This is a genomic window from Psychrobacillus vulpis, assembly GCF_006861825.1.
GTDB lineage: Bacteria > Bacillota > Bacilli > Bacillales_A > Planococcaceae > Psychrobacillus > Psychrobacillus vulpis.
In genome coordinates this window covers 1-57,671 of record NZ_VDGI01000007.1, presented here as the reverse complement: position 1 = coordinate 57,671, position 57,671 = coordinate 1, and the positions used below count along the sequence as shown (strand labels likewise).

The 57,671-nt window shown below is 35.5% G+C and carries 49 protein-coding genes and 2 pseudogenes (1 of these 51 running past the window's edge); 35 read left to right on the top strand and 16 right to left on the bottom strand.

What is annotated here, in order from left to right:
• Window positions 1-1,153 carry the 3' portion of a TrkH family potassium uptake protein gene (locus FG384_RS08465; RefSeq protein WP_142642165.1) on the top strand. Its footprint begins 200 nt before the window's first position, so only the last 1,153 of its 1,353 coding nucleotides appear in the window; the start codon falls outside the window, past its left edge; its stop codon occupies window positions 1,151-1,153.
• A gap of 729 nt (window positions 1,154-1,882) precedes the next feature.
• Here the strand turns inward: FG384_RS08465 and FG384_RS08460 are convergent.
• Window positions 1,883-3,613 (bottom strand): B12-binding domain-containing radical SAM protein, encoded by a 1,731-nt coding sequence (locus FG384_RS08460; protein ID WP_142642164.1) that lies wholly within the window; start codon window positions 3,611-3,613, stop codon window positions 1,883-1,885.
• A gap of 195 nt (window positions 3,614-3,808) precedes the next feature.
• On the opposite strand from FG384_RS08460, the gene FG384_RS08455 reads away from it, so the two are divergent.
• The gene (locus tag FG384_RS08455) at window positions 3,809-4,873 is read left to right on the top strand and encodes an ATP-binding protein (RefSeq protein ID WP_166462411.1); all 1,065 of its coding nucleotides are present in this window, start codon (window positions 3,809-3,811) and stop codon (window positions 4,871-4,873) included.
• 75 nt (window positions 4,874-4,948) lie between these two features.
• Window positions 4,949-5,395 carry a MarR family winged helix-turn-helix transcriptional regulator gene (locus tag FG384_RS08450; protein ID WP_142642162.1) on the top strand — a complete coding sequence of 149 codons (447 nt, stop codon included), beginning with the start codon at window positions 4,949-4,951 and terminating at the stop codon, window positions 5,393-5,395.
• A 52-nt stretch (window positions 5,396-5,447) separates the two neighbouring features.
• On the opposite strand, the gene FG384_RS08445 is transcribed toward FG384_RS08450, so the two are convergent.
• The 3 genes from FG384_RS08445 to FG384_RS08435 all read right to left on the bottom strand — a co-directional run bounded on the left by FG384_RS08445 (window position 5,448) and on the right by FG384_RS08435 (window position 7,136).
• Complete coding sequence (locus tag FG384_RS08445; protein WP_142642161.1) at window positions 5,448-6,071, bottom strand: hypothetical protein; 624 nt, start codon at window positions 6,069-6,071, stop codon at window positions 5,448-5,450.
• Between the two features lie 200 nt (window positions 6,072-6,271).
• Window positions 6,272-6,883 (bottom strand): CPBP family intramembrane glutamic endopeptidase, encoded by a 612-nt coding sequence (locus FG384_RS08440; protein ID WP_142642160.1) that lies wholly within the window; start codon window positions 6,881-6,883, stop codon window positions 6,272-6,274.
• A gap of 64 nt (window positions 6,884-6,947) precedes the next feature.
• Complete coding sequence (locus FG384_RS08435) at window positions 6,948-7,136, bottom strand: YkvS family protein (RefSeq protein ID WP_142642159.1); 189 nt, start codon at window positions 7,134-7,136, stop codon at window positions 6,948-6,950.
• Window positions 7,137-7,261: 125 nt separating this feature from the next.
• On the opposite strand from FG384_RS08435, the gene FG384_RS08430 reads away from it, so the two are divergent.
• The 8 genes and pseudogenes from FG384_RS08430 to FG384_RS08390 form a co-directional block, all read left to right on the top strand.
• Entirely contained in the window at window positions 7,262-7,450 is a 189-nt protein-coding gene (locus FG384_RS08430) for a hypothetical protein (protein ID WP_142642158.1), read from the top strand.
• Window positions 7,451-7,544: 94 nt separating this feature from the next.
• Window positions 7,545-7,721: an aspartyl-phosphate phosphatase Spo0E family protein gene (locus tag FG384_RS08425; protein ID WP_142642157.1), complete on the top strand. Its 177-nt coding sequence runs from the start codon at window positions 7,545-7,547 to the stop codon at window positions 7,719-7,721.
• A gap of 20 nt (window positions 7,722-7,741) precedes the next feature.
• Window positions 7,742-8,677, top strand: a complete 936-nt coding sequence (locus tag FG384_RS08420) for an AAA family ATPase (RefSeq protein ID WP_142642156.1) — start codon at window positions 7,742-7,744, stop codon at window positions 8,675-8,677.
• Window positions 8,677-9,837 (top strand): DUF58 domain-containing protein, encoded by a 1,161-nt coding sequence (locus FG384_RS08415; RefSeq protein WP_240793381.1) that lies wholly within the window; start codon window positions 8,677-8,679, stop codon window positions 9,835-9,837. The genes FG384_RS08420 and FG384_RS08415 overlap by 1 nt, the downstream gene beginning before the upstream one ends.
• Complete coding sequence (locus FG384_RS08410) at window positions 9,830-11,068, top strand: hypothetical protein (RefSeq protein WP_142642154.1); 1,239 nt, start codon at window positions 9,830-9,832, stop codon at window positions 11,066-11,068. The genes FG384_RS08415 and FG384_RS08410 overlap by 8 nt, the downstream gene beginning before the upstream one ends.
• Window positions 11,069-11,210: 142 nt before the next feature.
• The gene (locus FG384_RS08405) at window positions 11,211-12,080 is read left to right on the top strand and encodes an NAD(P)-dependent oxidoreductase (protein WP_142642153.1); all 870 of its coding nucleotides are present in this window, start codon (window positions 11,211-11,213) and stop codon (window positions 12,078-12,080) included.
• Window positions 12,081-12,236: 156 nt separating this feature from the next.
• Window positions 12,237-13,142, top strand: a complete 906-nt coding sequence (locus tag FG384_RS08400) for a chemotaxis protein (protein ID WP_142642152.1) — start codon at window positions 12,237-12,239, stop codon at window positions 13,140-13,142.
• Between the two features lie 650 nt (window positions 13,143-13,792).
• Window positions 13,793-14,171 (top strand): annotated as a pseudogene (locus tag FG384_RS08390) (transposase); the annotation flags it as partial.
• Window positions 14,172-15,532: 1,361 nt separating this feature from the next.
• Here the strand turns inward: FG384_RS08390 and FG384_RS08385 are convergent.
• A complete protein-coding gene (locus tag FG384_RS08385) occupies window positions 15,533-16,000 on the bottom strand; it encodes a YkyB family protein (RefSeq protein ID WP_142642150.1) in 468 nt (155 codons plus the stop codon).
• Window positions 16,001-16,207: 207 nt separating this feature from the next.
• On the opposite strand from FG384_RS08385, the gene FG384_RS08380 reads away from it, so the two are divergent.
• The 12 genes from FG384_RS08380 to FG384_RS08325 all read left to right on the top strand — a co-directional run bounded on the left by FG384_RS08380 (window position 16,208) and on the right by FG384_RS08325 (window position 32,761).
• Window positions 16,208-18,259, top strand: coding sequence for a sensor domain-containing protein (locus tag FG384_RS08380; RefSeq protein ID WP_166462410.1), 2,052 nt, complete (start codon window positions 16,208-16,210; stop codon window positions 18,257-18,259).
• A gap of 107 nt (window positions 18,260-18,366) precedes the next feature.
• Window positions 18,367-19,134, top strand: coding sequence for a 2,4-dienoyl-CoA reductase (gene fadH / locus FG384_RS08375; protein WP_142642148.1), 768 nt, complete (start codon window positions 18,367-18,369; stop codon window positions 19,132-19,134).
• Window positions 19,135-19,320: 186 nt separating this feature from the next.
• Window positions 19,321-19,773 (top strand): cyclic-di-AMP-binding protein CbpB, encoded by a 453-nt coding sequence (cbpB, locus tag FG384_RS08370; RefSeq protein WP_142642147.1) that lies wholly within the window; start codon window positions 19,321-19,323, stop codon window positions 19,771-19,773.
• Window positions 19,774-19,935: 162 nt separating this feature from the next.
• A complete protein-coding gene (locus tag FG384_RS08365; protein WP_142642146.1) occupies window positions 19,936-20,811 on the top strand; it encodes a LysR family transcriptional regulator in 876 nt (291 codons plus the stop codon).
• Between the two features lie 128 nt (window positions 20,812-20,939).
• Window positions 20,940-23,345 (top strand): hypothetical protein, encoded by a 2,406-nt coding sequence (locus tag FG384_RS08360; RefSeq protein WP_142642145.1) that lies wholly within the window; start codon window positions 20,940-20,942, stop codon window positions 23,343-23,345.
• Entirely contained in the window at window positions 23,342-24,271 is a 930-nt protein-coding gene (locus tag FG384_RS08355; protein WP_142642144.1) for an ABC transporter ATP-binding protein, read from the top strand. The genes FG384_RS08360 and FG384_RS08355 overlap by 4 nt, the downstream gene beginning before the upstream one ends.
• Window position 24,272: 1 nt before the next feature.
• Window positions 24,273-25,115, top strand: coding sequence for an ABC transporter permease (locus FG384_RS08350; RefSeq protein WP_142642143.1), 843 nt, complete (start codon window positions 24,273-24,275; stop codon window positions 25,113-25,115).
• 13 nt (window positions 25,116-25,128) lie between these two features.
• Window positions 25,129-26,532 carry a hypothetical protein gene (locus FG384_RS08345; RefSeq protein ID WP_142642142.1) on the top strand — a complete coding sequence of 468 codons (1,404 nt, stop codon included), beginning with the start codon at window positions 25,129-25,131 and terminating at the stop codon, window positions 26,530-26,532.
• Between the two features lie 11 nt (window positions 26,533-26,543).
• Window positions 26,544-27,536, top strand: a complete 993-nt coding sequence (locus FG384_RS08340; protein ID WP_142642141.1) for an AAA family ATPase — start codon at window positions 26,544-26,546, stop codon at window positions 27,534-27,536.
• Entirely contained in the window at window positions 27,533-28,408 is an 876-nt protein-coding gene (locus FG384_RS08335) for a DUF58 domain-containing protein (RefSeq protein WP_142642140.1), read from the top strand. Before FG384_RS08340 ends, FG384_RS08335 begins: the two co-directional genes overlap by 4 nt.
• An 11-nt stretch (window positions 28,409-28,419) precedes the next feature.
• Window positions 28,420-30,177 carry a vWA domain-containing protein gene (locus tag FG384_RS08330; RefSeq protein WP_142642139.1) on the top strand — a complete coding sequence of 586 codons (1,758 nt, stop codon included), beginning with the start codon at window positions 28,420-28,422 and terminating at the stop codon, window positions 30,175-30,177.
• On the top strand, window positions 30,161-32,761 hold the full coding sequence (locus tag FG384_RS08325; protein ID WP_142642138.1) for a VWA domain-containing protein: 2,601 nt from the start codon (window positions 30,161-30,163) through the stop codon (window positions 32,759-32,761). The genes FG384_RS08330 and FG384_RS08325 overlap by 17 nt, the downstream gene beginning before the upstream one ends.
• Before the next feature lie 203 nt (window positions 32,762-32,964).
• On the opposite strand, the gene FG384_RS08320 is transcribed toward FG384_RS08325, so the two are convergent.
• The 6 genes from FG384_RS08320 to FG384_RS08295 form a co-directional block, all read right to left on the bottom strand.
• Complete coding sequence (locus tag FG384_RS08320) at window positions 32,965-34,149, bottom strand: MFS transporter (protein ID WP_142642137.1); 1,185 nt, start codon at window positions 34,147-34,149, stop codon at window positions 32,965-32,967.
• Window positions 34,150-35,741: 1,592 nt separating this feature from the next.
• Complete coding sequence (locus FG384_RS08315; protein ID WP_142642136.1) at window positions 35,742-36,815, bottom strand: ABC transporter substrate-binding protein; 1,074 nt, start codon at window positions 36,813-36,815, stop codon at window positions 35,742-35,744.
• On the bottom strand, window positions 36,812-37,615 hold the full coding sequence (locus FG384_RS08310) for an ABC transporter permease (RefSeq protein WP_142642135.1): 804 nt from the start codon (window positions 37,613-37,615) through the stop codon (window positions 36,812-36,814). The genes FG384_RS08315 and FG384_RS08310 overlap by 4 nt, the downstream gene beginning before the upstream one ends.
• Window positions 37,599-38,423, bottom strand: coding sequence for an ABC transporter permease (locus tag FG384_RS08305; RefSeq protein ID WP_142642134.1), 825 nt, complete (start codon window positions 38,421-38,423; stop codon window positions 37,599-37,601). Before FG384_RS08305 ends, FG384_RS08310 begins: the two co-directional genes overlap by 17 nt.
• Window positions 38,413-39,519: an ABC transporter ATP-binding protein gene (locus FG384_RS08300; RefSeq protein ID WP_142642133.1), complete on the bottom strand. Its 1,107-nt coding sequence runs from the start codon at window positions 39,517-39,519 to the stop codon at window positions 38,413-38,415. The genes FG384_RS08305 and FG384_RS08300 overlap by 11 nt, the downstream gene beginning before the upstream one ends.
• A gap of 83 nt (window positions 39,520-39,602) precedes the next feature.
• Window positions 39,603-40,145, bottom strand: a complete 543-nt coding sequence (locus FG384_RS08295) for a helix-turn-helix domain-containing protein (RefSeq protein ID WP_142642132.1) — start codon at window positions 40,143-40,145, stop codon at window positions 39,603-39,605.
• A gap of 208 nt (window positions 40,146-40,353) precedes the next feature.
• On the opposite strand from FG384_RS08295, the gene FG384_RS08290 reads away from it, so the two are divergent.
• Both FG384_RS08290 and FG384_RS08285 read left to right on the top strand, forming a co-directional pair.
• Window positions 40,354-40,803, top strand: coding sequence for a thioredoxin domain-containing protein (locus FG384_RS08290; RefSeq protein ID WP_142642131.1), 450 nt, complete (start codon window positions 40,354-40,356; stop codon window positions 40,801-40,803).
• Window positions 40,804-40,910: 107 nt separating this feature from the next.
• On the top strand, window positions 40,911-41,570 hold the full coding sequence (locus FG384_RS08285) for a potassium channel family protein (protein ID WP_142642130.1): 660 nt from the start codon (window positions 40,911-40,913) through the stop codon (window positions 41,568-41,570).
• A gap of 477 nt (window positions 41,571-42,047) precedes the next feature.
• Here FG384_RS08285 and rnjA read toward each other — a convergent pair whose 3' ends face one another.
• Window positions 42,048-43,715, bottom strand: coding sequence for a ribonuclease J1 (gene rnjA / locus FG384_RS08280; protein ID WP_142642129.1), 1,668 nt, complete (start codon window positions 43,713-43,715; stop codon window positions 42,048-42,050).
• A gap of 3 nt (window positions 43,716-43,718) precedes the next feature.
• The gene (locus FG384_RS08275; protein WP_142642128.1) at window positions 43,719-43,928 is read right to left on the bottom strand and encodes a DNA-dependent RNA polymerase subunit epsilon; all 210 of its coding nucleotides are present in this window, start codon (window positions 43,926-43,928) and stop codon (window positions 43,719-43,721) included.
• A gap of 280 nt (window positions 43,929-44,208) precedes the next feature.
• On the opposite strand from FG384_RS08275, the gene FG384_RS08270 reads away from it, so the two are divergent.
• The gene (locus tag FG384_RS08270) at window positions 44,209-44,985 is read left to right on the top strand and encodes a Cof-type HAD-IIB family hydrolase (protein WP_142642127.1); all 777 of its coding nucleotides are present in this window, start codon (window positions 44,209-44,211) and stop codon (window positions 44,983-44,985) included.
• Between the two features lie 46 nt (window positions 44,986-45,031).
• Complete coding sequence (locus FG384_RS08265; protein ID WP_142642126.1) at window positions 45,032-45,970, top strand: carbohydrate kinase family protein; 939 nt, start codon at window positions 45,032-45,034, stop codon at window positions 45,968-45,970.
• Window positions 45,971-46,016: 46 nt separating this feature from the next.
• Here FG384_RS08265 and def read toward each other — a convergent pair whose 3' ends face one another.
• Window positions 46,017-46,574, bottom strand: coding sequence for a peptide deformylase (gene def / locus FG384_RS08260; RefSeq protein ID WP_142642125.1), 558 nt, complete (start codon window positions 46,572-46,574; stop codon window positions 46,017-46,019).
• Window positions 46,575-46,707: 133 nt separating this feature from the next.
• On the opposite strand from def, the gene FG384_RS08255 reads away from it, so the two are divergent.
• The 5 genes from FG384_RS08255 (at window position 46,708) to lpdA (ending at window position 52,665) form a co-directional block, all read left to right on the top strand.
• Window positions 46,708-47,352: a YkyA family protein gene (locus tag FG384_RS08255; protein WP_166462409.1), complete on the top strand. Its 645-nt coding sequence runs from the start codon at window positions 46,708-46,710 to the stop codon at window positions 47,350-47,352.
• Window positions 47,353-47,796: 444 nt separating this feature from the next.
• A complete protein-coding gene (pdhA, locus tag FG384_RS08250) occupies window positions 47,797-48,909 on the top strand; it encodes a pyruvate dehydrogenase (acetyl-transferring) E1 component subunit alpha (protein WP_142642123.1) in 1,113 nt (370 codons plus the stop codon).
• Window positions 48,910-48,912: 3 nt separating this feature from the next.
• Window positions 48,913-49,890 (top strand): alpha-ketoacid dehydrogenase subunit beta, encoded by a 978-nt coding sequence (locus FG384_RS08245; RefSeq protein ID WP_142642122.1) that lies wholly within the window; start codon window positions 48,913-48,915, stop codon window positions 49,888-49,890.
• Window positions 49,891-49,923: 33 nt separating this feature from the next.
• The gene (locus tag FG384_RS08240; protein WP_142642121.1) at window positions 49,924-51,252 is read left to right on the top strand and encodes a dihydrolipoamide acetyltransferase family protein; all 1,329 of its coding nucleotides are present in this window, start codon (window positions 49,924-49,926) and stop codon (window positions 51,250-51,252) included.
• 3 nt (window positions 51,253-51,255) lie between these two features.
• Window positions 51,256-52,665, top strand: a complete 1,410-nt coding sequence (gene lpdA / locus FG384_RS08235) for a dihydrolipoyl dehydrogenase (RefSeq protein WP_142642120.1) — start codon at window positions 51,256-51,258, stop codon at window positions 52,663-52,665.
• Between the two features lie 794 nt (window positions 52,666-53,459).
• Here the strand turns inward: lpdA and FG384_RS08230 are convergent.
• Window positions 53,460-53,838 (bottom strand): annotated as a pseudogene (locus tag FG384_RS08230) (transposase); the annotation flags it as partial.
• Window positions 53,839-54,405: 567 nt separating this feature from the next.
• On the opposite strand from FG384_RS08230, the gene FG384_RS08225 reads away from it, so the two are divergent.
• The 3 genes from FG384_RS08225 to FG384_RS08215 all read left to right on the top strand — a co-directional run bounded on the left by FG384_RS08225 (window position 54,406) and on the right by FG384_RS08215 (window position 56,528).
• Window positions 54,406-55,227 (top strand): polysaccharide deacetylase family protein, encoded by an 822-nt coding sequence (locus FG384_RS08225; protein WP_142642119.1) that lies wholly within the window; start codon window positions 54,406-54,408, stop codon window positions 55,225-55,227.
• A 248-nt stretch (window positions 55,228-55,475) separates the two neighbouring features.
• Entirely contained in the window at window positions 55,476-55,850 is a 375-nt protein-coding gene (locus FG384_RS08220; protein WP_142642248.1) for a CidA/LrgA family protein, read from the top strand.
• Window positions 55,851-56,528: an LrgB family protein gene (locus FG384_RS08215; RefSeq protein ID WP_142642118.1), complete on the top strand. Its 678-nt coding sequence runs from the start codon at window positions 55,851-55,853 to the stop codon at window positions 56,526-56,528.
• 945 nt (window positions 56,529-57,473) lie between these two features.
• Here FG384_RS08215 and FG384_RS20015 read toward each other — a convergent pair.
• A partial coding sequence (locus FG384_RS20015; RefSeq protein ID WP_205961766.1) for a hypothetical protein occupies window positions 57,474-57,671 on the bottom strand: 198 nt, incomplete at its 5' end.

The following is a 57,671-nucleotide window of genomic DNA, read 5'->3' as shown; positions in this document are numbered from 1 at the left end:
TATATCTGAAACTTACACCGTATTTGGATACATTATGATTATCCTTATATTGCAACTTGGCGGAATCGGTATTATGTCATTAGGGACGTTTATATGGCTTATTTCCGGTAAAAAAATTGGACTTCGTGAAAGACAATTAATTATGGTCGATCACAATCAACCTAATTTGTCTGGAGTCGTACACTTAATCAGAGAAATTGTAAAAATACTGTTGTTAATACAATTAATAGGTGCAACATTATTAACATTGTACTTTACACAGTATTATAATTCATTCAAGCAAGCAATGATTCATGGTATTTTCACATCTGTATCAGCTACAACTAATGCAGGTTTTGATATAACAGGTCAATCTTTGATGCCTTATCATCATGATTACTTTGTTCAAACTATTACTAGTTTTCTTATTGTTTTTGGTGCAATCGGGTTTCCGGTTTTAATAGAAGTAAAAGAATTTTTATCCAATAAAAATAAAAATTTCCGATTTTCTCTTTTTACAAAGATAACGACAATTACATATGGCGCACTAATATTATTTGGAACTCTGATGATATTGTTGCTTGAAATGTTTCATTCATTTAAAGGGATGCCATGGCATGAAAAGCTGTTCACAGCATTTTTTCATTCCGTATCCACTCGATCAGCTGGATTAACGACGATGGATGTTACGTTATTCAGCGAGGGAACAAATTTCTTATTAAGCGTACTAATGTTTATTGGTGCTTCTCCTAGCTCAGTGGGTGGAGGTATTCGAACGACGACATTTGCGATAGCCATTCTTTTCTTGATTCACTTTTCAAGAGGGAAGGAAAACATTCAAGTGTTTAATCGTGAAATTCATCTTGTAGATGTTTTCCGTTCCTACGCAGTAATTATTTTAGCTTTTGCTATGGTTTTTGCAGCGACCATTTTATTGTCAATTACAGAACCGAATATACCGATTACTTCCTTACTATTTGAAATAACCTCGGCTTTCGGAACTTGTGGAATGTCTCTAGGGATAACAGGGGATTTGTCGAATATTGGGAAAATAACCATTATGGTACTTATGTTTATAGGACGAGTAGGATTGATCTCATTTCTATTTTCATTAGGCGGAAAAAGTAATAAGACTAAATATCGCTTCCCAAAAGAAAGGGTTATTATTGGATAATTTAATTGTAAGAAGGAAGAATTATGAGCTTTTTGCAATTTGGAAAAAGAAAACCGAGCATTTCATCCGTTATTGGATGAAATGCTCGGTTGTTTTCGTTTAAAGAATAAGAAAGTATAAAAGTTTATAGGATGGATTCCGTTCCAAGCGGACGCTTTCCGCGGGGCGAGCGACGAGCCTCCTCCTTCCGCTTCGCTTCGTGCGGGGTCTCGTCTGTCTCGCTAATCCCGCAGGAGTCGCCGCTTTTCACTGCATCCATCCATTCTACAAAAAAAGTAATCATGTGCTTTCTATTCATTGTTTGAATGGAGTACTTGCTACTGCATTATAAAGTGAAGATTTGTAGACAGTTATTGATCAATCCAATCTCCTAAAACAAGCCGTTCACTTTTTAGAAATAGAGAAAAAAGAGTAGTTGTGCTATTCCTACTATTCTTTATCAGTTTCGCTCATTCTATTAATAAACAGCTGCATGATGAATAGCTACATACTAGTTGATTGGAGCGCAGGCGGCGACTCCAGCCGGAATAGCATGAGCTGAAGACCCTGGACTGAGCGCAGCGAAATTAATTTTTGCGACGAGCTTGCGCAGGAGCAAGGGAAGCGGCTGAAGCCATGCCGGCGGAAAGCGTCCGCAGGAGCGGAAATCAACCGTACTTCTGCGGCTACTTGTTTTAAAAGGACCGGGCGTCTTTTTGCCCTGTTTTTCTTATTGTGGAAACAAAGTTCTTAAATAAAGGAAAAAAGAGGGGAGGATGTTTTGCCGAAAGTAGTAAGCAAATATCCTTCTTTTTCTCTGATTATTCCTTGTTTATAAGATTCAGCACATATGGATATTGGTGTAATAAATGTTTGCTTATATAATTCACGTTCGTTTAGTTGTAATGCTGCAAATTCTTCTCCAGCGATAGATGGATTCTTTGCTAGTTGCTTATATAGAGCAGATTGCTCTTCCTTTTTCATATTGTTTTCCCACCAAGGTTTCCGAGGCTGAAATTTTTGTTTAGATAAATAATCTAGCTTCATCACACTTTCAACAACTGGTAAAGAAAGATTTTTTTGTTCTATTAAAAATGAATATAATCTTGTATATAGATCTTCTAACTGATGTCCAATTTTCGACCAATTTCTAGCTTCCCAAAACGTTCCAAACTGCTGAAAAAAGTCGAAAGGCGTATCAAATTCATTCTCGAATAAATATTCTAATGTATTGTCCATTCGGTGTGCATTCCAATACTTTTCTAAAACATCTTCTACTTGTTTAATTCGAAGAATATCATCGAATGTTAAAACATTGTTAGAAAAAATTTCATAAGGAGCTTGATCTACATATACGTATCCATACTTTTCAGCTTCTACTCGTAATCCTGTGCCACGAAGTAATTTCAAAAAGCCAAGTTGTAGTTCTTCAGGGCGCATTTCAAATACTTCATTAAAAGTTCTTCGAAACGAATGATAGTCTTCTTCTGGTAGACCAGCGATTAAGTCTAGATGCTGATCAATTTTGCCTCCACTTTTGACCATTGTTACTGTACGCTTTAGCTTTTCAAAGTTTTGTCTACGTTTTACAAGCTCGTTTGTTAAATCATTTGTGGATTGAACACCAATTTCAAAACGGAAAAGTCCTGCAGGTGCATTATCATTTAAAAATTGAATAACTTCAGGTCTCATAATATCTGCCGTTATTTCAAATTGAAATACTACTCCAGGTCTATGTTCATCTATTAAAAATTGAAACATTTCCATAGCATAACTTCGACTTATATTAAATGTTCGATCAACGAACTTTATCGTTTTCGCACCATGCGCCATTAAAAAACGAATATCTTCTTTAATTTTATCACGGTTAAAATATCTAACACCAACTTCAATGGAGGATAAGCAAAATTGACAGGAGAATGGACACCCACGGCTAGTTTCGATATAAACGATACGTTTTGAAAGATTAGGTAAATCTTCTTCAAAACGAAAAGGGGAAAGTGTTTCTCTTAAATCTAGTTTTGGTGGTAGCGGATTTAGAATAAATTTGTCATCTCTTACATATGCTACACCAGGTACATCTTTTAAGAGTTGTTTGTCGTGTAAGTAATTTAATAACTCTTTAAATGAATGTTCTCCTTCACCAACAATGATATAATCGATTTCCTTCACTTGTCGTAACCATACATTTGTATCGTATGAAACTTCCGGTCCTCCTAAAACGATTATAATAGAAGGGTCTACTGTTTTGAGCATTTGAATAACTTTAATGGTTTCTTCGATGTTCCAAATATAGCAGCTGAATCCTACAACATCAGGTTTCTTTTGATATAGGTCAGAAACGATATTGAACGTTGGATCTTTAATCGTATACTCACAGATAAGAGGGGTGTATTCCGGTTCAGCATAAGCTTTTAGGCAGCGTAAAGCCAAATTTGTATGAATGAACTTTGCATTTAGCGTTGTTAAAATAATATTCATGTTGTATAACTCCTTTTTAAAGTATAACTATTGTATCAATGAATTAAGTTGTCGACAATATAGGTAAAAAGAATCATTTCAATATCAAAAAAGTTATGAAATAATCAGAATTAATTAAAATTTTAAAAAATTGAACGTAATTTAGATTTAATTGTATTTAATTGCATATAAGATTCGATGGTGATGAGAGGTTTGGTGACGTTTGTGCTAATGGATTATCAGTATAAGCAAAAATTTGAACATGTCTTTCAACTATTTTCAAGTGGTCTTATTTTCATTAATAATAAAGGGACTATCTTAGAAGTGAACTTACAAGCTGAAGAAATTCTCCAAATTAATCGAAACGAATTAAACGGAATGAATGCTTTAAATCTATTGGAACTGTTTAGTGAGTCTTTTGAAAGTAAAAAAATATTCATAGAAGAACTACTGAGGACAGGTAAGGCTGAACTATTTAGTGAAATCCGAACGTTTTTAGGTGAGGTCAAGTATATCAATATTAAAGTATCTAAGCAAGAAGATACTGATTTGTTCTTGACGGAAATTCATGATGAGTCAGAAAAAATGAAAATGAAAAAACGATTAGACCACACTGAATCGCTAAGTACACTTGGACAATTAGCTGCAAGCATTGCACATGAAATACGTAACCCAATGACTTCTTTAAAAGGGTTTACCCAATTGTTATATGAAACGGCTACAGATGATGGAAAAAGATATTTATCCGTCATTGATGATGAAATAAAACGAATGGAAGAGATTTTGACTGAGTTCTTAGAAGTCTCGAAACCAACAAATAATAAGTTTGATTTTTTAGAGGTGGAAGGACTTATTTTAGAAGTCGCAAACTTTATGGCTCCACAAGCACTAATGCAAAATATTGAGTCTATTATTAAGTTTGAGCTCGATAATACTTGCACGATTTATGGAGATCGGAGCTTATTAAAGCAAGTGTTTATGAATGCAATTAAAAATGCAATTGAAGCAATGCCAACAGGTGGGATTATTCATATTACTGTTTCTAGCACATCTAATAATAAGGTGTGTATAGAAATAAGGGATCAGGGTCATGGAATTGAGGAAGATAAATTAGATAAAATCTTTGAACCCTATTTTACGACAAAGTCAAGTGGGACAGGTCTTGGATTGTGCCATGTAAATAGAGTAATTACATCACATGAGGGGACAATTGAAGTAGACAGTGTCGTAGGAAAAGGAACTAATTTTAAATTTTTTCTTCCAATACATGATAAAAACTGAACCTATTTTGACAATATTACAGTACGACCTATATAATAATAGATAGTGTATTTTATATAGGTGAGGATGACGAGAATGACAAATGAACAATCGAACAGTGCATTAAAGTTATTTATTGTATTGTCACGTGCTCATAAAGTAATTCATGAATGTACGAATCAGTTTATTCAAGAAAATGGTATAAATCCAACAGAATTTGCTGTTTTAGAACTCTTATATCATAAAGGAAAGCAGCCACTTCAACAAATAGGCAACAAAATCTTGCTGGCAAGTGGCTCTATTACATATGTAGTAGATAAGTTAGAGAGTAGAGGATACATTAGTAGAGTTTCTAGCGATACAGATCGACGTGTTACTTTTGCAGAAATTACAGATGAGGGAAAATTATTTATGGATGAACTTTTTCCTAGGCACGAAAAGCAATTAGTTGAGCTAATGAGTGCGATATCAGAGGAAGAAAAAAAACAAGCTATAGAGCTTGTAAAAAAACTTGGATTATCCATTAAAAATCTTTCCTATTAACAGTAAAAAAAGCTTCTGATTCAGATGTAAGAACCGAATCAGAAGCTTTTTCTTATTTACTTTTTATCGTTTTAGCCATTTCAATGAACGTTCCTAAAGCTGGCGCATCTTTCGTGTCAAATACAGTAAGCTTTACAACCATTCCATTTGTTATAAAAGTGTAACCTGAAACCTTCCCATCTGGTGTATCTATTTGGAAACCTTTTACTTCTTCAACTGAATCACCAATAGGAAGTTGTTGTTCATCTGTTATTTCAGATACTGTTCCAGTTTCATTGGAAGCTTTAAGTGTTTCTACTAAATTACTCGTTATGTCTTCTAAGTTTACTTCGGTTGCATCGAATGTCTCTATCCTCATCGATTGTTCATCATTTGTTTTATTGTATAGCATGTCTCTGTTCGGTTCTTCTCCAGTCAGCTCAAAACCTTCTGCTACAACGATAGAGTAGTTCTGATTATCACTTGTTGTCACAATACCCTTCAATTCTTGCCCAGCATCTGTATTACTCCCTGTATCTCCTTCTACTTGTCCTGTTTCTGTTGTTGTCTGTTCTGTATTTTCATTTTCGTTCAACTGTTTATCAGGAGTATCTTGACTCTCTGTATTTGTCGTGCCACATGCAGTAATAAAAATCGAAATTAGCAATATGGATAGTAATGAAGTAATTTTTTTCAAGTTAATTCATCTCCCTAAATATTGTTTACATCATTCTAGTTAGCACGAGTTCCTTCACATCAGTTTGTGACAAAGAGCATTACAGAATTCGGTAATGTATGTGGGGAAGGGCTAACACTTATCAATCCCCAAATTTACTGGTTGGGTCAATTTTAAGTGCTTGTGCTGTATTAATTAGACGAGAACGAGTAGTAAATGTTTCACGATAGCGGTAGAACTAAAAATAATAGTACTAACATTGTTATGTGGGCCAAAATAATAAGAGGCATACTTTTTTTCCATTCGTATAGTAGTCCTAATAAAAGACTAATAACGAAAGCACCTAATATTCCTAACCAAAATCCACTAAAAATTAATGAAAAACCAAATAATGCGGAACTGGCAATGATTGCATAAATAGGTGAAACCCAACGTTTTAGTTGTTGTTGAATATAGCCTCTCCAAAATAACTCTTCTCCTGGTGCAATAAAGAATAATAGGAGTAAATAATGCCAAACAGAGGCAGGACCAAATTTACTAAGAAAGCTATCGATACTTGTTGTGGATAAAAATGGAGTTATTTCTATTAGCTTGTACCCACCAGCAATGAGCCCATAGGCTAATACTCCAAAGCCTATACCTAAGAAAAGGTATTCTAATGTTCTCACCTTATCATCAATTTTAGCGTAAAAAAACGCAACTGACATGAGAAAAAGGATCGTAAAAGTGTAAAAATACCAAAAAACTTTATCGTTTGAAAAAGATAGCCACGTAAATGCGTAGGCAAAAAGTAGCGATAGTATTAATCCTATTATTGGTATTTGTCGTTTCATAAATAGCACATCCTAACAATTATTTAAAATACCGTTCATCTTTGAGAGAGGAACGGCATGACGTTTAATCTTCATTATTATATAATATTTTATAACGTTTATGGTTTACTACAGTCTTTTCTTCCATTTCGAGTTCACTGAAGTTCTCCATATATGTTAAATCTACTATAACCGAGTTTTCATTTACTTTTTCTACTATTCCTTGTAGGCCATCTCTAAATTCTATAATATTACCAACTTCTGCAACTTTCACAGACTGTTCACTCCCCTTTTAGAACTTAATACAATACAGTTTGCCCTAAAAAAAGGTATACGTAAAGTATTTTAAACGAAAACGGGAAAAATATACATCAATATTAAATGAATGGAGCGTTTCACATGCACTCATATGAAGAGAAATTGAACATGTTACAAACTGGAGAGATAAAGGAACTGGAAATTTTAAAAGATGAGTTTCTCCCTTTCCGTGAAGTATTGGTAAAAAGAGAAGATTTTAAGCATTTCTCAGGAAAAGCTTCACAAGGCGGCCATGTAGTTTATACGTACTTAAAACTACCAAGAAGTTGATTTGTCGTAAAATGTCGAGAAGTTCCCAGTTTATAGAGTTAATACAAAAGGTATACTGAAATGAATGTATGTTTTGTAGAAGGGGAGATTTTGTATGTTAAACTCTGTATTGAAACGAGTTGAAAGTACTCGAGAAAAAATGATTCAGACTGCACTTGAAAAGGGTATATTAGACGATGAAACTATTCGATTAAGTGAAGAATTAGATAAATTATTAAACGAATTCCAATATTTAGAAAAAAATGATATAATTATAAAAAAGGTGGATTAGTTTGTCAGGGGGAAATGTACATGCAAAACATATCATCACTACAAGTAGAGTTGAATAATGCTATTATCGGAAGAGAAAAAGAAATCGAAATAATGCTTATGGGATTACTCGTACAAGGGCATGTGCTTTTAGAAAGTGTACCGGGATCAGGCAAAACAATGATGGCTAAAGCGTTTGCAGAAGCAATACAAGGAGAGTTTAAACGATTACAATTTACTCCAGATGTTTTACCTTCTGATGTAACAGGTATTAGTTTTTTTCTTCCACAAAAACAAGAATTTATACTTCGGGTAGGTCCAGTAATGAGTAATATTCTTCTTGCCGATGAGATAAATCGTGCAACTCCAAGAACGCAGTCAAGTTTACTTGAAGCAATGGAAGAAAAACAAGTATCTGTGGACGGTGAAACCATTAAATTGCCTTCTCCGTTTATGGTAATTGCTACACAAAACCCTGTGGAATCTCAACAAGGTACATTTCCACTCCCAGCTGCACAGTTAGACCGTTTTTTATTTAAAATAACAATCGAATATCCAACAGTTGAGGAAGAGAGAATTATTCTAAAAGAGTTCGGCCGATCCCCAGGGGAAGTAAAATCGCACAAAATGGTTTCGTTAGAAGAAATTCAAAAATGGTCAGAAGAAGTAAAGGATGTTATCGTTCATGAGGACATCATTACATATATAACTCAAATTGTACATAAGACAAGAAATCACCCATACATTGAACTAGGGTTAAGTAGTAGGGCATCTTTAGCATTACTTCAAGCTTCTAAAGCAAGTGCTTTTGTTAACGGCAGATTATTTGTTATACCAGATGATGTGAAAAAAGTAATTGAACCAGTGTCATTGCATCGCATGAAGCTTTCTTCTGAAGGGATGTTAATCCATGATTTAGCTGATGTGATGAAAGAAATAGTTGATTCTATCGAAGCACCAGTAGAGGCTAATGTTTGATGACATGGTCTCGTCAAGACTTTGGAATAAAAAATACGAAAATTTATGTACAACTTTTATGCTTTTCATTTTTCATAAGCATCTTACTGAAGCAGTATCTATTTGTTTCGGTCATTTCATTTTTATTAATAATTGGACTATTGCAAGTATATTATTATCATAGAGTAGGAGAAAGACTCGAGTTAGTAAATGAGAAAAGACGAGTTCGTTTAATGAAGGGAACAACTAACTATTTGGAACTTACTTTTCAGAATAAAGGATTACCAATATGGAATAGTTCTGTTATTATTTCATTTCAAACTTCAATTGCTCCACAAGGAGACACTACGAATATGACGTCAGGTCTTCATGAAGTTAAAATTCCGTTATCAATTGGGTATAAAAAACGTATCACTGTTAAAGTACCTATAGAAGGAGTTCATAGAGGTATTTCTCGAATTAAACAACTAGAAGTAATTATTCCACATCCTTTTGCGGAAGGATCTATTGTGTTAAATTACACTCCATTAATTCTAATGGATGCGATTGTTTTTCCAACTTTACATAAAATCGATGAAGGGTTTATCCCATCTAAGTTTAAGCAAGGCATACTTGAGTTAAATGCATCTCTATTTGAAGATCCTTTTTTCCCTATTGGAACGAGGGAATATGTACCAGGTGATCAATTTCACCACATTCATTGGAAAGCTAGTGCAAAAATGAGTAATCTACAAACGAAAGTATTTACAAAAACTGCGAATGTATCGGTATTATTTGTTTTGAATGTTGTGGAAAAATATGGAGTTGTTTCGGATTTTGAAGAAAAAATTGAGTGGCTTGCCTCTCATATAGAAATTTGTAATCAGCAGGATATTCCATTTTCCTTAGCTATTAACATACGGGCATTTGGAAAAATTCCTTTTGTTTTTTTGCCTACAGGAAGTGGAGATGCACATCGTATTAAAGCATTTGAAATTCTTTCTGTTTTATCTAATAATGATACTCTCATTCCATTTGAAAAAATCATTTCTTATATAGACACACATGAGGAATTACCCGTAGCAGTCTATATCATGTCTCATCAATTAGAACGTTTTTTCCCATTATTTATGAATTGGGAGCGGCGTACAAATGTATTGTATCGATCCGATGCGCGTATGGGAGGAAGTCTTGATGAATAATCTTACTAACTCTAATAAGGTACAAGTACAATCATTTGGAAATTATTTGAATGACGTATGGATAATTGCTCTCCTTTTTGTTTTCATTCAACATCTAACAACTATTTCGTTACCTTTTATTTGGATTGGGCTTCAATTGATTATTGCAATTATTGCATCGCTTGTTTATTCAAAAACGGGACCAAACTTAATCGTAGCATTGGTTGTCCCAACAGTTGCTTTATTGCCATTGTTTTTAATTGGAGCTCCTCTTTGGCTATATATTATTTCTTTAGGGATATCCATTTGGAGAATCCAAGCAAGATTTCATACTATGCAAGATGAACAGACACTCGACGGTAGTTTTACACTACTATTCTGTACAACATTTCTAGGAGTATATTTACTGTGTCTTTTCATGAAGTTTCAGGGATATAGTACTACTCTTTTTATCTTATTGATTGGTGGTATGACATTATTTGTTGGAGTACGTCTATTTTCTATTTGGGTACATACAGATAAAAGAAATTCCTTATCATTTCAACAACTACTATTAGTTTACATTGCTGGAATACTAGGAGTAACTGTACTTACTAGTTTTATTTATTGGATTGTAGATGATATTCGAGAAATGGTTGATGAGCTTATAGCGGTAATTATTAGTTTAGCTATAATACCATTAGGCCCATTCATAGAATATTTGGTAAATCTGATAGATAAATTTCGGAAAGAATCAGGTCCACTTAGTGAATTAATACCAAATATAAAACAGCCGAATATTGATGCAAATAATGCGATTAGTAAAAGTTTCTCTACAGATTTTCCTTTCGAATGGTTTATAGCTGCTGTTGTAGTTGTCATAATATTAATCGCCATTGTAAAAATAGTGAAAAGAAAACCAGAAGAATCCAAAGTAGAGATGAATAATTTACAATATGAAAATAAAATAATGAGCGTAGTAGAAAAACAAAATAGTGAAACTAAATCTCTTTATGTAGTGGAATCGTCGATATTAAGAGAAAAATATTTACAGTTTGAAATCGAAGCAAAAGTATATGAGTTAGGTCGAGTAAACAGTGAAACAGTAAGAGAGTGGTTTAAAAGAATGGACTGGTTAGTTGAAAATCGATTTTTTTCCATATACGAAGAAGTTAGATATGGTGGACAGGTAATAGAATCATCGAAAGCTGACTTGTTTATAAAAACATTAGAAGAAACAAAAAAAAATTATTTTGTTAAAAAAGATGTTTAACAAGATAAAAAACGGGCATATTAATAATGAACACAGCAACATTCTCATTTCCCCCTTTTTTTAAGGATCATCCAAATATATTTGGATGGTCCTCTTTTTTTGGTACACTATACATATTAAATATACTATTGGGGGATTTATCATGGCAGAAAAGTATAAAACAGGTTTTATTGGTACAGGAGTAATGGGAAAAAGTTTAGTAAAACATTTGTTAAATGCAGGTCATGAAGTAGTTATATATACAAGAACGAAAGAAAAAGCAGAAGAGCTTATAGCAATGGGAGCTACTTGGGTGGATAAAGCAAGTGAAGTAGCGAACAGTGTACAGATTGTGTTTACGATGGTCGGATACCCACATGACGTTGAGGAAATATATTTTGGAGAAAATGGTATTCTAACAGCTGACAATAAAGAACTTATTGCTATTGATATGACGACTTCCACACCAACACTAGCGCAAAAGATTAATAGAGCAGCAAAAGAAAAAGGGATACTTTCTCTCGATGCACCAGTTTCTGGAGGAGATATAGGAGCACAATTAGGAAAACTTTCTATTATGTGTGGTGGCGATAAAGATACATTTGAGCATGTGTTACCAGTTTTAAATCTTTTTGGTGAAACTATTTTATATCAAGGTCCTGCTGGCTCCGGTCAACATACAAAAATGTGCAACCAAATTACGATTGCAACAGGAATGATTGGAGTTTGCGAAGCACTTGCTTATGGAAAAAAAGCAGGATTAAATTTAGATCAAGTATTAAGCTCTATATCAACAGGAGCTGCAGGCTCATGGTCTTTAAGCAATCTAGCACCTCGAATGATTGCTGGGAATTTCGAACCAGGATTCTATATTAAACATTTCGTGAAGGATATGAAAATAGCTCTTGATGAAGCAGAAAAAATGAATTTGCAGCTCCCTGGTTTAGAACTAACTAAATCTATGTATGAGGAATTAGTGTCCAATGGGTACGAAGATAATGGAACACAAACGTTAATAAAAGCTTACGAATGAGTATTTTCAATTGATATCGATAAGATGCTTACAATTGTTTTGATTAATACATAAGAATTACTTTTGTTTTTGAAAATAGAACTTATGAATTAGTTATTGAAAACGACTCTATGATACAATCGATTTATAGAAATGTTTATGGAGAGGACGATTTATGTGAATGATCATAAAGGAATCTTGCTTGAAAGCGGAACGAATGAATTAGAAATAGTAGAGTTTCAGTTAGGTTCTAATAAATTCGGAATCAATGTAATTAAAGTAAAAGAAATAATTCAACCGATTCCTGTTACATTTATTCCACACGCACACCCACATGTAGAAGGTATAGTGCAACTACGAGGAGAGGTTCTGCCAGTTGTAAGTATGGCAAAGGTTTTAGGACTTCCGGTAGTATCTAGAAACGAACAAGAAAAGTATATAGTAGCTGAATTCAATAAACAAAGAGTAGTCTTTCATGTAGATAATGTGACGCAAATCCATCGCATTTCATGGAATCAAATCGAAAAGCCTTCGGATATATATCAAGGAGGTTCCACTCACGTAATCGGAGTGATTAAGCGGGATGATGAAATGATTCTATTACTAGATTTTGAGAAAATTATCGTAGATATTAATCCAGAGTCAGGGATAAATGTAGAATCTGTTAAAAAGCTAGGTCATCGCGAGCGCTCTAACAAAAAGATTATTGTTGCAGAAGATTCACCACTACTTCGAAAACTTTTACACGATACACTAAACGAGGCAGGCTATGTGAACTTAGAGTTTTTTGAGAATGGGAAGGATGCACTGGACTATTTAGAGGGCTTAGAAAAAGTTTCACCTGATATTTCAGAACATGTTCAAATCGTTATTACTGATATCGAAATGCCTCAAATGGATGGACATGCATTAACGAGAAAAATTAAAGAAAATAGTAATTTGATGAAACTTCCTGTGCTCATTTTCTCAAGTCTCATAACAGACGATCTACGTCATAAAGGTGATCAAGTTGGAGCAGAAGACCAAATTAGTAAACCAGAAATTGCAGAATTAGTATTAAAAATCGATCAATTTATTTTATAAAAAAACTAGCGTGAAAAGAATCCTTTTCACGCTAGTTTTTTACGTAAACTTTCTTCCAATAGTCCTCTCATCTAATAAAATCTTCTCACAGTTTCTCATACTTCCTTTTAATTTTCTAAAATCACTTAATGAAATAAAAGTGAGTTGTCCCAAATGTCATTGAAAATGAATTTTTAAGGGCAGCCGATTCCTATGTTAGTCATCCTGTTTTTACAGAAGCATGCACTCTCTTTCCTCGGATGAACATTCAAGCAAAAATAGATGGGATCCAACAATAAACACTCTCTAGAAAATCGTTGAAAAAGGCGACACTCCTGTCGATGACCCCGCAGCGAAGCAAGGAGGCTGAGACAACGCCCGCGGAAAGGAAGGGCACTGAAAAAGTCCTCCAAGAGATTTCATAGAGAGTATGGTGAATGACAAGTTGTTCACATACTCTCTTTTTATTGGGAAATCGTTGATTTCCGTTCCAGGCGGACGCTTTCCGCCGGCATGGNAAATTAATTTCGCTACGCTCAGTCCAGGGTCTTCAGCTCATGCTATTCCAGCTGGAGTCGCCGCCTTCCCCTCCAATCAACTAACATCCACCTATTCTTCTAAAAACCTTCTTCGTTTATAATAGAGAGACTAACTAATTGTTGGTGTGCAAAATGATTTCTAACCAAGAAACCCTTAATTTAAGCCCATTCATGGCGATTTATGATTTGGTCGTTCCTAAAGATAATACACTTCGTCAAATAAACGAATTTGTAGACCTCTCCTTCGTTTTAGAGGAGTTGAAAACAAAATATTGGTTAGATAGTGGTCGGAATGCAATTCCCCCAATTCGGATGTTCAAGTACTTACTATATAAAGGCAATTTTTGATGTATCCGATGTGGATCTAGTAGAACGGTCCAAATACGACATGTCGTTCAAGTATTTCTTAGATTTGCCACCAGAAGATCCCGTGATCGACCCAAGTTCACTCACTAAATTTCGGTGGCTTTGTCTCCAAGACATAAGCTTATTAGATTTGCTTATTGGGAAGCGGAAAGGGAGCCATTTTAATGATTTTCAAATCTATGGGGTAATTGTACAGCTCCGTCTGGCAAAGCTGATTATAAGTATTTTCATCGGCATTAGCTTAGCGAGGACATTGAAAAAGAGTTAATTTATTTAGATGAATTTCTAGAAAATCATTGAAAAAGGCAACACTCCAGCGGGAATAGCGTTAGTCGAAGACCCCGCAGCGCAGCGAGAGAGCCCGCTGAAAAACTCAAAATTATTATTTTTATAGGAACTATTTGCTGTATATCATTTAAAGAATTTAGCGCGACGCATGAGACTCCTGCGGGAAAGCGAGACAGACGAGACCCCGCACAAAGCGAAGCGTAGGAGGAGGCTAGTCGCTCGCCCGCGGAAAGCGAATGCCAAAGCGCTAAATTCTCTTAGGACTATTTGATAGATAATTTATATGAATGACACTTTTTCAGTGCCCTCCGGAAAGGGAGCCGTTTCAACGATTTTCTTATTAATTGGATTATTGGACAACCTCATCTGTCAAATTCGAATGAAAGGGACTTTTCAGGCCCTTTACATAGCGCAGAGCTTACGGCTCGACTTCTGCTGGAAAAGCAAGATAGACGAGACCCTCCAGGAGCATAGAGAGGACACAGAAAAACTGTCTATTTTTTAAGGTGAATATTTTTTCATTTCTAGAAAATCGTTGAAAAAGGCGACACTCCTGCAGGAATAGCGTTAGTCGATGACCCCGCAGCGAAGCGAGGAGGCTGTGACACCGCCCGCGGAAAGGGAGCCGTTTCAACGATTTTCTTATTAATTGGGTTATTGGACTACCCTTCTGGAAAAGTCGAATTATAGGTACTTTTCAGTGCCATCAGCAGCGAGGGGAGGCTATGCTAGTCGATTCGTAAGCGGAAAGCGAGTTGCTTATTTCGGACTCAATTAGTCTTCATTCTATTTTTTATGAAGAAAGTCTTAATCATCTCTAGCTGATCAATTTTGTTTGATTTTAGACATCTTCGTATAACATACTCCTTGATTCAATTCGTAGATGAAAAAGCCGCGAGACTCCTGCGGGAAAGCGAGACAGACGAGACCCCGCACGTAGCGAAGCGTAGGAGGAGGCTCGTCGCTCGCCCGCGGAAAGCGAATGCCAAAGCGCTAAATTCTCTTAGGACTATTTGATGGATAATTTATTTGAATGACACTTTTTCAGTGCCCTCAGCATAGCGAGGGGAGGCTATGCTAGTCGATTCGTACGAGGAAAGCGAGTGGCTTTTTCAGGACTGAAATAATCGTAATTATATTTTAGAAGAAAAAGACTGTAGACAACTCATTTTTTCAAGTTTGTCCACAGTCTGAAGTGAAGATGATATAAACCTCCACTTAGCGATCTAAATATGATTTGCTGGATTGGTTACTACTTTTATAAGTTTTTGAATATTTTTGAGTGTATTTTGTAGATTGTTTGGAGGATTCCCGAATGATAGGCTGGGGACCGATATAATCGGAAAGCAATTCTTTCGCCATTCTTAAATTCATTTTTCGTATAGGGTTTCTATAAGTATCGTCTAAATGACCAAGATGCGGAAGATTTTTAAAATCTTCTTTTATAGGGATAATATGGAAATAATAATCCGCGCATTGTATTAAAACAGAGGATTGTTGTTGACTATTTTTAGGTTTTCTTACAAAATGGAGACCAACTTTTTTCGCTTTATTTTCAGTTAACATTTTATGTAGTGCTAGCTTCTTTAATTCGTAAAGCGGCTTACTATCAATTGCTGTTTTCGCATGCCGATTCACTGTATAAATAGCAGTAGCGATACGTTTATCATCTATTGTTGATGTCATGAAATCCCCCCTCTGTAAGTTATATTTACTATATCATACCAATTTTCCGTGAGATAGTATATAAAAATGCTAAAGAATATATTGTATAAAAAATACTAAATTCTTGCCAGTTAAACATAAAGAGAATTATGTCGATAAAATAAAGTAGAGATATATTTGAAACTTGTAACGTACCGAATGATGTGCGTATACATATTGGAGGATTTCATGAAAAATTCAGCAGAAAAAAGGTTTGCTGTTAAAGATTTTTTAGTTGATATGATTGATGAAAATTCCTTATTGTTTACATTCATACTGAAAGTAGATGATAAAGATGAATTTTCAATTGTATATTCCAATAATTCTGGAGCGAGTTTTTTTACACAGACATCGCAGCTTGCAAAGCAGTTTTTTTCAAAATCAGTTTGGGAACACTTGCACATTCTATTCACGTCTTTTACAAGTGAAAAGCAAAAGGTGTTTAGAAAACAGCCAATTGTATTTCAAAATGAATTATATATATTTGATATTTCGATTGTACGATTAGAGGAATCGAACAATACATATGGACTAACGATGCTCAACAAAACTAGTGAAGAACAAGAAATAGCTGTATTAACAGAAATAAAAGAAAAGTATCATTCACTTGTTAATAATAATGTAGATTCAGTTTTTTCGATAAATGAATATGGAACTATTAATTATTCCAATGTGATTGCTTTTAAAGAATTAGGATATGACAACGAAAGTCTTCTAAATAAGCCTATTGAAAATTTAATAGAAGAAAATTCGTTGAGGAATTTTCAACTAATGATGAAACAGACTTTAAGTGGTTATGCCACTGAAATGCATAATTGTCTGATACAACATGAGAAAGGACATTATTTAACTGTTTACTTGAAAGCTATACCTGTTCAAATTCAAAATGAAGTAAGGGGTTTTCATTTAATAGTCCGAGATAGAACAGCTGTATCAGATGAACAAGAACAGATATTTTATTTGGCTTACCATGATCATTTAACTGGATTATGGAATCGTCGGGCATTAAAAGAACATTTACGTGAGAATTTGACTCAAGCAGAAAGTACAAATAGTGAAATAGCGATTATGCGTATCGACTTGGACCGTTTCAAGCTAATAAATGAATCTCTAGGCTATAACTATGGAGATGAGTTATTAAAGAAAATTGCGGATCGACTAAGTCTGTATATGGATAAATCGAGTAACTTATATAGACAAAGTGGAGATGAATTTGTCTATATTATAAAGGGCAAAACTCGTGATCAAACTAGTTTGTTTGCTGAAAGTATATTAAAGGAACTTTCGAAACCAATTTACTTAGATCATCAAGAATATTTTGTTACTGCGTCTATTGGGATTTCTATGTTTCCGTATGATGGGAAAAGAATGGACGAATTACTTATTAAAGCGGATCAAGCTTTATTTGTAGCAAAAGATAGAGGTCGTGCTCATTTTCGTTATTTTCAAGAGCAAATGAATTTGTCTTTCCCAAACGAAGCATTAATGGAGTCGCATTTAAGAAGAGCAATAGAAAAAGAGGAATTATCGATTCATTATCAACCACAGGTAAACTTAGTAACTGGAGAAATTAACTCTTTTGAAGCATTACTCCGTTGGAATAATAGAAAGTTTGGATATGTTACTCCTTTGCAATTTATCCCGCTTGCAGAAGAATCGGGAATGATAATTCAATTAGGTGACTGGGTATTAGACGAAGTCTGCAAACAATTAAAATACTGGCAAGAAAAAGGGTACCGTTCTGTCCGAATCGCAGTAAATATTTCACCAAAACAATTTAAACAAGAAAACTTTGCGAATAAAATACGTGAAAAAATAAGTAAATATAATATTAGTCCATGTTCTTTAGAGGTAGAGATTACAGAAAGTGCGATGACTGATATGCAAGATACTTTCACAATGTTAAAAGAGTTGAAAGATATTGGAATAGTTATCTCCATTGACGATTTTGGAACAGGGTATTCATCGCTAAGTTACTTAAAAAAATATCCGATTGATATTATTAAGATTGATCAATCGTTTATAAAAGATATTGAATTAGATGAAAAGAACGCAGCCATTGCAACAACTATAATACAGCTTGCACATAGCCTAGGGATGGAAGTTGTTGCAGAAGGCGTCGAGAAAGACAAGCAAGTGGAAATATTGAAAGCAGCGAAATGTCAAAAAGCCCAAGGATTTTATTTTAGTCGTCCAGTTCCAATAGATGATATAAACGAAGTGTATATGGCAGTTTTATAAAAAATGTTACGGTCGTAAATTTCTTTCTGAGATTTACGGCTTTTCTTTATTAGTTATGATAAAATATTGAATGAATATTCATTCAATATCTAAAGGGGTGCGGTAGTATGTTAATGGGGAAAACAATAATAGTAACAGGTGGATCTAATGGAATGGGGAAGTATATGGCAATGAAGTTTGTTTCGGAAGGCGCAAATGTTGTAATAACGGGACGTGATCTTTTGAAATTAGAAAATGCCAAAAATGAAATGGAAGCGAATGGTCATTCGATTTCCATTTTTCAAATGGATGTACGTAATCCTGAACATGTAGCAGCAATGGTGGAATTTGCAGATAAGACATACGGACAAATTGACGGTCTTGTAAATAATGCAGCAGGCAACTTTATCGTCGAAACAGAAAAACTTTCAGCAAATGGTTGGAAAACGGTAATTGATATCGTATTAAATGGAACGTTTTACTGTTCAAATGCAGTTGGGAACTATTGGATCTCAAAAGGAAGTAAAGGCACCATTCTGAATATGCTTGCAACATATGCATGGGGTGCAGGTGCAGGAGTTGCTCATTCTGCTGCAGCAAAAGCTGGGGTGATGTCGCTAACACGAACTTTAGCAGTTGAATGGGGAAGTAAATATGGAATTCGGGTAAACGGTATTGCACCTGGTCCCATTGAACGAACAGGTGGAGCAGGGAAGCTTTGGGAGTCAGAAGAAGCTGCAAGAAGGACGCTTCAATCTGTTCCCCTTGGTCGCTTAGGGAAGCCAGAAGAAATTGCAGAACTTGCTGCATTCATCATGTCTGAAAAAGCATCTTATATGAATGGAGAAATTGTTACATTAGATGGTGGTCAATGGTTAAATCAACATCCATTTTAAGATTTGCCTTGGTCAGCTTTGTAGTTAGACATATACTATAAATAAAAGCATGTACTCTCTAATATTAGTAAAAAAATAATAATTTTATTGAAAGCGATTTCATAGTTTTTTATTCCTTTCATATGCTATCATAGTTTTATAGGTTATGTTTTCTTTTGAGGAAAACAAACAAAGGAGTAGAATGCAATGTTATCTGTGAGCAACAAAGATTTTTTACAAATTCCGATTGAGGAATACATTATTTCAGCAGAAAAAGTAGCACATGTACAGTTAGGAAATAATGCGGAGCATGCGTTATTAGTATTAACTAAAACTGGGTATTCTTCTATTCCAGTATTGGATGTAAAATACAGACTTCAAGGATTAATAAGCGCACAACAAATTACCGATGAAATTTTAGGTTTAGAGCATATTGAATACGAACGCTTACCTTCACTAAAAGTAGATGACATTATGAAAACAGATTTACCAGTGATTCATATAAAAGAAAAATTTCAAAAAGGATTAGATTTGTTAGTAAATAATCCATATATTTGTGTAGTTGATGATGAAAGAACTTTTGTAGGGATTTTAACTAGAAGAGTGATTTTAAAACAAATGAAAAAGTATTTATACCAACAACAAGAAACACAAGTATAATCGTTTACAGGGACTTTCAACTGACAACTGTTTTCCAAACAGTCTGAGGTGACACCTTCTTAATCTTATTTCTTTCTACAACCAGAAGGCCTTACTTTTAAGGCCTTCTTTTTTGTGAAGTATAAGTAAGCATGGAGTTTATAAACAGAAAGGGGCATACATATGACTTCTGATTTTCTCATTATTAAAGTACTAGCAGAAGAACAAAATATGCGTAAAGCAGCAGAGCGACTATTTCTATCTCAACCGGCTCTTTCTTTACGCCTACAATCGATTGAAAAAGATTGGAATGCAAAGCTTTTTTTACGTTCCCAAAAAGGTCTGACTCCAACACCAGAAGGGGAGCTTGTCATTGAGTTTGCGATTAATATGATGCAGCAAAAAGAAGCCTTATTTGAAAGCATTCAGTCACTTACGTCCAAAGTGCATGGTACGTTAAAGATTGCTTGTGCATCTATTGTTGGACAAAACTGGTTACCAAAAGTATTAAAAGATTTTGTTCAAACATATCCAGAAGCTAAAATTTCTCTTCTTACTGGGTGGAGCTCTGAAATTGTCAAATCTATATACGATGGAGAAGCGCACATAGGAATAATAAGGGGTCAAACCGATTGGAAGGGAACGAAAATGCATTTGTTCCGAGATACACTTTATTTAGTTGACAAAGAAATGACGTCAATTAATGATGTTTTAACTTCAGAGAAGCCATTTATTCAATTTAAAAGTGATTCGAATTACTATCAAGAGATTCAGCAATGGTGGCAGAAGCATTTCTCCATTAATCCGAAAAGACAAATTATTGTAGACCAAATTGAAACTTGCAAACAAATGGCTTTGAATGGAATTGGTTATGCAATCCTTCCATCCATCACTTTAAATGGACATGAGGATGTACATAAAATCCCACTGACGAATCACGAAGAAGAATTTGAGCTCACAAGAGATACTTGGTTAATCGGTTATGATGCTACATTTGCATTACCTCAAGTAGATGCTTTTGTAAAAATTGTTAAAGAACAAGCAAAAAAGTTTCAATAATGTAATAAACAAGTATTTAAATTAGAAAAAATCCCATTAGATGGAGTAATTCTTGTTAATTTACAATGAAAGGAACTTCCAATTGAAATTAACGTACTAATAGATATAAAGATAAAGGGGGACAATATATGCTTATCCGAAAGTTTGCGTTGGTTATTTCAGCACTATTTATATATTTTACTTTAATACCAGCAATGGATGCCTTAGCCGCACCTAATCTGCAAGTAAAAGCGACGGCAGGTTTTAACGGTAAAGCGAAATATGGGGAAGGATTGCCTATCACTATTACAGTGGAAAATAAAGGTGATGCTTTTTCAGGTGATATTGTACTAGACATTCTTGAATCATATAATTTAGGAAATGCACAAGCAATACCATTTGAAATCGGTGCAGGGGAATCAAAAACAATACAAGTTGCTGCATCGGGGCTGACTGAAGATTATATGTATCAAGGGTCAAATGTTCAATTAATCCACTTTTATGAAGGTGGATGGGAAAAAGGTAAGTCCATTGATTTTAAAGGAACAAAAAATTTGAGAGCTAGTTTTTCAGATCCAGCTTCCAATTTTTACTTCACTTTAACAAATAGTGCAGATCGCTTAAAAGTATTAAGTCAAATAAAATCATCGAATCAACGAAATGGTGAAGTCGTTCATGTCGCACAATTGAGTAATTTCACACTACCTACAGACCCAGTAGCTTGGAAAATGGCAAACTATATAATAATCGATGAATTTGTACTTGCTGATTTACTAGAGCAGCAACAGCAAGCATTGATTGATTATGTAAGTTCGGGTGGTGTAATTGTCGTTGGTGCATCTGATAATGTTACAGCTGAATTAGGTAAGCTTGGAAATTATTTACCCTTAGCACTAAAAACAGATACAAAGACTTTATCAGCTGAAAAAGTGAGCGCTTTCACTTCAAATAATTTGTTGTCGAATGATTTAACGATTTATAATTCGACCCTTAATGAAGGAGCTACTTCGCTTCTTAATCTAAATGGAACTATACTTGCTGCAAAGAGTCAGTTAGGTAGTGGATCAATTATTCAAACAACATTTTCACTTGGAGATGAACCGTTAGCAAAAGACCCTGTATATAGCGATTTAATGTCTACTATTTTACAATCAGTTAAATTTCAAAATGCTTCGAATATGTATGGGTACAATAGTAAAGATCAGCTAGTTTATGAAATTGGAAATTCAAATTCTTTGTTTAGCTCATTTAAAGTATCGACACCTTTAATGATAGGTATAGTTGTCGTTTATATGATTTTAGTAGGACCGCTATTATATATTTTATTGAAGAGAAAAGACAAAAGAGAATACGCATGGGGAATTATTCCACTTACTGCAGTTATTGCTTCAGCGGCTATTTTTGGCTATGGAGCAAGAGATCGTATCGCACGACCACAAGTTCAACAATCTTCTTTTTTATATGTCAATGAAGATAAAAGTTTGAATGGTTATTATGCGGAATCCTTGTTAAGTAATAAAAGTGGAGAATTTTCATTTACAGCACCATCCTCTACAACAATGGTTGCCAAAAGAGAAATGAATTCATTCACTGGCCAAACTCCTAATGTACATGAGGAAACTATTTTAGAGAAACATGCGACAAACAGTGATTTAACATTTAGGGATGTAGGTTATTGGTCTGTATCTTCGTTCTTTGGGGAAACGCAGCTTCAAAATGTAGGAAATTTTGATGTAGACCTTCGCGTAGAAGCAAGTAAAATTATCGGAACAGTTAAAAATAATTTCCCATTTGCATTAAAAGAAGTGTCTATATGGTCAGGAAGCAAGCTTATTCAATTAGGTGATTTACAACCTGGGGAACAAATAGAGGTAAACAAGGATCTAGGAACTGTCATGTTAACACCTCCTACCAATCCGTATATGAATACAAACTTTGGAACTAACATTTCTAATCCAGACGATTTAATCACTCAAAGAAAGCAATCTTTATATTCATCTAGTCAAATGCTTAGTCAGATAGGTACTAGCCCAGCAATTACAGCATTTGCAGAGGACAATGTTATTCCTATTGAATTAAAAAATAAAAAAGTGGAAATGTCTGCTCTTCATTTAATCATTCAACCATTTAAAGCGGAAACTATTTTTGCAGGGGAATTTGTACTCCCAGCAACTACGTTCACGGTAAATGTAAATACAAATGAATATGGCAAGTACATGGAACCCGTTCAAAACAGCAATTTAGAATGGTATTTAGACGATGGAGAATATAATGTATTTTGGAAAGTTCCAGATACAATTCCTTTGAATAAAGTAAGTTGGACGCAATTACAAATTGCAAATACCGATAGAAACTCTCAAACAATTGAAATTTGGAATACTGCTACAAAAGGTTTTGAAGAGATTGATGAAAGTCGATTTACTATAACAGATAATATCCAAAATTACATTGATAGTGAAGGGATAGTACATTATAAACTGCATAAAAAATCGATTCAAGGTGATGCATATAGTAGACTTCCAGAAGTTCGTCTGAAAGGAGAGATTTCGAAATGATTGAGATCAAGGGATTAACAAAAAAATACGGCTCCTTTTATGCTTTAAATGATTTAAATCTCACTTTAAATGAAGGAACGGTATTCGGATTTGTAGGGGCAAATGGAGCAGGAAAATCAACTACATTTTCTATATTAGCTACACTCCTTCAACCTACTTCAGGCGATGCTTTTGTGAATGGAAAGAGCGTAAAAACAGAAGCACATGAAGTGCGCAAGCAAATTGGCTATATGCCTGATTTTTTCGGAGTTTACGATCAATTAAAAGCGAATGAATATTTGGATTTTTACGGTGCGAGTTATGGTATTTCAGAAGCAGAAAGAGAAATATTAATTCCGCAGTTGCTGGAACTTGTTAATTTATCTCATAAAAGATACGAATACGTAGATTTACTCTCTAGAGGAATGAAGCAGCGTTTATGTTTAGCACGTTCTCTAATACATGATCCGAAAGTATTAATATTGGATGAGCCAGCTTCTGGTCTAGATCCACGTGCTCGTATTGAAATGAGAGATATTTTAAAACAATTAAAAGGCATGGGGAAAACCATTTTAATTTCTTCACATATATTACCTGAACTTGCAGAGATGTGTGATGAAATCGGTGTAATCGATGGTGGTAAACTAATTGCACATGGTTCAGTTGCAGACATTCAAGCTCAGCTTGCTGGTGAAAGATATATAACTGTAAAAATAAAAGGACTGCTTGAGAATGCATCCATGTTTTTCGAAGAAGACCCATTTGTTTCAAAAGTAGAAATTCATATAGAGAAAAATAGTATTACCTTTAATTATCGCGGTTCAGAAGAAGATCAAATTGATTTGCTGAAGAAAGCACTAGATAATCAGCTTCGAATCATTTCCTTTGCTGAAACTGAAACAGATCTTGAGGATGTCTTCATGGAAATTACGAAAGGGGCGAAATAAGATGAAACAAGCCTTTTCTAATCCTGTATTAATTAAAGAAATAAAACTACGCTTTCGTTCCTTAAAAAGTTTCACAGGAATTCTCTTTTATTTAATTGCAATGTCTATATTTGTATTTGGCTTTATAATGCTAACTACCTCATTTACAGGTACAGGTTACTTCCGTCCGGAAGAGAGCTTTTTTATGTTCACCATGCTGACTTATATTCAACTAGGGCTCATTCTTTTCATTACACCAGGATTAACAGCAGGTGCAATAAGTACAGAACGAGAGAAGCAAACGTTAAATATATTATTAACAACTTCTCAGACTTCGTTTCAAATTATTATTGGGAAGTTAACATCATCGATTGCTTTTCTTCTCTTATTATTAGTAGCAGGGCTACCAATTTATAGTTTAGTTTTCCTTTTTGGTGGAGTATCTCCAGGACAGTTAGGAATTATTTTCTTATTTTTCTTTCTAACAATGCTTGCAGTTGGTGGAATAGGCATTATGTTTTCAACAATTATTCGTAAAACAATTGTTGCGATGATTGCAACATACGGTACAATGATTTTCCTGGCAGCTGTTACTGGTTTTATTTACTTAGTAATAACAGGAATGAATAGTATGGCAACAGGAACAATCTCTTCATCACCGATTGGTCACTTTTTTGCTAGTATTAATCCGGTTGTACTGATACTTACACTTATTACTCCCGGATCAGATAATTTTATTACAGAATCAACAAAAGTGGACTTTCCAATTTGGGCAGGATATACAATTTTTTATGTATGCATTACGATTATTTCTATTTTTATAGCTGTGAAAAAATTACGCGTTAATATGAAGCGTACGAAATGAGGAGGATCTTCAAATGAATAGCCAACATAAGCTAATACGTTTTGTCCAAAAAGCTAGACGTAGACTTGCTGTCGAACATTATGTAAGAATGCTTCAAGCGGCATTGTTTTACGGATTTACTTCAGCTGCGGCTATTCTATTTGTTTCTCGCTTATTTGTATTTCCCTACTATATTCGTACTGCAATTATAGTCGGGGGTACTGTTTTTATAGCTGTATTTCTGTACGCATTTTGGAAAAGACCTTCAAAAGAAGAAGCACTTCAAAAATTAGATTCTTTCTTTTACGATAATTTATTAATAACTGCTATATCGTTTCTTTATGAAAAGTCAGCACTTATAAAAGAATTGGTAGAAAAGGCGGAACTTGGCAGTAAAGAAGCGTTTGAAAAATTTAAACAACGAGATAAACAATATTTTCAACGTAAATGGATTCTTGGATTTGTTCTTGCTTTAGCTGCTGTGCTTGTTTTATATGCGTTTCCAGCAGCAACTCAATTAGAAGCAAAGGATATAGAAAAAGAGGATCAAGTAGTAAATGAAATGAAAAAAGAAATTGAGAAGTTAGAGAAAAAGGAACTAGCTGAGTCCGTCAAGAAAGAATTGAAGGAACTAAAAGAAAAGCTAAAAGAAGTTGAAACAGCGGAAGAAGTATTGCGAGAAGTAGTGAAAAAGCAAAAAGAATTAGCATTAAAGGAACAAAAGTTGGAAAAAAAGAAAGAACTTTCGGAACAAGAAGGATCTACAGAATCATCACTTAGTTCGGAGGAACAAAAAGAATTAGCTTCTTTGGAGGATGTAAATAATTCTTTAGCAAAGAGTGCTTCTTCATCCCAAACCGCTTTAAGTAAAATGGGTAAATCCTTCCCATTTACTCCGAGCGAAATTGCTAAAGGAGATTCGGACTCAAACGATAATAAAAAAAATAATTCAAGTAGCCAAGGAACAGGAAATGGTGAACAAGAAGGATCAGGTGAAAGTAAGCAGAACGGACAAAATGGTCAAGGCAAGGGTCAAGGTCAAGGCCAAGGTCAAGGTCAAGGGCAAGGGCAGGGTCAGGGTCAAGGTCAAGGCCAGGGTCAAGGGCAAGGGCAAGGGCAAGGTCAAGGGCAGGGTCAAGGTCAGGGCAAAGGTTCTGGAGCGGGAACTGGTTCTGGAGGTAGAGACCTTCTTTCTATTCCAACAAGAATCGGTGGTTTAGGAGATACAACCGTTGATGGTGGAAAACTAGGAGAAGGGCAAGCTGCAGGAGAGCAAACGGGTGAAGTGCCAGTGACTCGAGGTTCATCAAAACCATATGAGGAAGTTGTTAACGAGTATTCAGAGTCGTATATAAAAAGCTCTGAACGAATGCAGCTACCATCAGACTTACAGCGGATCGTTCAAGATTATTTCTCATCAGTTGAAAACAGTGAATAATGGAGGAGCTTATGACTTTTACAACAGAGGATTATAAAAATATAAGTAAACGATTAGAAGAAGTTCGAACGGAAATTGGTCAATTCATCGTTGGCCAAAAAGAAGCAGTAGAGTTTTCGATATATTGTGTTCTTGCTGATGGTCATGCACTTTTAGAAGGATTACCTGGATTAGGTAAGACGATGTTAATACGAACTATATCAGAAGTGCTTGATTTGTCTTTCTCACGAATTCAGTTTACACCTGATTTAATGCCATCCGATATTACAGGAACAAGTATGATTGAACGTTTAGAGAACGGAAAACAGCAATTCACCTTTCAAAAAGGACCTATTTTTAGTCAAATGGTTTTAGCGGATGAAATAAACCGTGCAACACCAAAGACACAAAGTGCTCTTTTAGAAGCGATGGGAGAAAAAACAGTTACAGTTCTTGGTGAAACGAAGCAAATGGATAAACCTTTCTTCGTACTTGCCACACAAAACCCAATTGAAATGGAAGGTACGTATCCTCTACCAGAAGCACAGATGGACCGCTTCCTTTGTAAAATTCTCGTTTCCTATCCATCAAAAGAGGAGCTTATGGAAATAACAAAAAGAACAACTGGTGGACAGTCTATTGAGTTAAATAAAATAATGAATGCTAGAGAAATCGTGCATGCACAACAAATGGTGAAGGAAGTTTTAATCGCAGATGATATGTTGGAGTACGCAGTAGATATAATCGCAGCTACTCATCCTGAAGCTGCAGTCATTCCTGAAATAGCACAATATGTCCAGTATGGTAGTGGTCCACGTGGTTTACAAAGTCTTATAAAACTTGCAAAAGCACGTGCATTAGTTGCCGGCCGCTATCATGTGTCAATTGCAGATATTAAGTCGGTTGCTAAACCTGTGTTAAGACATCGTTTATTACTTAATTACGAAGGGGAAGCAGAAGGTAAAACAGCAGACGAACTTGTTGATGTTATATTACAAACGATAAAACAAGGGCAAACGGTATGAGTACAGATAAGTTAGTTCCGAAGGATTGGGCAGGTAAACTAAGTCGATTTTCCATTTCAACTAAATCGAAATTACGTGGACAACATAAAGGATCGCATCGTTCTCAAAGGTTTGGAGCATCTCTAGATTTTTCAGATTTCAGAGAGTATAGCCCAGGAGATGATGTTCGTCAAATAGATTGGAATGTATATGCAAGAACAGATAAGTATTTTATTAAACGATTTCTAGATGAACAGGAAATGCGAGTACATATAATCCTTGATTCTACAAAATCAATGGGGGATGCATTGAAGTGGACATTTGCGAAACAACTTGCTGTGTCACTTGGAATCCTCGTTTTGCAACGTGATGATCGATTGTCTTTTTCTGCTGTTACGGATGAAAAGACCCCCCCCTTTAGACGTAAGGGTGCAACGTATAGAAAAGCTTTTACACAAACTATTTCTGATTTAAAAGATCCCGTTATGACACAATCATTCTCCGATAATGCAATTTCCTTTTTACCAAAGGATAGTACTGTTTTATTTGTTATTTCGGATTGTTTGGAAAGCCTTGAATCTTGGGAGAGATTGCTTCAAAAACTACCTAAGTTTGCTGGAGATATTCGTATTTTACAAGTAGTAACGAGTGATGAGCTAACCCCAACTTATACAGGAGATGTGCAAGTAGTAGACGTGGAAACTTCACATCAATTAAATGTATCCATGTCTTCCCGTGTAATTGAAACATATGAGCATGAGAGAAAATTACATCAGAATGGTCTTGAATTATTATGTAGCAAGTTCGGTGTTAGGCTTCTTCAAGTAAATGCAGAAGATGGTATTTCACATGTACTATTTCATCAGCTTTTACGTGCAAACTGGGTGCAATGAGGTGAGAATACTTGGGTTTTAATCAATTACTATTTTTATGGACAGCAATTTTTCCAATAGCTGTTTTGCTTTATTATTTCTTCCGGAAAATGTACGCAAAACAGCCTGTTTCTTCTACCCTTTTTTGGCAAGAAGTAATGAAAGAAACAAAGGCATCCCCTTATTTGCAACATTTACAACGTAACGCATTGTTCTATTTGCAAATGTTAGCGATGATTTTACTCGTTTTGGCTCTACTTCAACCGTTTTGGAAAACGAAAGCGCTAGTAGGGGAGCAAATTGTATTTATCGTAGATACCTCTGCAACAATGGAAGTAAGAACAAATGATTCCTCGCTTTTTGACCAACATAAAAAAGAGATGTTAAATCTTGTAGAACAATTATCAGGTAAGCCATTAACGCTCATTACTACAGGAAATCAACCAACAGTTATTCTTCGTGGAGAAACAAATCTCAATCAAATTAAAAGTGAGATAGATAGACTTGAAGTAAGTTACGAAGATGAGAATATGTCAAAGTCATTAGATTTTGCTCAATCATTTTTTCAAAACAAAGCTACATCTGTTTATATTTTTACCGATCAATTAGATCGAAAGTCGTTGCCTCTACAATATGAAAATGTTAGCTGGAATGTAGAAGGATTAACGGCGGAGGTAGAAAATATGTCTATTAAACGGTTTGGTGCAACGAAAACGAATAGTGGTATTTCTGCATTAATTCAACTAGATAATCAATCCAATAAAGAACAAGTAACAGAACTAATTTTATCGAATGAAAAGGAAAATCTGGTGAAAGAACAAGTGACAATTCCTCCAAATGAGACGGTTATATTATCTTTCGATGAACTTTTGGAATCAACCTATTTGAAAGCATCTATTAGCTCAAAAGATCAATATGCATTAGATAATTCTATGACTGTCTTTATGCAAGATCAATTATCGAAAGTGTTTATAGATAGCTCTATGCATTCCCTAGTTCGAACGGCATTTCAATCGATGGATATAGAAGTAAGTAGCATTCCTGCTGAGCAAGTAGGGTTCTTAAAAGAAGAGGGCATTATCATAACGAATCAATTTGGGTTAGTGGACCAAATTGGACGCCCTTCCTTATTTATTGGTAGAAATGATGCATCTGCAAAAGAAGTAAATGGGGCTGTACAAACAACTGAACACCCTCTTTTTTCATTTGCTAATTTATCCGATATTTATGTTAATGGAGTGTATCCTCCAATAGAAGGTTATTCAACTATCGCAACTGTTGGAGAAGACCCATTTATTCAAATGTCTCCACTTGGAGACATTATCGTGCTTTCGGATATTCAAATGACCGATTGGCCGCTTAGCCCTTCTTTTCCTCTATTTATGTGGAGTGTAAAAGAACAGCTTTCTGCCAGCAATACGTATTTAGGCACTTTTTCTCCAAACGAAAGAAAGCCGCAATCTCTTGGAAGTACATCGAATGAATGGGAAATTTACACGATGGACGATTCCTATGAGTATTCAATTGAAAACGGTGGTGCCTTTATTGCTCCGAAAAAACCAGGACTTTATGTAATTCGTTCGAAAGATGTAGAAAAAAACTTTGCAGTTGCAGTATCACAAAAAGAAAAAGAGATAACTAAAGGAAGTTCCTATTCGTTAAGTGGACAACAAATAGATTCTAAGGAAAATTACAATCAGCATTCGTTTGTCCCATATATATTAATTATTTTATTGTTATTATTTGTAATAGAGTGGGAGGTGCAAAGACGACGTGGATTTACGAGTTGACCAACCACTTTGGCTATTGTTATTAGTACCAATTTTCGTTTACTTTATTTGGACCTGGAAAAAAGAGAACAAGATTTTCCGAAAAGAAGGAAAAGTAGTATTCTTCATTCGGCTTCTTGCTATTTTTTGTTTAATCCTTGGATTAACAAATCCTTATCTATTATTACCAATTAAAGAAGAACAAGTTCTCTTTTTAGTTGACCGGTCTGCTTCTGTTCAAGGCACCGATCAAAAAGTAACTGAATGGATTGAAAAAAGCTTAACTTCAAGGAAGAATTCCCATCTAGTAGGAGTGTATACTTTTGCAGAAGATTTCCAATCGGAAGTAGCTTTAACTTCCGGTGAAGTAAATTTACCGGTTTTTACACCAATGAAAGCTCCTGGTAATACAGATATTGCAAGAGCATTACAACTCGCAACAGGCATTGTGGAACCAAATAAAGCGACACGAATTGTACTTTTCACAGATGGTTTAGAAACAAATGGCTCTGTTGCTGATGAGTTAGTGAAAATTGCTGGTGGTAATGTCACAATTGACGTTGTACAACTTGAAAGAGTGGCCTCTGAAGATGTTGCGATAACATCGTTTGAAACACCTCCTGTTGCGTTTGAAGGGGAGCAGCAACAGTTAAATGTCAAATTGGAAGCAACGGCTAATACAAAGGGAGAACTACTTCTATACCAAAATGACCAATTATTATCTCGAGAACAAATTACACTAGAACAAGGAACAAACAGCTTTACGTTCCGAAATGCTTCTACAGGTGAAGGGCTATTAAAATATGAAGTACAGGTGATAGTTTCAGGAGACGGCTTAATTGAGAATAATAAGCTAACAAGTGTAACAAATGTGGAATCTTCTCCAAAATTATTAGTAGTGACTCATGAAGGCAATAGCTCCAATATTCCTACTGTCATAGACCAAGCGGCTATTCAAACTGATGTCATAGACGCGACTGCACTTCCTTTTGATTTATCGAATTACTTAGCATACGATGCCATTATTTTTGATAATGTACCAGGCCATGCAGTTGGAGAACAAAAGATGACTGTCATCGAACAAGCTGTCAAAAATTTTGGTGTTGGTTTTATGATGGTTGGAGGTAAAAATAGCTTTGGGTTAGGAGGATATTTTAAAACTCCTATTGAAAAATTATTACCAGTTGAAATGGAAATCAAAGGGAAACATCAGCTACCATCTCTTGGTCTAGTAATTGTTATGGACCGTTCAGGAAGTATGAGTGGTTCCAAGTTTGAATATGCGAAAGAAGCAGCAGCTCGTTCCGTAGAAATGCTTCGAGATGGCGATACACTAGGATTTATAGCTTTTGATGATCGGCCTTGGGAAATAATTGAACCAGCACCTCTTACAAATAAAGAGGAAGCAGTGGATACTATTTTATCTGTTGGAGTAGGTGGAGGAACGGAAATATATACGAGTCTCGCACTCGCTTATGAAAGCCTAGCACCGTTAAAGCTTCAACGAAAACATGTTATTTTATTAACCGATGGACAATCATCGTCTAGCAACGATTATCAAACATTAATCGAGGACGGTGCAAAAGATTTAATAACGATTTCAACCGTTGCTGTTGGTCAAGATGCTGATAGAAACTTATTGGAAAGCTTAGCCGAAATGGGTGGAGGTAAATTTTACGACGTCGAAGATGAATCCACCATTCCTGCAATTATGTCGACAGAAACTGCAATGATTTCTCGTACTTATATTGAGGATAATCCTTTCTATCCAATTATTTATGGGGATGCAGCATGGACGAGTTTATTTGCTGATGGTGTTCCGCAAATGAACGCCTATATAGCAACCACGCCGAAACAAACTGCATCAGTTATTGCGGAAAGTGAAAAAGAAGATCCTGTGTTATCAGAATGGATGTATGGGCTCGGAAGAACCATTGCTTTTACTTCTGATTCTACTGGGGAGTGGAGCGGTGATTTCGCAAGGTGGAATAATTGGGGAGATTTTTGGAATACAGCTGTCTCACGCCTATTACCTGCTTATAGTGAAGTACCTTTTACAATTCAAAAAGCTAGTGACGGCAGTTATACAGTGACTGATCCTTCTGGGAAATCGTCTTTCATTGAAGTGGCAGCCGTAAATGAAAAAGGAGAAGAATTACCAGTTACATCTGAACCACTTGCGCCCGGAAAATCAAGAGTAACGATTGAAAGTGATCCAGGTCTTGTATTCTTCCGAGTTTCCAATGAACAGAATGCTGTGTATCAAGCGGGTATATCCATTCCGTATAGTGAAGAATATAAAGTGCAAAAGCCAAATACTAGTAAGCTAGAGATGATTACTAATCGAACAGGCGGGAAGATGCTTACAGAAGCTTCGGAAGTATTCCGTCCTATTGACTTGAAAAGTTCGGAGAAACAATCGATTCAGCAAACTCTGATATTAGTTGCAATAATATTATTTTTCATCGATATTACGATTAGAAGATTTGGTTTGAGACTATTATTAGGACCATTTAATAGAAATTATCGTAATAAGGAAGCTGTAAAAAATACAACTGTTACAAGTAATATGGAAAAACTTATTAAAGAGAAAAAGAAAAGATAAAATAGAAAAGCCGCTAGAAGAGTTGTTGAACTCTCTAGCGGCTATTTTTTATAGTAATAATGTATAGCTTTACACACGTGCGTTTTTGGATTGCTCTAGACTGGATTTCTACTATACCATTACCGAGATGTCGAAATGGACAATCTTCATCAAAACTGGGACAGTAAATAGAGGCAATCTAGAATCAAAAATCTCTGCAGTGCTTAAATTATAGGTTTTCTCTTTTTGACCCAAGCAAGTGTAATACTGAACGATACTAAAAGTATAACTGATCCAATAATAAATGGAGAATTAATGTTAATATCAAAAAATACACCTGCTAGGGCAGGTCCTACCATATTGCCTAACGCCATATATGCATTGTTCATACCTGCAGCAAACCCTTGTTCATTTCCAGCTAGTTTTGATACAACTGTATTGACGGCTGGACGAATTAGTGTTGTTGCTGTAGAGAATATGGTAGCAACAAGTAAAACTAACCAAAAGCCATCTACTAGAAAGAAAAAGCTTAATGATAATGCAGCTACCACTAAATTTACTAAAATAACCTTAATTTCACCATAACGTTTAAACAGTTTATCAACTACAAGTGTTTGAACAATTACACCGATGAAACCACCGACAGTTAAAATAACAGCAATATCTTGTGGGGAATAACTGTATTTATGATCTACGTATAAAGAGAAAGTAGTTTGGAAATTTGCAATACCAAATGAAAATACAAAAATGATGATTAACATCATAAAATAAGGTGTTTTAACCGAATTTTTCATTTGGACTAACATATTCTCGCGTTTTTTCTTTTCTTGAGTTGTTTCTGTGTTTTCTTTTTTAACATCGGGCAAAATGATATAAGAGATACCGGCGGAAAGAATTGCTACTAAAGCAGCCATATAAAAAGGGAAGGTTAGACTAACTTTCGCTAAAAAACCACCTAATGCAGGGCCAATCATAAAACCAAGAGACATCGATGCGCCAAGGAAACCCATTCCTTTTCCGCGTTCTTCTAATGTCGTGATATCTGCAACAAATGCCATCGTTGCTGGAATTAAAAAAGCTCCTCCAATACCACTAATAAAACGTGCAACATACAACATCCACTCGTGTGTTGCCATACCGAACCACAATTGTGATCCAGAAAACACTACTAAACCAATTACAATAAGAATCTTTCGTCCTAAAGAATCGGATAAGTCACCAGCTATTGGTGAGAATACAAATTGCCCTAAAGCAAATGATGCTATGATAAATCCAAGTGCTTGACCAGCTACCCCGAATGTAGCTAAATATTGAGGCATAACAGGAATAACTAAACCTATTCCAGCCATCGCAATAAACATATTAAACATTAATATGTAAAGGGCAATTTTTTTTGATTTCTTCGTCATAATTTTCCTGCTTTCTTCATTTAACTTATGCGTCTATAGATTCTACCACATTCTTGAAAGAATAAAAACTTTCGCGTCCCTAATAAATTGAATAAAGTTTCTTTCATGGATTCACTCAATTGAAAGACAGCCTTAGGGAGATGGGGTTTTCTCAAAAACTATAAAATGTAGAGGGGGATTCTCAATAATCCACACTCTACTTTTTTATTTTCAGAAAATCATTGAAAAGGCGACACTCCTGCGGGAATAGCGTTAGTCGAAGACCCCGGAGCGCAGCGAGGAGGCTGAGGCAACGCCCGCGGAAAGGGAGCCATTTCAACGATTTTCTTATTAATTGGTTTAAAGCACAACCCCATGTGGCAAAGTTGGATTATAGGGACTTTTACAGTGTCCTCGCTACGCTCGTGTGGGGTCTTGCCACTCCGTTTTTCCGCAGGAGTCTCGCAGCTTTTTCCTCTACGTATTGAATCAAAGAGTTGTAATGCGATGATGTCCAAAAACATATAATTCTTTTTTCTTATTAAATTAAATAGTATCAAGACTAATTGGTCCGGAAAAAGCCACTCGCTTTCCGCGGACGAACCGCCAAGCCTCTCCTCGCTTGGCTCGTGCGGGGTCTTGGACGCTCCGTTTTTCCGCAGGAGTCTCGCAGCTTTTTCCTATATGTATTGTAAGGAATTGTAATGCGATGATTTTCAAAAACGTATAAAATGAACGCTATCAGCTAGAGAGGATTTTAATAGAATCAAGACTAATTGAGTTTGGAAAAGCACACTCGCTTTCCGTCGACGAAAAAACTCAAAAAGTAGAGGGGGATCCAACAATCCACACTTTACTTTTTTATTTCTATAAAATCGTTGAAAAAGGGAACACTCCTGCGGGAATAGCGTTAGTCGAAGACCCGGGAGCGCAGCGAGGAGGCTGAGGCAACGCCCGCGGAAAGGGAGGCCACTGAAAAAGTCACTTTTTTTCAAAAAATAAAAACGAAATCCCATAATTCCTTCACTTTTTAGGGTGTTTATGGGGACGTCATGCCAATTTTGATACAAATATACTTCTCAAGTGGTGACTTTATTTTCTGAATTTTGGTTTTTCAGTGGCCTCCGGAAAGGGAGCTGTTTCAACGATTTTCTTATTAATTGGTTTATAGCACAACCCCATGTGGCAAAGTTGGATTATAAGGACTTTTTCAGTGTCCTCCATACCTCATAGTGGGTCTTGTCAGCGCTTTTTTTTGCAGGAGACTCGTGCATGTTTCTCTAAACTATAAATATCAAGGATTTAATTTAGTCTTTACAAAAAATAATAAAAACGTCACTTCTTTAAAATGAAAGTTATCACACAACCATTTAAGAAAGGACGATTTTTTTATGAGCGATCAAAAGATTACTAACCTAAATTAAGACAATGAACAAACTTCATCTCTATCACAAATTAAAGAGGAAAATTACGTTTCGAAATAGAGATTTCTCTCTCGAACCTTTATTCCTTATAAACAATCTATTGAAAGGGGAGTAAAAAGTAAAAAAGTAGAGTGGGAACTTCAACAATTCCCATACTCTACTTTTTTCTTACTTATTGGATAGCTCTTATTAATTTGTTCCCATTTTAAATTCTAAAAATAACTCGTTATACTTGCCAAGCATTTTAAGGCCAAGATTATTATATACTTCTAAATTATCCCGAATTTCTTCAGAAGGATAGAAGCGTTCATCTGAAGTAACTTCTTCATCCATTAATTCTGTTGCTGCAATATTAGGGGTGGAATAGCCCACATAATCTGCATTTTGAGCAGCAACTTCCGCATCTAACATAAAATTAATAAAAGCATGTGCACCTTCTAAATTGGCAGCAGTTTTAGGAATAACCATGTTATCAAACCATAAATTAGAACCTTCTTCTGGTACAGCATAGTCAAGTTCTTCATTTTCCCACATCATATCGGCAGCTTGTCCTGACCATGTTAATGCTACAGCGGCTTCTTCATTAATCATTAACTGAGTTACCTCGTCTCCGATAATTGCTTTCACATTAGGAGTAAGCATTTTTAGCTTTGCTGATGCTTCTTGTAGTTCACTTTCGTCAGTTGAATTTAGTGAATAGCCTAAGCTATTTAATCCCATCCCAATAACTTCACGTGCACTATCTACTAATAAGACTTGACCTTTTAAAGAAGGATCCCATAGAGTTTCCCAGCTTTCAAAAGTTTGTCCATCCAATAAACTTGGATTGAAAACAATTCCTACTGTTCCCCAAAAATAAGGTATAGAGTATTTATTTTTCGGATCAAATGATAAATCTAAAAAATATGGATCGATATTTTTAAAATTTGGAATCTTAGAGTGATCAATCGGCAGTAGTAAATCATTTTCTTTCATTTTTTCAATCGCATATTCAGATGGAACTGCAATGTCATAAGAGGTCCCGCCCTGCTCAATTTTCGTCATCATTGCTTCGTTAGAGTCAAATGTTTCATAGACAACCCTATAGCCGGATTCTTTCTCAAATTGAGCAATTAAGTCAGGATCAATATATTCTCCCCAGTTGAAGATGGTTACAGTGTCACTACCAGCTTTACCAGAGCTCTTATTTAGAAAATCATTAGCGACAAATAATAATATACAAACAACAATAATTGCAATTACCGCTCTAACAATTTCTTTCATTTTCGAACCCCCATTCCAACAGGGTTTTTACCACGTTGACTAATAAAGTAATATCCAACAACTAGAATAAGTGTAACGATAAAGATTATTCCAGATAATGCATTAATCGTTAAAGTAATTCCTGCACGTGCCATAGAGTAGATTTCAACAGAAAGGGTACTGAAACCATTCCCTGTTACGAAAAAGGTAACTGCAAAATCATCTAGAGAATAAGTTAACGCCATGAAAAATCCAGCGAATATACCTGGTTTAATGAATGGAATAATCACTCGTGTTAATATATCTCTTCTTGTTGCACCAAGGTCTGCGGCAGCATCAATTAGTGAACTGTTCATTTCTTGTAGTTTTGGTAAAACCATTAACACTACAATCGGAATACTAAATGCAATATGAGAAATTAGTACTGATGCAAATCCTAATTTAACGCCAATCATTGTAAAAAGGATTAAGAAAGACGCACCAATAATAACATCTGGACTAACAATTAATACGTTATTTAATGACAAAATGGAATTACGAATGGATTTATTCCGCATAAATACGATACCAATCGAACCAAATACACCAATTATCGTAGACAACAGAGCTGATAGTAGCGCAACAATCACAGTATTGATGAGAATCATAAGGAGACGAGTATCAGAAAATACTGCTCTATAATGCTCCCATGTGAATGATTCAAAATTATTCATTCCGCCGCCACTATTGAACGAATAAAAGATCAAGTAAAAAATTGGTGTATATAAAACAATAAAAACGAGGGCTAAGTAAAACTTCGATAACTTACTTGTTTTTTCCATTAGAAGTAGCCCCCTTTTCTCGTTGACCAGTAATAATCATAATAATAACCATGAAAATGATTAAGAATACAGCAATGGTTGAACCCATTCCCCAGTTTTGTGTTACTAAAAATTGTTGTTCGATTGCAGTTCCTAGAGTAATTACTTTGTTCCCTGCTATTAACCGTGTAATCATGAATAGCGAAAGGGAGGGGATAAATACCGCTTGAATTCCTGCTTTCACCCCATTAACCGTTAATGGAAAAATAACTTTAGAGAAGGTTGTCCAACTGGAAGCACCTAAGTCTCTACTAGCATCAATTAAAGAAGGATTCAACTTATCTAATGCATTAAAAATAGGTAAAATCATAAATGGAATAAAAATATAAACGGATACAAAGATAAAACTAAAATCAGTAAATAATATTTGCTGTTCTCCGATACCAAATACATTTAAAAAAGCATTAATAGGTCCGTACAATCCAAAAATACCGATAAACGCATATGTTTTTAAAAGTAAGTTAATCCAAGAAGGAATAATGATCAATAATAACCATAATTGTTTATGCTTTGTTTTAGTTAACCAATACGCTGTTGGATAGGCAATTATTAAAGAAAATAAAGTAATTAAGAATGCATACCAGAATGAACTCAGCGTCAAAGTTAAATATACAGAAGAGAAAAAGTTTCTATAATTATCGAATGTAAAATTACCACTTAAATCAAAAAATGAGTAATAAGTGATTAGCCCAATTGGTGCTATTACAAATAACACAATCCATGTAAAATAAGGTATTAAATAAAGAGTCTTTGTATTTTTAGTTTGCATACGCGTCTTCTCCGTAAGATTCTAAACGTTTATCAAATTCTTCTTCTGTCTCATTAAGTCGCATAACATGGATAGATTCAGGGTCGAAGTCAAGTCCGATAAACTCACCAACTTCTGCTTTTTTAGTAGAGTGTACTAACCACTCATTGCCTTCATCATCATAAGTAGATAACTCATAATGAACTCCTCTAAATAACTGTGTATCCACTTTTACTTTCATTTTTCCTTTTTCTACACTCGTAATTTCTAAGTCTTCAGGACGTATAACAATATCTATTTTCTCGTTTGGATTAAGTCCTTTGTCCACACATTCAAATTCCTTTCCACCAATAAGTACACGGAAGTCTGCAACCATCGTCCCTGAGACAATATTCGATTCTCCGATAAAATCTGCAACAAATCGGTTAATTGGTTCATCATAAATGTCCATTGGAGTTCCGCTTTGTTCAATATGACCTTCATTTAATACGAAAATTTCATCCGACATTGCTAGTGCTTCTTCCTGATCGTGTGTAACAAATATAAATGTTTTACCTAAGCGTTGTTGTAATTCACGAAGTTCGTATTGCATTTCAGAGCGAAGTTTTAAGTCTAACGCGGAAAGAGGCTCGTCCAGTAAAATAATTTCAGGATCATTAACGATTGCACGAGCAATTGCAACACGTTGTCTTTGACCACCCGACATTTCTTCTATTTCTCTATGTTCATATCCAGATAAGTTTACAAACTTTAGAGCTTCCAATACTTTTTGCTCGATTTCTTTTTTTCCTAATTTTTTTATTCGAAGACCAAATGCTACATTTTCATAAACATTCAAATGTGGAAATAATGCATAGTCTTGAAATACTGTATTTACTTGTCGTTCATTTGCAGGAACATTATTAATTAATTTTCCATTGAAATAAATGTTCCCATTTGATGGCTGCATAAAACCAGCGATTAATCTCAAAATAGTAGTTTTCCCACAACCTGATGGGCCAAGTAAAGTGTAAAATTTTCCACGCTCTAGTTCCAAGTTAATACTATCTAATACCGTAGTTTCTGCATCATAGGATTTTGTAACATTTTCAAAACGAATGATAGGTGTCTCCGACATAATTACCCTCCAAATTTGTATTGGTAAGAAAGTTAATATTTCTTACATTGAATGTATCTAGTTAAAATACCTAACTGTTTTTCTTATAAATAAGAGTTTGTGACTACATAAATAACTTTCGATTCACTCTCAGATTCATTCTCAAGTAAATGTTCATCAGAAGCATCAAAATAAATCGATTCCCCAGTCGAAGCAGTATATTGTTGCTTCCCAAGTGTAAGTTTGACACTTCCTTGTAAAACATAAATAAACGTTTCGGAAAGGGAAGGTTCAAATTGCTTAAATTGACCATTCCTACCTAGCGTAATATGAACTGGTTCCATTTCATTTTCATTGGATTCAGATATAAGCCAACGTAGTTTATAATTCTTTTCTTCATCTTCGTAAATTGTTTGTTCTTCTGTAGCATAAACGACTTTTGTACGGGTTTGTTCGTCATCAAAAAAGTCTTTTGGTTTAGAGCCCAGTACATTTAAAATCGAGAAAAGCGTTTCAATAGATGGAGAATTGATATCCCGTTCTAGTTGTGAAATAAATCCTTTACTAAGATCCGTTCTTTCTCCTAGTTCTTCTTGTGTGAGTCCTTTTTTTAGACGCAATCGTTTAATCTTCTTCCCTATTTGCATATTTTAAAGCTCCTCTGGAAGTGAAATGAGTCCTATTTTCAAACAAAGTTTATTTTAACACAACTTTAAGTTTACTTTAACAACTTATGTGGATTTTTTCAAAAATTATTATGAAGATTAGATCTCTACATTTGAATCAAATAACGGTCAATTTTTGGAAATGTGCATACAATAGTTGTGGAGATAAACAGTAAGGGGGAAGAAATAAGTGAAGTTAAGAACAGAGTTACCTGAATTTCCTGATAATCTGAAATGGTTAAATGGACATGTTAAGAAAGAGCGGATTATAGGAGAGGTCCCATTACTTATCCATTTTTGGTCGGTTAGCTGTAATTTATGTAAGGGTGCAAGTGAGACATTAAATAAATGGAGAAGTTTATACGATGATAAGTTTAAAATAGTTAGTATTCATATGCCACTAACGGAGGAAGATGTGGATGTCCGTTTAATAAGGGAATCTGCAAATCAACTGAAAATAACAAATCCTATATACCTTGACCATGATTTAATTCTTACAAAAACTTTTCAAAATCGATATGTTCCAGCATATTATTTGTTTGATAAAAAAGGATTACTAAGACATTATCAGTCTGGGGAAAACGGCATGAGAATGTTAGAGAAGCGATTAAACTTTTTGATAAACGAACGAAAAAGATAAGTAATTCCTAACTGACTTATTTTTCGATTACTTAATGCTTAAGCACGTCGCAGAAAGTCGAGCTCTGTGGTAAACTAAGTGCATTCGAATTGTAGGGAGGTATAGGCGTGCAAAAAGAATTTGTTGTCATAGGATTAGGTCGATTTGGAGGAAGTATTGTAAAGGAACTAGTCAATCAAGGCGCCGATGTGATGGCCATTGATATAGTACCAGAACGAGTGGATGAATTTGCAACAATTGCAACACAGGCGGTTGTAGCGGATACAACAGATGAAGCAGCGTTAAAGTCTCTTGGTATTCGTAACTTTGAACATGTCATTATTGCGATCGGTGACGATATCCAGTCCAGTATTTTAACGACACTAATGTTGAAAGAAATTGGAGTAAAAAGAATTACAGTTAAAGCACAAAATGATTACCATGAAAAGGTGTTAAGGAAAATTGGAGCAGACCAGGTTGTACACCCTGAGCGAGATATGGGGATTCGAATTGCCAATAACATTATTTCTAATAATGTACTAGACTATTTAGAGCTTTCAGATGAACACTCCATTATAGAAATAAGAGTTAATGAGAAGATTGCAGGACATTCCATTATTGATTTAGATATACGAGCGAGATATGGTATCAATATAGTAGCTGTAAAAAGAGGAAATGAAATTATTGTTTCTCCTCAAGTTGATGAACCACTAAAACTGAATGATGTACTTATTATCATCGGTGCAGATGTTGATATTCATCGCTTTGAAAAGAAAGTTCTATCTTAATAAATGAAAAAGACGCCATCCATGTTTGGATGGCGCTTTTTTTTATAGATTAAGAAAGTATATACATTTGGTAAATAATTTGTTTTCCGAAGCTTACCGCTCGCTTTCCGCGGGCGAGCGTCGAGCCTCCTCCGTAGCTAGCGCTACGTGTGGGGTCTCGTCTGTCTCGCTATTCCCGCAGGAGGCGAGCGGACGCTTCTCCAAACTATGCATTATGTGCCACCATTTTGTCCTATCCCTCTTAAAACTTATCCGTTAATAAGGTTGCCGACGTGCTGCCAGAAACAATAAAGACAGGATGTACTAAAAGGGGAGGCCACTGAATAACTTACGTTCTAAAATTATAAGTCTGTTTAAATCTAAAAAGGCGAGCCTTTCCTCCAAAAAATCGATGGAAAGCTCGCCATATATTTGTATACACTGCACTGAATTAGATGTCATTAAGATGCCTAGGCAGAACTAGAGTAGGCGCTTTTCTTATACTTCCATAATAATTGGTAAGATCATTGGACGTCTTTTTGTTTTTTCATATAAGTATGGACTTAAAACATCCGTAATTTCACTTTTTAACTCAGACCATTCAGCAGGTTTATCTTGAAGAGTAAGACGTAAATGTTTGTTTAGCATTTGCTGTGCTTCATTTATCATTGTCCCTGACTCACGCATGTATACGAATCCACGGGATATAATGTCTGGACCAGAAACGATTTTTTTCTTTTCCATATCTGCACTAACTACAACAATGACTAAACCTTCCTCAGATAAAATGCGTCTATCTCTAAGTACGATATTGCCAATATCACCAATTCCACTTCCATCGATATAAACATCTCCTGAAGGAATTCTTCCTGCAACATGTGCTTCATTCGAACTTAAAGCAAGTACATCGCCATTTTCCATAATAAATGTGTTTTCTTGTAGAACATCACAATCAACGGCTAGTTCTGTATGAATTTTGAGCATTCGATATTCACCGTGAATTGGCATGAAAAATTTCGGTTTCATTAAGCGAAGCATCAGTTTTTGCTCTTCTTGCGAACCATGTCCAGATGTATGAATATTATTCAAAGAACCATGGATAACTTCAGCTCCAGCTCTGTAAAGTAAGTTAATCGTACGATTAACACTTGCTCTATTACCAGGAATCGGAGATGAAGAAAATACAACTGTATCTCCTGGCTGAATTTGGATTTGACGATGTGTACCATTTGCAATTCGTGAAAGAGCTGCCATCGGTTCACCTTGACTGCCTGTACACAAAATTAATACTTCATTTGCAGGTAAACGATTTAATGCGCTTGCATCTACAAAAGTTTCTTTTGGTGCAGTGATGTAACCAAGTTCACGCCCAATTGTAATAGCATTATCCATACTTCTACCGAAAACAGCAATTTTACGATTATGATGAACTGCTGCATCTGTTACTTGTTGAAGTCTATGAATATTCGAAGCGAAAGTAGCAAAGATAATACGACCATTTACTTTTCGGAAAATAGAGTCCATGCTCTCGCCGACTTTACGCTCTGACATAGTAAAATTAGGGACTTCTGCATTTGTGCTATCTGATAGAAGACAAAGTACACCGTCACGTCCGATTTCAGCCATTCTTGTTAAGTTAGCTGGTTCTCCAACAGGTGTGAAATCAAATTTAAAATCACCTGTGTGTACAATATTTCCAGGTGGTGTTTTTACAACAATTCCGAACGCATCTGGGATACTATGTGTCGTTCTAAAGAAACTTACAGCTGTTTTTCTAAACTTAACGACATCATCTTCTTCTATGACATTCATTTTTGTTTGGCGAAGTAACCCATGTTCTTCTAATTTATTGCGAAGAAGACCAAGTGCTAATTTCCCTCCATAAACTGGAACATTGATTTGCTTCAATAAATAAGGAATTCCACCGATATGATCTTCATGACCATGTGTGATAAATAAGCCTTTAATTTTATCTACATTTTTAACTAAATACGTATAGTCAGGAATAACATAATCGATTCCCAATAAATCATCTTCTGGGAACTTAATACCAGCATCAATCAAAATAATTTCATCTTGAAACTGTACTGCATATGTGTTTTTTCCGATTTCACCTAGTCCGCCGAGGGCGAAAACGGCTGTTTGATCATTCTTTACAAACTTCATAGATTAAAATTTCTCAACTTTAAAATTCTGGCTTGCTTGTTCGTATTCTAAATGATTACCTTCAAGCAATTGAATTAATTCGATATTGTACTTTCGATCTTTTAAAGCAGCACGAACTTCACGTTCGGATCCTGCTTCTACGTAGAGACTCTTTGTGTTTTCGCGAACTGGTACTTCTAGTGCATTTTCTTGATAATAAACTTTATAAATCATTTTATACTCTCCTTTTTCACGTTCAAATAAATCAATTCTCTTTATATTATCACGCTATTTATTTAAAATAAAGAAAAGCCCTCCAAACATTGAAGGGCATAAAAATTTATGCGATCGTTTTTTTTCTGAGTATCCCGCCGAGCCGTCTCAACAATTTCCTTTTCAGGCGTTTCAACATGGCAACCCACTCCTTACTTTTCATTATATACAGAATGGTGAGTTGTGTAAAGGATTCTAGCTGAAAAGTCAAATTATTCGCATTATGGACAGGGGTTTTTTTATGGAAAATAAAATATTATTTTTTGATATTGATGGAACTATTCTAGATAATGATAAAAATATACCAGTTGGAGTAAAAGAAGCAATTGATGAAGCAAAAGAAAATGGGCACGAGGTTGTTATATCTACTGGTAGATCTCCATTCACTGCAAAATTTGTTTTAGAACAATTAAACATAGACTCGTTCATCTGTTATAATGGGCAGATTGTCCAATATAAAGGAAATGTCATACATAAAGGGATACTCGATAAAAAAGAGCTTCAACGCTTAACAGATTTCGCAACTGTACGAGATCAACCTTTAGTTTATATGGATAGTTATGAGATGGTCTCAAATCTTCCAGAGCATCAAGATGTATTCGAAAGTATATCCTCGCTAAAAATATCATATCCACGGAAAGCAGAAAACTTCTTTTTAACTAATGATATTCATCAAGCACTCATCTTTTGCGACGCAGAAGTACAAAAAGAATATGAACACGTTTTTCCGAACTTAAAGTTTGTTCGTTGGCATAGAGTTTCTTGTGATGTACTTCCAAAAGGGGTGTCTAAAGCTAAAGGAATTGAAATCCTCCTGAACCATTTAAGTAAATCTCCAGAAGATGCAATCGCATTTGGAGATGGGTTAAATGATTTAGAAATGCTTCAATTTGTTGGAACTGGCGTTGCTATGGGAAATTCAGTGGAAGGATTAAAACAATACGCGACATTTGTAACAGACCACGTTTCGGAAAATGGTCTCATAAACGCTTTAAAAAAATTGAATTTAATACGATAAGTAAATGGCTAGTCAGAAAATAAAAGTTTTCATAAGGAGATTTTAAATGATTCACTCACAAAATAAGCATGTGTTAATTTTCGGGGACGCATTTGTAGATTACATAGCGGAAGATCAAACTAATAAACAATTTACAAAGTTTTTAGGAGGAGCAACCGTCAATGTAGCGGCCGGCATTTCTAGACTTGGAGCTTTTTCTTCTTTTATTACAATTACTGGAGATGATGAAACTTCCAAGTTTGTAAGAGATGAACTTGCTTCTGAAGGGGTGGATCTTTCATATGCGAAAATAGTTCCAGAAAAAAGAGTTAGTGGGGTTTATGTTCATCTAACTGATACAAATGATCGGATTTTTCACGCCTATGTAGATGAAACGCCGCATATTCAAGTAGAATTTTCTACTTTAGATAAGGAAGCATTCCATAAAGCTTCAGTTTTTCATTTTTGCTCAGGAACTTTATTTCACAAAGTTGCGCTTCAAACAACGACACAAATAGTTGCAGCAGTAAAAGAACTAGATGTGCTGTTGTCTTTTGATGCAAATATTCGACCACTGAGATGGGAAAGTGAAAAAAATTGTAGAGAAACAATCATTTCTTTTTTTGATCATATAGATTTATTAAAATTAACAGAGGATGAATTGTTTTTTCTTATGGAAACTAAAACATTAGAAGAAGGTATCCAAAAGTTACGGGGTTATCATATACCTACCGTACTTATTACAGTTGGGGATAGGGGTACTTACGTCGTGATGAACGGAGAAGTAACACATGTGCCTGTAAAAAAGGTAGAACCAGTTGATACAACAGGAGCTGGAGATGCATTTATGGCAGGGTTACTTAGAGAGATTCATTTGAAAGGTAAACCAAAAACAACAGGTGAATGGATTGAATATATTTCATTTGGTAACAAACTTGGAGCAATATGCGCAACAAAATTTGGGGCATTGACTGCAATGCCAAGACTAGAGGATCTATACGAATAAAAAATGCAAGGCAGCTCGGTCATTATTGATCGAGTGCCTGCATTTTTTATGATCTATCGTATGGTGTGGAATCAGGTATTTCCGCATATGGATTATTTTTATTAATATGATCGTAGAACATGATGCCGTTTAAATGATCTAACTCATGTTGAAAGGCAATCGCTACTATGCCTTTTAAACGTTTTTTGAATGGTGTACCATCTGGATAAAAACCAGTTGCAGTTATACGAGCATACCTTGGAACATACCCTTCAATTACTTCATCTACAGATAAACAACCCTCGCCTGCTGTAATATATGTTTTTTCTACTGAGTGACTTATAATTTTGGGGTTTACTGCTACGAAACTCACTACATTATTATCTTCATCTGTCAAATGTAATGCGAACATCCTTTTTTCGGCATTTACTTGAGGAGCAGCGAGTCCGATTCCCGGTCTTAATTTGTATTTTTCAACTAGGTCTTCATCTTGACTATTTCGAACGTAATCTAATAAGTCATTTGCAAGTTTTAGATCTTTTGATGATAAAGGGAAAGTCATTTCTGAAGTTTTTTTACGTAGAGTTGGATGGCCATCTCTAATGATATCTTGCATTAAAATCATTTTTATCGTCCTTTCATATTTCATATTATTATTATATCGAAAAATAATCATTTGCTAAACTAAAACAGCCAAATGGTCAGTTGAATTTAAAGTCAAGAACAATTATAGTGAAATGGATATGGGAGGTTGCTTTATGAAAAAAATGGGATACTTTGTAATATTAAGCTTCGTAATTTTACTTTCGGCATGCTCTTTTGGAGAATCAACGGATGAAAAGTTATCTAACATTTTAACAGAAATATATGATTCAGAGTCTGATTATAGAGATGTGCAATCAGAACTAGTTGAAATGGAGAAAAAAGAACAATCGAATTTTCAAAGTATGATGGAGTTAACGAAAGATCAAAAAGAAGAATTGACAAAACAAGTGGATGCTACTGCAAAGCTATTAGAAGAACGTTTGGGACTAGTTGAAAAAGAGGCAGCTTCTATTAAATTAGCTTCTGAAAAGCTGAAGAACCTAGAAACACTTATTTCTGAAACAGAAGATGAGAAAGATAGAACAAATTTACAAAAAATCGAAGAAGCATTAAAAAATCGATATGCTGCTTATGATAATTTGACAGAACAATATAATGCTCTAGCTAATTTACAAGAAGAATTATACAACCTGCTAATAACTGATGATGCACAAGTAAGTACTATCCAAGAAAAAGTTAAAGACGTTAATGAACAAAACAAAGTCGTACAAAAAGCAGTAGAACAATTCAATGTACTTACCGAACAATTGAATCAAGTGAAAGAAGAAGTTTTTACTTTATTACAAAAAGAAAAATAATAATTCTAGAAGGAAAGCAGTCTAATTGAAGGCTGCTTCAGGTCGTAGACAAAATCAAATTTCGTAGGTGGCACTTCAGACTGTCTTGAAAACGCTTGTCAGTCGAGGCGCGCTAGTGCGAGGCGGAAGTGAATTGAACTATAGTTCATGAGCTTACAACGAGCACAAGTAACGAAGAATGAAAGCGTTTGTCAACAGTCTGAAGCAGTCTAATTGAAGGCTGCTTTTGTGTTATATAAAATTGATAAAATGATAATCTGATATAATACAGTTGTTATTAATTACTAGTACAGATTGAAAAGTTTTTAATTTTCTTATAAAGAAAAGCCTTTATTTTATATAATTGACCGAAGAATTATTCTTGAGTATACTAAAAAAGAAGTTTTGTTGTATTACATTATGGATTAAGAAATTTTAATACAGAAGAAAAGGAGAGTTGCTATTATGGCTGCAAAAAATTTAACGCAGTTAGATCCAAAGAAAACGCTTCAAGAGATTGAAGAAAAGTTTGAGATGTTCCAGATTCTGAACGAAGAAGGGACAATAGTGAACGAAAAAGCAAATCCTAACTTATCAGATGAAGAATTAGTAGAATTAATGAGCCGAATGGTTTATACACGAATTCTAGATCAACGTTCCATTTCCTTAAACCGTCAAGGACGTTTAGGTTTTTATGCTCCAACAGCAGGACAAGAAGCTTCTCAGTTAGCTTCTCAATTTGCACTTGAAAAAGAAGATTTCATATTACCAGGTTATCGTGATGTGCCTCAAATCGTATGGCACGGATTGCCACTTTGGCAAGCGTTTTTATTCTCTCGTGGACATTTCATGGGGAACCAAATTCCAGAAGGTGTAAATGTATTTCCACCACAAATTATTATTGGTGCACAATTTATTCAAGCTGCTGGAGTAGCACTTGGTATGCAAAAACGCGGGAAGAAAGCGATTGCAATCACTTACACTGGTGATGGAGGATCTTCTCAAGGTGATTTCTATGAAGGTATTAACTTTGCAGGAGCATACCGTTCACCTGCTGTATTTATCGTACAAAACAATCAATACGCAATTTCTACACCACGTGAACTACAAACAGCTGCGAAAACAATTGCACAAAAAGGTATTGCTGCAGGTATTCCAAGTGTTGTAGTAGATGGTATGGATCCATTAGCAGTATATGCAGCGACAAAAGATGCAAGAGAACGTGCGATTAGAGGAGAAGGTCCTACTTTAATCGAAACTGTATGTTACCGTTACGGTCCTCATACGATGGCAGGGGATGACCCAACACGCTACCGTACTTCTGAAACTGATTCTGCTTGGGAAAAAAGAGACCCACTTGTTCGATTCCGTACATATTTAGAAGGAAAAGGATTATGGAACGAAGAAAAAGAAGTCGTAGTAATTGAAAAAGCAAAAGAAGAAATAAAAGAAGCAATCAAAAAAGCAGATGCTGCTCCAAAGCAAAAAGTAACTGATTTGATTAATATTATGTATGAAGAAAATCCATATAACTTAGATGAGCAATTAGCTTACTATACAGAGAAGGAGTCGAAGTAACCGATGGCACAATTGACGATGATTCAAGCAATTACGGAAGCACTCCGTACAGAGCTTAAAAATGATGAAAACGTTCTAGTCTTCGGTGAAGACGTAGGCGTTAACGGAGGAGTATTCCGTGCTACGGAAGGTTTACAAAAAGAGTTTGGGGAAGATCGTGTATTCGATACACCTCTAGCAGAATCTGGTATAGGTGGTCTTGCAGTAGGATTAGCGCTTCAAGGATTCAGACCAGTTCCAGAAATTCAATTCTTTGGATTCGTTTATGAAGTAATGGATTCTATTAGTGGTCAGCTTTCTCGTATGCGTTTCCGTACAGGTGGATCATTTAATGCACCTGTTACAATTCGTTCTCCATTTGGAGGAGGAGTTCATACACCAGAAATGCATGCCGATAGTTTAGAATTATTAATGACATCTACTCCAGGTGTAAAAGTAGTTATTCCATCTACACCTTATGATGCAAAAGGATTATTAATTTCTGCAATTCGTGATAATGACCCAGTAATTTATTTAGAGCATATGAAATTATATCGTTCGTTCCGTGGAGAAGTACCTGAAGAAGAATATACAATTCCACTTGGAAAAGCTGATGTAAAACGTGAAGGAACAGATCTAACAATTATTTCTTATGGCGCTATGGTTCATGAGAGCTTAAAAGCTGCAGAAGAGTTAGAAAAAGAGGGGCATTCAGTTGAAGTTGTTGACTTACGTACAATTCAACCTCTAGATATTGAAACTATTATTGCATCTGTCGAAAAAACAGGCCGTGCAATGGTCGTTCAAGAGGCTCAAAAGCAAGCTGGTATCGCAGCAAACGTAGTAGCTGAGATTACAGAAAGAGCGATTTTAAGTTTGGAAGCACCAGTTTTACGAGTTGCTGCTCCTGATACTGTTTATCCATTCTCTCAAGCGGAAACAGTTTGGTTACCGGGTGTTAAGGATATAGTAGAAACAGCTAAGAAAGTATTAACGTTTTAATTGATAGAATCGTAAAAAGAAAGGGTGAATACTGTGGCATTTGAATTTCGATTACCAGATATCGGTGAAGGTATCCACGAAGGCGAGATCGTTAAATGGTTTGTGAAAGCTGGCGACGAAGTAGCGGAAGACGATATTTTATGCGAAGTACAAAATGATAAAGCAGTTGTAGAAATACCTTCTCCTGTTAAAGGTAAAGTTACAGAAGTATTAGTAAGTGAAGGTACAGTTGCAGTCGTTGGAGACGTATTAGTAAGAATAGATGCTCCAGGATACGAAGACCTTAAATTTAAAGGGCATGATAGTGAAGATTCAACCGCTACTGAAAAAACAGAAGCACAAGTACAAGCAACTGCAGAAGCAGGTCAAGCGATTGAAAAAAATTCTGTAGCTACAGAACAACCGAAGCAAGAAGCAAAAGGTAACAAACGTGTTATTGCAATGCCATCTGTTCGTAAATTTGCACGTGATAACGAAGTAAATATTGCGGATGTTACAGGTACAGGGAAAAATGGTCGTGTTTTAAAAGAAGACATTGAATCGTTCTTATCTGGTGATAACAAACCTGCTGAGGTTACGACAGAAGCGCAAGTGGAAGAAACAACGCAACAACCGAAAGTAGAAGAAAAAACTTCTATTTCAATTCCATTAGAGGGTGAATTCCCAGAAACTCGTGAGAAAATTTCTGGAATCCGTAAAGCAATTGCAAAAGCAATGGTACATTCGAAACATACGGCTCCTCATGTAACGTTAATGGATGAAGTAGATGTAACAGAATTAGTTTCACACCGTAAAAAGTTCAAAGATATTGCAGCAGAGAAAAATATTAAGTTAACTTACTTACCATATGTAGTAAAAGCTCTAGTAAGTACTTTACGTGAATTCCCACAATTGAATACATCTTATGACGATGCAACAAGTGAAGTTATTCAAAAACACTATTTCAATATTGGGATCGCTGCAGATACTGATAAAGGATTACTAGTTCCAGTTATCAAACATGCTGATCGTAAATCTGTGTTCGCTATTTCAGATGAGATTAATTCACTTGCTGTGAAAGCTCGTGAAGGAAAACTTTCTCCTGCTGAAATGAAAGGAGCATCATGCTCTATTACGAATATTGGATCAGCTGGTGGCCAATGGTTTACTCCAGTTATTAACCACCCAGAGGTTGCTATATTAGGAATTGGTCGAATTTCAGAAAAACCTGTAATAAAAAATGGTGAAATTGTAGCTGCTCCTGTGTTAGCATTATCATTGAGCTTTGATCATCGAATGATCGATGGTGCGACTGCTCAACATGCGTTGAACCATATTAAACGCTTGCTAAGCAGTCCAGAACTTTTATTAATGGAGGCGTAAAAAATGGTAGTAGGAGATTTCCCAATTGAAACAGATACTTTAGTCATCGGTTCAGGTCCTGGAGGTTATGTAGCTGCAATACGTGCTGCTCAAACAGGACAAAAAGTAGTGGTAGTTGAAAAAGAACATATAGGTGGAGTTTGCTTAAACGTTGGATGTATTCCTTCGAAAGCTTTAATCTCTGTTGGACACCGTTTTGAACAAGCAAAACATGCAGATGAAATGGGTATTACTGCATCTGACGTGAAAATTGACTTTTCTAAAGCTCAAGCTTTCAAAGATGGTGTTGTAAAAAAATTAACTAGCGGGGTTTCTGGATTATTAAAAGGAAATAAAGTAGATGTAGTTAATGGGGAAGCTTATTTTGTAGATGCAAATACAGTTCGTGTAATGGATGAAACTTCTGCACAAACGTATAAATTTAAAAATGCGATTATTGCAACTGGATCACGTCCAGTAGAAATTCCGACATTTAAATACACTAAACGTGTTATCAATTCAACTGGTGCATTAAGTTTACCTGAAATTCCTGGTAAACTTGTAGTTATCGGTGGAGGATATATTGGAACTGAGCTTGGATCAGCATTCGCTAACTTAGGATCAAGTGTAACAATTATTGAAGGCGGCGACGATATTTTAGCTGGTTTCGAAAAACAAATGACTACAATTGTTAAAAAAGGTCTTAAGAAAAAAGGCGTTACAGTTGAAGTAAAAGCTTCTGCTAAAGGCGTGGAAGAATCTGATAATGGCGTAGTAGTGACTTATGAAGTTGGCGGAGAAGAAAGAAAAGTAGAAGCTGACTATGTATTAGTAACTGTAGGTCGTCGTCCAAATACGGATGAAATCGGATTAGAAGAATTAGGTATTAAATTTGCTGAACGTGGACTAATCGAAGTAGATAAACAATGTCGTACTAGCATTAGCAATATTTTCGCTATTGGTGATGTTGTTGCTGGTCCACAGCTTGCACATAAAGCATCATACGAAGGTAAAGTAGCTGCGGAAGCAATTGCTGGTCAATCTTCTGTTGTAGATTATTTAGCAATTCCAGCAGTATGCTTTACGGACCCTGAACTTGCGACTGTTGGTTTATCTGAAGCGCAAGCAAAAGAACAAGGATTTGACGTTAATGCAGGGAAATTCCCATTTGGAGCTAACGGACGTGCACTTGCACTAAATACTACAGATGGTTTCGTTAAACTTGTTTCTCGTAAAGAAGATGGGTTACTTCTTGGAGCACAAATCGTAGGCCAAGGAGCTTCTGACATGATTGCAGAGCTTGGATTAGCTATCGAAGCTGGAATGACTGTGGAAGATATTGCTATGACAATTCATGCGCACCCAACATTAGGGGAAATTGCAATGGAAGCTGCTGAAGTTGTAATGGGTCACCCAATTCATATCTTAAAATAATTGTGAACATATCCTCTAAGAGGGGATATTTAAAACTACTTGATGATTAATTCTTCAAGTAGTTTTTTTTATGGAATTGTAAAACTAAAGTGCTTTAACACTTGCAGACTGTAGATTAATTCTAAAAAAACAAGTTAGCTACTTTCTTGTTGTTTTTGGTAAATCATGTATCCCGAAGCTTACCGCTATAGAGTGTCGAGTTGCTTGGTGGCCAGTCTGAGGGCACTGAAAAAGTCCCTATAATTAGCGTTATCGGACTGAGTGGTACAATAACCCCAATAGATAAGAAATTCGTTGAATTGGCTCCCTTTCCGCGGACTTTGCCTAAGCCTCCTCGCTTCGAGGGCACTGAAAAAGTGTCATTCATATAAATTATCTATCAAATAGTCCTAAGAGAATTTAGCGCTTTGGCATTCGCTTTCCGCGGGCGAGCGACGAGCCTCCTCCTACGCTTCGCTTTGTGCGGGGTCTCGTCTGTCTCGCTTTCCCGCAGGAGTCTCATGCGTCGCGCTAAATTCTTTAAATGATATACAGCAAATAGTTCCTATAAAAAATAATAGTTTTGAGTTTTTCAGTGGCCTCCCTCGCTTCGCTGCGGGGTCTTCGACTAACACTATTCCCGCAGGAGTGTTGCCTTTTTCAATGATTTTCTAGAAATTTATCTAAATAAATTAACTCTTTTTCAATGTCCTCGCTAAGCTAATGCCGATGAAAATACTTATTATCAGCTTTGCCAGACGGAGCTGTACAATTACCCCATAGATTTGAAAATCATTAAAATGGCTCCCTTTCCGCTTCCCAATAAGCAAATCTAATAAGCTTATGTCTTGGAGACAAAGCCAGCGAAATTTAGTGAGTGAACTTGGGTCGATCACGGGATCTTCTGGTGGCAAATCTAAGAAATACTTGAACGACATGTCGTATTTGGACCGTTCTACTAGATCCACATCGGATACATCAAAAATTGCCTTTATATAGTAAGTACTTGAACATCCGAATTGGGGGAATTGCATTCCGACCACTATCTAACCAATATTTTGTTTTCAACTCCTCTAAAACGAAGGAGAGGTCTACAAATTCGTTTATTTGACGAAGTGTATTATCTTTAGGAACGACCAAATCATAAATCGCCATGAATGGGCTTAAATTAAGGGTTTCTTGGTTAGAAATCATTTTGCACACCAACAATTAGTTAGTCCTCTATTATAAACGAAGAAGGTTTTTAGAAGAATAGGTGGATGTTAGTTGATTGGAGGGGAAGGCGGCGACTCCAGCTGGAATAGCATGAGCTGAAGACCCTGGACTGAGCGTAGCGAAATTAATTTTTGCGACGAGCTTGCGCAGGAGCAAGGGAAGCGGCTGAAGCCATGCCGGCGGAAAGCGTCCGCCTGGAACGGAAATCAACGATTTCCCAATAAAAAGAGAGTATGTGAACAACTTGTCATTCACCATACTCTCTATGGAATCTCTTGGAGGACTTTTTCAGTGCCCTTTAAACAATTGTATTTCGAGATTTTATTAGCTATAAAAAGTAGGATAATTCGTTATATGTAGAAATATTGTTGAAAAGATTAACAAAGGGTACTTTAATTACTTCCAATTTATAGATTTATTAAGTGAATTATTTATGTTGTTCAGATAGAAAGGTCAATAATGATTATATGAAAACGAGTAGATTTACTCTAAACGATTTTCTTCCTAGCATGTTAAAATGGTAATGGAAAGGAATGGGTGATCAACATGAATAAGACAAAATGGATTTTACTTGCAGCATTGATGCTTGTACTTTCAGCATGTGGATTCGCGGAGAAAGAAGAATCAAAGCCACAAAAAGAAAGTGATGAATCTACAGAAGTTGTGACAGAAGATCAGGAAGAAAAAGAAGTAATAGAAACTGTAGCTCCAGTAGAAGAGAAAAAGCCCGAAATACTTTACGAATTAAATCCAGCAAATTGGACTTTTAAACCAGTAGGAGATGCAAATCCTAAAGTAGTATTACTCACGATTGATGATGCTCCAGAAAAATATGCAGTGGAAATGGCTAAAACATTAAAAGAATTAAATGCGCCAGCCATCTTTTTCGTAAATGGACATTTTATTGAGACAGACGAAGGAAAAGCGAATTTGAAAGAAATTTATGATATGGGATTTGCAATTGGAAATCATACACAAACACATGCAAATTTAAAAAATAGTTCGGAAGATCAACAAAAAGAAGAAATATTGAAAGTAAGTGAAACAGTTCAGTCGGTTATTGGAGAAAAACCAAAATTCTTCAGAGCTCCTTATGGAGTTAACACAGATTTCAGTAAATCCCTTGTTCAGAGCGAAAAGATGCTTCTGATGAACTGGACTTACGGCTATGACTGGGAAAAGAAATATATGGATTCAGCTAATTTAGCTGATATTATGGTCAATACAGAATATTTAACAAATGGAGCAAATTTATTAATGCATGACCGTAAATGGACTGCAGAAGCTTTGGCTGATATTGTGAAAGGGTTACGTGCAAAAGGCTATGATTTTATTGATCCTCAAACAATAAAGGGTATTGAACAATAATTAGTTAGAACATCCCTGTGAATGTTGCATTCACAGGGATGTTTTATTGTGCATTCTATAGAAAAAATGAAATATACAGTTAAGTAATTTTCACAATTGATCTCATCAAGTCTGTCGATTCTAGCGGTTGAATGAACAAGGATTAGTCTAAATCATAGATTTGTTGATGTAAGAGGCGTAAAATATTGCATATTAATAAGGAGTAGGAGGTATTGGCTTTAGGAGAAATATCTTTTAAAGTGGTTTTTATGTCAACGTATATCCGTATTGTATTACAAATAATAATAATCTATATGTTTTCTCTGTTAGGAACACTTTTTGTTCAAACATTACATATAAAATTTCCAGGTAGTATTGTAGGCTTATTATTGCTATTAATAACATTACACTTGAAAATAACTCCAGTTTCATTAATAAGAGATGGTGCTGGATTTTTACTTGGAGTACTACCTTTATTTTTCATCCCTGCAACCGTTGGAGTGATGAAGTATCCCGAGTTATTGTCAGTACATGGACTTTTATTAATATTATCGGTCATTATTAGTACGATACTTACAATTGGAATTTCAGGGCGCATCTGTCAATACTTAGAGAACAAAGAGTCGTCGAAGGGGGCTGTTTAAATGCTTGCTATAAGTATGATTGTTGGTACAGTCTTGATATACTACTTAATGACAAAACTAAATGCACGCTTTTCAACGCCGCTTTTATTTCCAGTTCTTACGACAACAATTCTAATTGTACTATTATTAACTTCATTTTCCATTTCCTATGATACTTACATGGATGGGGCCAAATGGATTGACGCAATGTTAGGTCCTGCGGTAGTTAGTCTTGCATATCCTTTATATACACAAAGAGGAATTATTAAAAAGTATAAATTTTCCATCATTTCAAGTGTTGTAGTTGCAATGTTTACTGGAATTGTAAGTATAGTAATACTTGCTAAGTTGTTAAACATAGATGATGAGATTGTTCGCTCTCTCTTATCAAAATCCATTACTACCCCTGTAGCAATGCAAATCAGTGAATCGATTGGTGGTTTCCCAGCCTTAACAGCAGTTTTTGTTATAGTTGCAGGTTTAACTGGAGTTTTAGTAGGACCATTGGTTTTTAAATTATGTCGTATTGAAAAATCTGTAAGTAGGGGAATATCTATGGGAAGTGCGTCTCATGGTTTTGGTATTTCCAAATTATCCGAGTACGGGGAACAAGCATTGTCTATGGGATCAGTATCAATGACTTTAAGTGCAGTAATCGGAGCATTTATTTGTCCGTTATTTGCATTGTTTTTCATATAAAAAGAGAAATATGGAATAGGTTTTCGAACAGTGGAGATTTCTATCCCCTCTGTTATTTCTTCAATCTCTTAGAAAAGAAAGGGGTTAGGCGGTGACTCCTGCGGATAAGCGAGCCATTGAGACGCCGAACAAGCTTAAGGAGGGCACTGAAAAAGTCCTTATAATTCGGAGTTACCAGAAGAGTTTTTAAGAAAGCGGATTTCTGCTACAGGAGGTGCTTTCCGCGGGCGGGTTTTGAGCCTCCTCGTCGCAGGCTGAGGGAACTAAAAACTGTCTATTTTTTAAGATAATTTCTTTTATTTCCAAAAAATCGTTGAATAAGGCGACGCTCCAGCGGGAATAGCGTTAGTCGAAGGCCCCGCAGCGTAGCGAGGAGACTGAGGCAACGCCCGCGGAAAGGGAGCCGTTTCAACGATTTTCTTATTTATTGGACTATTGGACAATCCATTTGGCAAAGTCGAATAATAGGGACTTATCAGTGCTTTCGCTACGGTTGTAAGTGGTTTTGGACGTTCCGTTTTTCCGAGGAGTCTGGCGATTTTTACTCTAGAGTTCTTATGCCATAATGTCTAAAGTATACAAAATGAACGCGATTTGTTTAGTCTTTTCTCTTATAAAATAGAAATATGACAATTGAGTCCGGAAAAAGCCACTCGCTTTCCGCGGACGAAACGCCAAGCCTCCTCCTCGATAGGCTCGTGCGGGGTCTTGGACACTTCGTTTTTCCGCAGGAGTCTCGTAGCTTTTACCTCTAGAGTTGCTATTCGATATGTTCAAATACATCCAAAATGAGCGCATTAGTTCAGTCTTTATTCTTATAAAATAGATTTAAGACTAATTGAGTCTGGAAAAAGCCACTCGCTTCGGCAAAATTCCATGCTTCCTCGTTACTACGTTGTAGGCACTGAAATACTGTCTATTTTCTGAGTAAATACTTTTTCATTTCTAGAAAATCGTTGAATAAAGCGACACTCCAGCGGGAATAGCGTTAGTCGAAGGCCCCGCAGCGTAGCGAGGAGACTGAGGCAACGCCCGCGGAAAGGGAGGGCACTGAAAAACCTTAGCTTTTAATTTTTTTATATACTCGCCATCAAAAAAGACAATTTTTCGTTCGATTTTGAACGAAAAATTGCCTTTTTCTCC

Excerpts from the sequence above, each read along its gene's own strand:
- FG384_RS08460 (WP_142642164.1), bottom strand. The coding sequence starts at position 3,613 with ATGAATATTATTTTAACAACGCTAAATGCAAAGTTCATTCATACAAAT.
- FG384_RS08450 (WP_142642162.1), top strand. The coding sequence starts at position 4,949 with ATGACAAATGAACAATCGAACAGTGCATTAAAGTTATTTATTGTATTG.
- FG384_RS08440 (WP_142642160.1), bottom strand. The coding sequence starts at position 6,883 with ATGAAACGACAAATACCAATAATAGGATTAATACTATCGCTACTTTTT.
- FG384_RS08430 (WP_142642158.1), top strand. The coding sequence starts at position 7,262 with ATGCACTCATATGAAGAGAAATTGAACATGTTACAAACTGGAGAGATA.
- FG384_RS08425 (WP_142642157.1), top strand. The coding sequence starts at position 7,545 with ATGTTAAACTCTGTATTGAAACGAGTTGAAAGTACTCGAGAAAAAATG.
- FG384_RS08420 (WP_142642156.1), top strand. The coding sequence starts at position 7,742 with ATGCAAAACATATCATCACTACAAGTAGAGTTGAATAATGCTATTATC.
- FG384_RS08415 (WP_240793381.1), top strand. The coding sequence starts at position 8,677 with ATGACATGGTCTCGTCAAGACTTTGGAATAAAAAATACGAAAATTTAT.
- FG384_RS08410 (WP_142642154.1), top strand. The coding sequence starts at position 9,830 with ATGAATAATCTTACTAACTCTAATAAGGTACAAGTACAATCATTTGGA.
- FG384_RS08405 (WP_142642153.1), top strand. The coding sequence starts at position 11,211 with ATGGCAGAAAAGTATAAAACAGGTTTTATTGGTACAGGAGTAATGGGA.
- FG384_RS08385 (WP_142642150.1), bottom strand. The coding sequence starts at position 16,000 with ATGACATCAACAATAGATGATAAACGTATCGCTACTGCTATTTATACA.
- FG384_RS08380 (WP_166462410.1), top strand. The coding sequence starts at position 16,208 with ATGAAAAATTCAGCAGAAAAAAGGTTTGCTGTTAAAGATTTTTTAGTT.
- fadH (WP_142642148.1), top strand. The coding sequence starts at position 18,367 with ATGTTAATGGGGAAAACAATAATAGTAACAGGTGGATCTAATGGAATG.
- cbpB (WP_142642147.1), top strand. The coding sequence starts at position 19,321 with ATGTTATCTGTGAGCAACAAAGATTTTTTACAAATTCCGATTGAGGAA.
- FG384_RS08365 (WP_142642146.1), top strand. The coding sequence starts at position 19,936 with ATGACTTCTGATTTTCTCATTATTAAAGTACTAGCAGAAGAACAAAAT.
- FG384_RS08360 (WP_142642145.1), top strand. The coding sequence starts at position 20,940 with ATGCTTATCCGAAAGTTTGCGTTGGTTATTTCAGCACTATTTATATAT.
- FG384_RS08355 (WP_142642144.1), top strand. The coding sequence starts at position 23,342 with ATGATTGAGATCAAGGGATTAACAAAAAAATACGGCTCCTTTTATGCT.
- FG384_RS08350 (WP_142642143.1), top strand. The coding sequence starts at position 24,273 with ATGAAACAAGCCTTTTCTAATCCTGTATTAATTAAAGAAATAAAACTA.
- FG384_RS08345 (WP_142642142.1), top strand. The coding sequence starts at position 25,129 with ATGAATAGCCAACATAAGCTAATACGTTTTGTCCAAAAAGCTAGACGT.
- FG384_RS08340 (WP_142642141.1), top strand. The coding sequence starts at position 26,544 with ATGACTTTTACAACAGAGGATTATAAAAATATAAGTAAACGATTAGAA.
- FG384_RS08335 (WP_142642140.1), top strand. The coding sequence starts at position 27,533 with ATGAGTACAGATAAGTTAGTTCCGAAGGATTGGGCAGGTAAACTAAGT.
- FG384_RS08320 (WP_142642137.1), bottom strand. The coding sequence starts at position 34,149 with ATGACGAAGAAATCAAAAAAAATTGCCCTTTACATATTAATGTTTAAT.
- FG384_RS08315 (WP_142642136.1), bottom strand. The coding sequence starts at position 36,815 with ATGAAAGAAATTGTTAGAGCGGTAATTGCAATTATTGTTGTTTGTATA.
- FG384_RS08310 (WP_142642135.1), bottom strand. The coding sequence starts at position 37,615 with ATGGAAAAAACAAGTAAGTTATCGAAGTTTTACTTAGCCCTCGTTTTT.
- FG384_RS08305 (WP_142642134.1), bottom strand. The coding sequence starts at position 38,423 with ATGCAAACTAAAAATACAAAGACTCTTTATTTAATACCTTATTTTACA.
- FG384_RS08300 (WP_142642133.1), bottom strand. The coding sequence starts at position 39,519 with ATGTCGGAGACACCTATCATTCGTTTTGAAAATGTTACAAAATCCTAT.
- FG384_RS08295 (WP_142642132.1), bottom strand. The coding sequence starts at position 40,145 with ATGCAAATAGGGAAGAAGATTAAACGATTGCGTCTAAAAAAAGGACTC.
- rnjA (WP_142642129.1), bottom strand. The coding sequence starts at position 43,715 with ATGAAGTTTGTAAAGAATGATCAAACAGCCGTTTTCGCCCTCGGCGGA.
- FG384_RS08275 (WP_142642128.1), bottom strand. The coding sequence starts at position 43,928 with ATGATTTATAAAGTTTATTATCAAGAAAATGCACTAGAAGTACCAGTT.
- FG384_RS08270 (WP_142642127.1), top strand. The coding sequence starts at position 44,209 with ATGGAAAATAAAATATTATTTTTTGATATTGATGGAACTATTCTAGAT.
- FG384_RS08265 (WP_142642126.1), top strand. The coding sequence starts at position 45,032 with ATGATTCACTCACAAAATAAGCATGTGTTAATTTTCGGGGACGCATTT.
- def (WP_142642125.1), bottom strand. The coding sequence starts at position 46,574 with ATGATTTTAATGCAAGATATCATTAGAGATGGCCATCCAACTCTACGT.
- FG384_RS08255 (WP_166462409.1), top strand. The coding sequence starts at position 46,708 with ATGAAAAAAATGGGATACTTTGTAATATTAAGCTTCGTAATTTTACTT.
- pdhA (WP_142642123.1), top strand. The coding sequence starts at position 47,797 with ATGGCTGCAAAAAATTTAACGCAGTTAGATCCAAAGAAAACGCTTCAA.
- FG384_RS08245 (WP_142642122.1), top strand. The coding sequence starts at position 48,913 with ATGGCACAATTGACGATGATTCAAGCAATTACGGAAGCACTCCGTACA.
- lpdA (WP_142642120.1), top strand. The coding sequence starts at position 51,256 with ATGGTAGTAGGAGATTTCCCAATTGAAACAGATACTTTAGTCATCGGT.
- FG384_RS08225 (WP_142642119.1), top strand. The coding sequence starts at position 54,406 with ATGAATAAGACAAAATGGATTTTACTTGCAGCATTGATGCTTGTACTT.
- FG384_RS08220 (WP_142642248.1), top strand. The coding sequence starts at position 55,476 with ATGTCAACGTATATCCGTATTGTATTACAAATAATAATAATCTATATG.
- FG384_RS08215 (WP_142642118.1), top strand. The coding sequence starts at position 55,851 with ATGCTTGCTATAAGTATGATTGTTGGTACAGTCTTGATATACTACTTA.